Genomic DNA, 57,671 nt, shown 5'->3' with positions numbered 1-57,671 from the left:
CCAAGCGCTTGATAAGAGGGTGAACCGGGTGCACATCGACCTTGTCGACCAGGACCGCTACGCCACCGCAGGACCGCCCCACGAGCAGTTCGCCTGGCTGCGCGCCCACGACCCCGTGCACTGGCACGAGGGCGAACCGGGCTTCTGGGCCGTCACCCGCCACGAGGACGTCGTGCACGTGTCGCGGCACTCCGACCTGTTCTCCTCGTCGCGGCGGCTGGCCCTGTTCAACGAGATGCCCGAGGAACAGCGGGCACTGCAACGCCTGATGATGCTCAACCAGGACCCGCCCGACCACACCCGGCGCCGCTCGCTCGTCAACCGCGGCTTCACCCCTCGGACCATCGGCGCCCTCGAACAGCACATCCGCGACATCTGCGACGACCTGCTCGACAAGTGCGGCACCGAAGCCGACTTCGTCACCGAAGTCGCCGCGCCCCTCCCGCTCTACGTCATCTGCGAGCTCCTCGGCGCCCCCGTCACCGACCGCGACAAGCTCTTCAGCTGGTCCAACCGCATGATCGGCGCCCAGGACCCCGACTACGCCGACACCCCCGAAGAAGGCGCCGCCGCCGCGGCCGAGGTCTACGCCTACGCCAACCAGCTCGCCGCCCAGCGCCGCGCCAACCCCAAGGACGACATCGTCACCAAGCTCATCCAGCCGGACGACAGCGGCGAGACCCTCGACGAGAACGAGTTCGACCTGTTCGTCCTCCTCCTCGTCGTCGCCGGCAACGAGACCACCCGCAACGCGGCCTCCGGCGGCATGCTCGCCCTCTTCGACCACCCCGACCAGTGGAACCGCCTCGTCGCCGACCCCACGCTCGCCCGCACCGCCGCCGACGAGATCGTCCGCTGGGTCTCCCCCGTCAACCTCTTCCGCCGCACCTCCACCGCCGACCAGATGCTCGGCGACCGGCAGATCAAGGAAGACGACAAGGTCGTGGTCTTCTACTCCTCCGCCAACCGCGACACCGCCGTCTTCCCCGACGCCGAGACGTTCGACATCGGCCGCGACCCCAACCCGCACATCGGCTTCGGCGGCGGCGGCGCCCACTTCTGCCTCGGCAACCACCTCGCCAAGCTGGAGCTCCGCATCCTCTTCGAGCAGCTCGCCCGCCGCTACCCCCGCCTCACCCAGACCGGCGAGGCCCGCCGCCTGCGCTCGAACTTCATCAACGGCATCAAGGAACTCCCGGTCAAACTCGCCTAGCCAGCAGGAACACGGCCTCCACCGGGGGGACGGGCCCGAGCCCGCCCCTCCCTCTCGGGGTGCCCTCAACCGATCAAGGGTCCGGCCTCAGTCACGCCGCGCGGGCAGGCCCGGCCGCTCGTCCGTCCAGCCGATCGCCTGGAACGAGGTGGAGTGGCGCAACTCCACCTGCCGCCCGTCGGCGAGATCGGTGGTGTGCCTCCGCACCTCGGCGAGGAGCAGCCCGCTACCCGGATCCACCACGAGCTGAACCCGGGCGAACACGCCCGGCTCGATCTCCTCCCGGTAGCCGAGCGCCTGCCCGCGCCGCCCCTGCGGGTCCGTCACCTCCCCCTCGGCCCGGATACCGGGCAGGGACGCCAGGATCCGGTACGCGGACGCGCGCACCTCGGGCGACGCCGGCAGCCGGCTGATGATCTCCACACAGTCGCGCAGGAGGATGTGCGCCCTGGCCTCCTTCACGTCCATCCCGGACCCGGCCAGATCCAGCCGGCCGATGCCCTCTTCCAGGTAGCTCCGGAGCTTCCCGGGGTCGCTGGGCAGCGCCCGTACCTGCTTCCAGGTCAGCGGCCCCCCGATCAGGTGACCGGCCGTGCCCTTCCACTTGCCGTACAGCCGTTCGGCGGACCGCTCCCCCGCCGCCGTCCTCAGCGGCCGGGACGGGACGGAGAACAGGTTGTCCGTCCTCATGTCCTCGGGATATCGCCAGCTCGCGGGCGCCCCCGCGGCCCGCCACGCCTGCTCGTCCCGCGCGGTCGCGGGCTTGACCCCGAGATCCTGCCTGATGCGCCAGCTCTGCAGCTCCGGCCGTACCGCCAGCCACGTCTCCAGGGACCGGCTGCCCTCCAGCATGTAGCCGCGCGTGGGATCGGGCAGCATCCACCGTGAGACGGTCGTGGTGCGCCAGTAGTCGCCGCTCGCCGGGGCCCGCTCCGTGGCGACGGCCGCGGCCAGCAGGATCTGCTGAGCGGTCGACCCGCCCGCCGGAGCCGACAGCGACGCACTCGGCTGCGGCCCGCCCGGCTGCGACTCGCCCGGCTGGGACTCGCCCGGCTGGGACTCGCCCGGCTGGGGCACGACGGAGATCGTGCCGCCGGACAGCATCGCGGGGACCACGACCCCCGCTGCCACGGCGGCCGCGGCCACGCCGAGCAGCGCGCGACCGGGAGCGCGCAGACGCCGCCGCCGCTGTTCGGGGACGCGCTCCAGCGACACGACCTCGGCCAGCAGCGCGTCCGCCCCCGGGGTGGACACCCGGCCGGCCAGATCCTCGTCCAGCACGCGCGCCCGGCCCTTGAAGATCTCGTCGTTGTTCACCCTGACTCCTTCTCGATGAGCGTCCGCGCCACGAACCCGGCGGCCGACGGGCGGGTCTTCTCCAGGGCCTTGGCGAAGCGCTTGCGGGCCCGGTGCAGGCGGATCCGGACGGCGTTGCGGGAGCAGCCCAGCACCGTGGCGATCTCGCCGGGGTCGAGCTCCTCCCAGAGCGCCAGGGCCAGCAGCTCCCGATCACCGTCAGCCAGCATGCCCATCGCCTCGGCCACGCCGTCATGCCCACCGGACGGGTGTACGGGCGGGGCGTAGAGGCGTTCGAGCTCGGCGGTCAGCTCGGTGTGCCGGGTCAGCCTGCGCCGCTCGCTGCGGCGATGATTGGCCAGAACCCGGCGGGCCACACCGTACAGCCACAGCCTGCCCGCCTCGCCGTCCGGCAACTCGCTCATCCGCCGCCAGGCGACCACATAGGTCTCGGCCACGACATCGGCGGCATCCTCCGGCGAGGCGCACCGCCGCACGGCATACCCGAGGATCTGCTCATACGTTCGCCGATACACCGCCTCGAACCGGGACCGGTCGTCTCGTTCACTCACGCGTCATCCTCGTCAGGCCTTCCGAACGCTGCTGGCTTCCACCCCCTACGTGTCCGCGCGAACCACCAGAATTTCACCCACCCCGCCCCACCCCACCCGACCACCCCCACAACCCGGGTGACCCCCGAGCCAAGGGCCTGCGAGCCGAACCCGCCCCACCGCACCGGCCGACCAACCCGGGGGCGTACGGAGACGGACTCTGGAACGACGGGGCCCGGGAAAGGCGGACCCTGAGAGCGGGCCTGGAGGGTGAGACCCGGTGGATGCGGCCCCGAAGCCCGCAGCCGGGCACCGGGCCTGCCGACCGGCCCTGAGGGCGGGACCCTACCGACCCTCTGGGGCCCTGCCCACCAGCCCTGGACACGGGGCCCTGGGGAGGGCGCCCGCGCCGCCCTGGGACGGGGGCCTGGGGACGGGGTCTGGGGAGGGCGCCCGCGCCGCCCTGGGACGGGGACCGGGGACCGGGGACCGGGGGCCTGGGGGCGGGGGCCTGGGGGCGGGGGCCTGGGGACGGGGCGTACGGAGACGGACTCTGGAACAAACGGGGACCTTGACGACGGGGGCCTGGAGGGCGGGGCCTGAGCACCGGCCCCTTGGGGACAGCCCAGCGGGCCGCCAAGTTGGGGCGGGCTTGGAGCGTCGGTCCCAGAGGGCACCGCCCCGGGGGCGCAGACCGGAGGGCGCGAACCCGAGACGCGGGCCCAGGGCGCGAGCCCGGCGAGCGGGAGCCCCGAAGTGCCGGCCCCGAGGGCGGGATCTGAGGGCCGCACTCACGCACCGGACTCCGGGAGTGCCGGGGCCTGAGGAGCGGCGGGCGGCGGCGCCTACGCGGCGGAGGGGCCGAAGGTCCGAAGTCCGAAGGTCCCGAGGCACCGAAGGGGCCGGAGCCGAAGGGGCTGAGGGCCGAAGGGGGCTGAGGGCCGAAGGGGGCTGAGGGCCGAAGGGGGCTGAGGGCCGAAGGGGGCTGAGGGGCCGGAGGGGCCGGAGGGCGGGCGCTCGGGGAGGGGAAAGCGGTGCGGCCATCGCGGGGAGACCTTCGGACAGCAGCGGTAGGACGAAGGAAGGAGGGGGCGATGGCCGCAGTCACATTGTGACGCCTGGGGGTGGCCCCGCGAAGCCGTTCAGCCATATTGACCTGCGAATATTCCCAGCGGCGGTGGTGAACGGGCGGCATTGGCGGGGTTTGCCCCGGCGCAACCGGCGTCACTCCCGACGGGGGGTGTAGTAGCGGCGGCGTTGGTGGGGCAGGGCGGGGCGGCGGCGGAGGGCGCGGATGCGGGACAGGATGCGGATCGTCTCGTCGGGGGTGGGCCGCCAGCCTCGTTCGATGAGGGCGTTGGCGACGTTCTCCAGCAGGTCGGCGCTGTGGGCGGGGATGACGTCGCGGCCGACGACGATGATGCGCCAGCCGTGGTGGCGGAGCTCGTCACGCCGGGTCTCGTCGTGGCGCCGGTCGGCCGGGGTGGTGTGGTGGGCGCGGCCGTCGTACTCGACGGCGAGCCGGTGCGGCTCCCAGCCGAGGTCGAGGTAGGCGCTGCGGCCTTCGGGGAGGGGGACGCGGATCTGGGTGGCGGGTCTGGGGAGGCCGCCGTCGACGAGGATGACCCGCAGCCAGCTCTCCCTGGGTGAGGCGGCGCCCCGGTCGGTGAGGGAGAGCAGGTCGTGGACGCGGTCGGACGGGGAGCGCCGCCACACGGCGTCGAGGTCGACCCCGGCGCGCAGGAACCGGTCGAGCAGGGCGACGGCGTCGAGCCTGGGCAGGTGGGCGGCGCAGTCGAGGGCGGTGCGCTCCGGGGTGGTGACGCGGACGCCGTCGTGCTCGGTGATGTCGCGGGCGGGCAGGCGGGTCACGTGGGTGACGCAGCCCGGGATGGCCACGTGGGCGGGGGCGATGACCTCGACGGGCCAGGCGGCCTCGGGGGTGACGGTGCTCAGCGGGTGCAGGCCCCAGATGTGCGCGGCCGTCCGGCGGCACGCCACGGCCCGGGGGACGGCACGGGTGACGCGGCGGGCGCGGTCGAGCAGGGATCCGGCGCCCGTACGAGGGACGGTGCCGGTGTCCGTGCGGAAGGGAGAGGGGCGGGGGCCAGGGGCGTTCACGGGCACCATGATGGGCCGGACCAGGACGCCCCCCGAGGCCAGAACGCGGTTCTGTGGACAACCCCGGGAGGCAAGCCCAGGCCGTCAGCTCACCCAGAGGGGCTGCCAGGCCGGGATCTCGTGGTAGCGGCGCAGTTCGGCGAGCCCCGACAGGTTGCCCGCCCAGGCGGCGTACGGCGGCCGGTCGAAGCCGCTCTGCACCATCGTCAGCCGGGTCCGCCCCTCGCTGCCCTCCAGCTCCCAGGAGCTGATCCCCACGGGCCCCCAGTCGACGGTGAGGCGCTGCTCCGGCTCCAGCTCCAGGACCTTGGCCGGGTGCGGGTCGTTGTCGAATCCGCCCATGGCGTAGCGCCCGCCGACGTGCGGCTCGATCTCGATCGGATAGCCGAACCAGCGCGTGACGGCCTCGCTGTCGATCAGCGACTCGAACACGGCCGACGGCGCGGCGTCGATCGTCACGGTGGCGCGCAGGTCGTCGGAGGTGAAGTCGACCTTGGGCGTGAGCTCGCGGCCCTCGAAGTGCTCGGCCAGGTTGGCCAGCGCGAGGCACCAGTAGGTCTGGAGCACGCCCCGGATGCTGCTCTCCGTCATGGCCTCGCGGTAGTCGAAGTGGGTCTGCGAGACGGTGACGATCGTGCTGTCGGGCGTCTCCTCCTCGACGGACATCTCGGCCGTGGTCTCGACGCCGTCGAGGGTCCAGGCGACGCGTACGGTGTCGTCGTCGGCGTGGAGCAGGCGCTGGTGGGGCGCGTCGCCCTCGGGCGTGTGGCGCCCCCAGAAGGCGTAGCGCTCGGGCAGTGAGACCTCGGCGTGCTCGGCCAGCCACACGCGCAGCAGCGCCGGATCGGTCAGGGCGTTGCGGACCTCCTTGACCGGGGCCTGGACTCGGGCACGGAGGATCATCGGCTCACTCATGGTCGTCTTCCTTGGGATAGCAGGCCACGACGAGCTTGAAGGCGTCGCCTTCGGCTCCGCCGTAGCGGGTGAAAAGGTCTCGCAGGGTGTTCTGGAGGTCGTTGAGGAATTCCTGCCGGTTCTCTGGACGTACGCGGATCTCGCCCGACAGGCCGATCGACGGGAGCTCCGGCGCGGACCTGTCGAGGGCGGCGATGTCGGCCTGGACCTCCTCCATCAGGTCGAGGAGGTAGCCGAGGCTCAGCTCGTCGCGGGCCTTGGCCAGGCCGATGCGGCCGACCAGGCGCGGCGACAGCCAGTAGGAGCGGGCGCCGGCCTGGTAGATGCCTTCGTTGATGCCCCGGACCTTGCGCTCCGACACCAGGTCGACCAGCCCGGCGTCGACGAGGCGTTTGACGTGGTAATAGACCCGCTGAGGCGTCTGGCCGAGCCGGGCGGCGACCTCGGTGCAGGTGCGCGGCTCGGCGAGTTGCCGCAGCACTTCCACGCGCTGCGGCTTGAGCAGGGCCTCGGCCTGCTCGATCGCTTCCAGGTACAGGACGTCTCTCATTGCAAAAATCACTCTTTACGTAAAAAACTTGCTTGTCAATAGGGCGCGCGGGAGCGCGGGGTGGTTCCGGGGGGCACTACGGCCATAGGGCGCGCGGAAGCGCCGGGCGGTTCCGGGAGGGCGCTACGGCCAGGAACTCTCCTGGTCCGGGTCGCCGCCGTCGGTCAGCAGCCGCAGGTCGGACTCGACCATCATGGCCACGAGCTCGTCGAACGAGACCGTCGGCTCCCAGCCGAGCTGCACCCGGGCCTTCTTCGGGTCGGCGCAGAGCAGGTCCACCTCGGCCGGGCGGTGCAGGGAGCTGTCGGTGACGACGTAGCGCTCCCAGTCGAGCCCGGCTGCCGCGAACGCCGCCTCGGCCAGCTCGCGCACCGACTTCATGTGGCCGGTGCCGATGACGTAGTCCTCGGGCGTGCCTGCCTGCAGCATCAGGTGCATGGCCCGCACGTAGTCGCCGGCGAAGCCCCAGTCGCGCCGGGCCTCCAGGTTGCCCAGGCGCAGCTCGGCGGCGAGGCCGAGCTTGATCCGCGCCACGCCGAGCGAGACCTTGCGGGTGACGAACTCGGCGCCCCGGCGCGGCGACTCGTGGTTGAACAGGATGCCGGAGACGGCGAACATGCCGTAGGACTCGCGGTAGTTCTGCGTGAGGAAGTGGCCGTACGTCTTGGCCACGCCGTAGGGCGAGCGCGGGTGGAAGGCGGTGGCCTCGTTCTGCGGCGTCTCGGCGACCTGGCCGAACATCTCGGAGGATGAAGCCTGATAAAAGCGGATCTGTCCGGAGTCCCGCGACCCTCGCGACACGCCCGAGCACACCCGGATCGCCTCCAGCATGCGCAGCACGCCCATCCCGGTGACCTCGGCGGTCAGCTCGGCCTGCTCCCAGGACATCGGCACGAACGAGATCGCGCCCAGGTTGTAGACCTCGTCGGGCTGAACGCGTTCCACCGCCGAGATGAGCGAACCCTGGTCAAGCAGGTCGCCGCGCACCACCTGGACGTCGGCCAGCAGCTTGCGGATCCGCGACAGCCGCGGGTTGGCCTGGCCGCGGGCCAGCCCCCACACCTCGTATCCCTGGCCGAGCAGGTGCTCCGCCAAGTAGGAACCGTCCTGGCCGGTGATGCCGGTGATCAGAGCGCGCCTGGCCAACGGGTCCTCCAACTGTGCCGCCGCATCCATTGGGATGGAATGTACTGCCATGCCCATGACCGCTCACCTAGAACACGTTCCACCGAACCACGCTCGGTCACGGCAACGTCGCAGTTCGCACGGCCTGTCGAAGCCGTTGTGAACAATTCCAGATGACCTACCGAATGGTAGCCTTCTCGGACTAAGGTCATCTTTCACGGTACACGCCCTTCCACAGGGCCTACCGGGCAGGAGAAAGGGGTGTCCGTGAGCGACTCGCTGCGGATCGCGCTGCTGTCCTACCGCAGCAAGCCCACCTGTGGTGGCCAAGGCGTGTACCTCCGCCACCTGACACGCGAGCTGGTAGCGCTCGGCCACCACGTCGAGGTGTTCTCCGGACCGCCCTACCCCGAGCTGGACGAGGGCGTCATCCTGCGCGAGGTGCCCAGCCTCGACCTCTACCGCGACGAGGACCCGTTCCGCACGCCCAAGCTCGCCGAGTACCGCGACTGGATCGACGTGCTGGAGGTCGGCACCATGTGGACGGCCGGCTTCCCCGAGCCGCTGACGTTCACGCTGCGCGCCCACCGTGAGCTGAAGAAGCGCGTCGGCGACTTCGACGTCGTCCAGGACAACCAGACGCTCGGCTACGGCCTGCTCGGCATCCAGAAGCTGTTCCCGGTGGTCGGCACCATCCACCACCCGATCAGCGTCGACCGGCGCATCGAGCTGGAGGCGGCCAAGGGCGCCAAGAAGCTGACCATGCGCCGCTGGTACGGGTTCGTGAAGATGCAGGCCAAGGTCGCGCCCCGGCTGAACCCGATCCTGACCGTCAGCGAGTCGTCGCTGGCCGACATCCACCGCGACTTCAACGTGCCGCAGGCCAACATGCGCCTGATCCCGCTCGGCGTCGACACCCGCTACTTCCACCCGCGCCCGGACAAGCCCCGGCGCAAGGGCTCGATCGTGGCCGTGGCCAGCGCCGACTCCCCGATGAAGGGCGTCTCGACGCTGCTGCGGGCGGTCGCCAAGCTCGCCACCGAGCGCGACGTCAACCTGACCGTCGTCAGCAAGCCGACCCCCGGCGGGCCGACCGAGCAGCTCGTGAAGGAGCTGTCGCTGGAGGACCGGGTCCGGTTCCTGCACGGCATCTCCGACGACGAGCTGGGCGAGCTGATCGCCACCTCGGAGATCTCGGTCGTGCCGTCGCTCTACGAGGGCTTCTCTTTGCCGGCCGTCGAGCACATGGCGTGCGCCACGCCGCTGGTCGCCAGCCGCACCGGGGCGCTGCCCGAGGTGGTCGGCGACGCCGCCGTGCAGGTGACGCCGGGCGACCCGGAGGAGCTGGCCGCCGTGCTGCGCCGCCTGCACGACTCGCCCGAGGAGCGCGAGCGCGTCGGCAAGGCCGGCTACGACCGGGTCATGGAGCGCTACACCTGGACCGTCGTCGCGAAGAAGACCGTCGAGGCCTACCGCGAGGCCATCGCGGCCCGTCGTACCCGCTGACCTGCAAGGGAGATTCGCCCAGTGCTCACCGTGGACTTCGACCGCCTGCCCGTCGGGCCCGGCGTGCGCGTGCTCGACCTCGGCTGCGGCGGCGGCAGGCACGCCTTCGAGGTGTTGCGCCGCGGCGCCGACGTGGTCGCGTTCGACATGGACCAGGCCGAGCTCGACAGCGTGGCGGCCATGTTCGTGGCCATGGACAAGGCGGGCGAGGTGCCGCTGGGGGCCTCCGGCGAGACCGTCCAGGGCACCGCGCTGGACATGCCGTTCGAGGACGGCGGGTTCGACCGGGTCATCGCGGCCGAGGTGCTGGAGCACATCCCCGACGATATGGCGGCCATGCGGGAGATCTTCCGGGTGCTCAAGCCGGGCGGCACCGCCGCGATCACCGTGCCGAGCTTCCTGCCCGAGCGGATCTGCTGGGCGCTGGACGAGGACTACCACACGGCCCCCGGCGGGCACGTGCGCATCTACACGCTGGCGGAGCTGTCGGCCAAGCTGAAGGCCACCGGGTTCGTCATCGGCCCGCACCACCACGCCCACGGCCTGCACGCGCCCTACTGGTGGATCAAGTGCGCGGTCGGCGTCAACAACGACGACCACCCGCTCGCCAAGGCGTACCACGAGCTGCTGGTCTGGGACATCATGAAGCGCCCGGCCGCCACCCGCATCGCCGAGGCCCTGCTCAACCCGGTCATCGGCAAGAGCGTCGTGCTCTACGTCAGGAAGCCCGAGGCGTGATCCCGCGCGAGCAGGTCGTCCGCACGGCCGAGAGCATCGCGGCGATCCAGCAGGACGACGGCGGCGTGCCGTGGCCGGAGGGGCACGTCGACGCGTGGAACCACGTCGAGTGCCTGATGGCCATGACGGTGGCCGGACTCGCCGGGCCGGTCGCGCACGGCTACGACTGGCTGGCGCGCCACCAGCGCGAGGACGGCTCGTGGCCGATGAAGGTCACCGGCGGCGCGGCCGTCGAGCACGGCGGCGAGTCCAACCACGCCGCGTACGTCGCGGTCGGGCTCTGGCACCACCTGCTCGTGAACGGCGACGAGGACTTCGCGCGGGAGCGCTGGCCGATGGTCAAGGCAGCGCTCGACTACGTGGCCGGGCTGCAGACCGGCCGCGGCGAGATCGTGTGGGAGCGCGACGCGCACGGCCGGGCGGCCGACTACGCGCTGCTGACCGGCTGCTCCTCGATCCACCAGGGCCTGCGCTGCGGGGTGCGGCTCGGCGACCGGCTGGGCGACCCGCAGCCGCACTGGGAGCTGGCCGCCGACCGGCTGGCGCACGTGCTGGCCGCCCACCCGGAGGCGTTCGCCGACAAGAGCCGCTTCTCGATGGACTGGTACTACCCGGTGCTCGGCGGCGCGGTGCGCGGCGCGCAGGCGATGGAGCTGCTGGAGCGGGAGTGGGGCACGTTCGTGGTGCCGGGGCTCGGCATCCGCTGCGTGTCGGACCAGCCGTGGGTGACCGGGGCGGAGACGTGCGAGCTGGTGCTGGCGCTGGACGCGGTCGGCGACCGTGACCGGGCCGCGGCGCTGTTCGCCGACATGCAGCACCTGCGGCACGAGGACGGCTCGTACTGGACGGGCTGGCAGTTCGCCAACCGCAAGCACTTCCCGCACGAGCGGTCCGGCTACACGGCCGCCGCCGTCGTGCTCGCCGCCGACGCCCTGTCGGGCCTCACGGGCGGCTCGGGCCTCTTCCGTGACGTCGCCGCCACCTCGCCCGCGCCCGTGCGCGCCGACGTCTGCGGCTGCACCCCCGCCCGCGCCTGACTTTCCCGTACGAGCCGCGTTCCGAGGCCGCAAGGGGTTTTGCCGATCCTTTGCCCGGACAAGCCGAGCGGTTGCGGGCAATGGCGTATTGCGGTTACTAGGTTCGTGGGTGGCCGTACGAGGCGTCTTCGGGGGAAGCGTGGGCGACACGGGCACAACAACGTTCTTGGAGCAGGTCGGGACCGAGCCGACGCCGGCGCAGGTGCGCGGGTGGCGGAGGTATCTGATGAAGGATGCCTGCGAATCCGATCTGAGCAGGCGGAGGTTCCGGCTGACGCGGGGACCTTCCCGGACGGTCATCGAGAATGCCGAAAAGTCATATGTCTTCGGCTTCAATGCCGTCATTTCGGAGGTAATCGAGAGGATCGAGGATCTGCCGCACGACCAGCGGGCCTTCGCCTACGAAGGCGCCGGGGCCGCGTGCGCGGTGCTCGATCTGATCACACTGACCCGGGGCCGGCGCCTTCGCGAGCTACTGGCCGGCCCCGCCGCACATCACCCGTTCGCCGCCCACCTGGGCGCGGGCCGGGGCTACGCGCTGCTGCGGCTGCGCCCGGTCCGCGCCGGACGCCGGGCGCACCCGCTGCTGCGCTGGCTGGCCGTCGACGGGTTCGGGTTCGGGTGGAGCATGGCCAGGGCGGACCGGATGGTGGGCGAGCGGGCCATGCCCGACCTGCTGTCCCGGGCCCACTGCGCGCTCTTCGACCAGGGGCTCGGCAGGCTGCTGTGGTATCACGACTGCGCCTCGCCCGACGACGTGGCCGCGAGGGTGGCCTCGTACCCGGCGATCCGGCGGGCGGCGCTGTGGAGCGGCGTCGGCTTCGCGGCGGCCTACACGGGCGGCGCGGAGGCCGACGAGCTGTGGTGGCTCACCGACCACGCGGGCGCCGACGGCTTCCGCCCGCACCTGGCGCAGGGCTGCGCGTTCGCGGTGGCCGCCAGGGCGCAGGCGGGCCCGCTGCCCGACCACGTGGCACAGGCGGTGCCGATCCTCACCGGCGGCGAGCCCGAGGAGGCCGCCGCGTGGGCCGACACCGCGCTGATGATCCTGGGCCACGACCCGCACACCCACGAGGACTACCAGGCCTGGCAGGCGCACACGCGCCGCCTCTGGGCGCGCCGCCACCAGGTCTAGATTCCGTCGGCCACCCGCTCCAGGACCCGCAGCGAGCCCTCGGCGCGCACCTCGGTGAACGCGCCGGACTCCAGCGCGCGCCGGTAGACGCGGTAGGGCGCCTGCCCGCCGTCGGCCGGGTCGGGGTAGACGTCGTGGAAGACCAGGGCGCCGCCGATCACCACGTGCGGCGCCCAGCCCTCGTAGTCGCGGGTCACCGGCTCCTCGGAGTGGCCGCCGTCGATGAACAGCATGCCCAGCGGCGTGGCCCAGAGCGCGGCCACCCGCTCGGACCCGCCGACGATCGCGATCACCTCGTCCTCCAGCCCGGCGGCGGCGATCGTGGCGCGGAAGGTGGGCAGCGAGTCCATCTTGCCGAAGCGCAGGTCGACGAGCGTGGGGTCGTGGTGGGCCCAGCCCGGCTGGATCTCCTCCGAGCCCCGGTGGTGGTCGACGGTGACGACCACGGACCCGGTCTGCCGGGCCGCCGCGCCGAGGTAGATGGCCGACTTGCCGCAGTAGGTGCCGATCTCGCAGATCGGCCCGCGCGGCCCGTAGACGCAGGCCGTCTCGAACAGCGCCAGGCCCTCCTGCGACGGCATGAATCCCTTGGCGTGCTCGGCTGCGTAACGCAGCGCGGGGGGCATCGTCATAGCCCTGCACCCTAGTCGAACCGAACAACATTCCGTCGCCCTCTTGCCCGGCATAATGCAACCTGTTCTACTGGCAGCGTGAATCAGCGCGCTCGCATCGCGATGCCGGACGACGAGGTCACCGCGTTGCTGGAGGGGGCCAGGAAGCTGCAACTGGCGACCATCAACCCCGACGGCACCCCGCACCTGGTGACCATGTTCCACGGGCTCGACGGCAAGGGCCGGATCACCTTCTGGACGTACGCCAAGTCGCAGAAGGCCCGCAACCTGGCGCGCGACCGCCGGGTGAGCTGCCTGATCGAGGCCGGCGAGGACTACGCCGAGCTGCGCGGGGTCCTGATCTACGGCGAGGCCGTGCGGCTGGACGACCCGATGGAGGTCGGCATGGCCGTCGCCCGCCGGACGACCCCGGGCGTGGCGGACGACCTCCTGCGCCCCTATGTCGAGCAGACCGGCCGGAAACGGTTCGCGTACGCCGTGGAGCCCGGCAAAGTGGTCTCATGGGATCACCGGAGGCTCACATGAAGATCAACGTCGACTACCTGGTCTGCGAGGCCAACGCCGTGTGCATGGGGCTCGCGCCAGAGGTGTTCGAGGTGGACGACAACGACGAACTCCACGTCCTGCTGCCCGAACCGCCCCCCGAGATGCTGGACCGCGTGCGTCACGCGGTGCGGTCCTGTCCCAAAGCCGCACTTTCCCTTGAGGAATAGCCCGACAGGAGGAATCCCCCATGCGCGCCGCGCTTCTGCACGCCGTAGGCGATGACAAGCTCGAGATCCGCGACGACGTGACCCTGGCCCCGGTGGGCCCGGCGGACGTCCGGGTGCGGATCCGGGCGACGGGCGTCTGCCATTCGGACCTGTCGGCCATGTCAGGCGTGCTGCCGCAGCCCGTGCCGCTCGTCCCCGGCCACGAGGGCGCGGGCGAGGTGGTGGAGGTCGGCGCCCACGTCACCTCGGTCGCCCCGGGCGACCACGTGGTGATCAGCTGGCGCCCCGCCTGCCAGGAGTGCGACCTGTGCCTGGGCGGCCAGCCGTTCCTGTGCCCGAAGTACATGATCGAGTCGTTCACCAAGGGCAACTTCCGGTTCGGCGGCGACACCACGGCCTTCGGCATGGCCGGCTGCGGCACCTGGGCCGAGGAGATCGTGGTGCCCTGGCAGGGCGCCATCAAGATCGACCCGGAGGTGCCGTGGGAGGCGGCGGCGCTGATCGGCTGCGGCATCACGACCGGCGTCGGGGCCGTGGTCAACACCGCCAAGGTGCGGCCCGGCTCCACGGTCGTGGTGATCGGCTGCGGCGGCGTCGGCCTGTCGGTCATCCAGGGCGCGCGGGTGTCCGGCGCCAGGACGATCCTGGCCGTCGACCCGCTGGAGTCCAAGCACGAGCTGGCCAGGAAGGTCGGCGCGACCCACGCGGTCACCCCCGAGGGCGTCCCCGGCGCGCTGGCCGAGCTCACCGGCGGCCAGGGCTTCGACTACGGCTTTGAGGTCGTCGGCAAGGCCGCCACGATCCAGAGCGCCTGGCAGCTCACCCGGCAGGGCGGCGACGTCGTCGTGGTGGGCGCGGGCGCCACGGACGACATGGTGTCGATCTCCGCCTTCAGCCTGCTGTTCGAGGGCAAGAACCTGCTGTCCAGCCTGTACGGCGAGGCCGACGTGCGGCACGACTTCCCCTACTTCGCCAAGCTCTACAAGGCCGGGCAGCTCGACCTGGAGTCGCTGATCAGCTCGCGGATCCGGCTGGCCGACCTCAACGACGCCGTGGCCGCGCTGCGCGGCGGCGAGGTGCTGCGCCAGATCGTGGTGATGGACTGACGCTCAGCGGTGCGCCCACAGGTCGCGCAGCAGCGCGACCTCGGCGCCGTGGTGGATGACCTCCCGGTTGATGTGGAGCACCAGGGTGGCCAGGGGCCGGTCGGCGTACGGGCCTTCCGAGGGGCCGACGGGCCGCGCCAGGTCGCCCGGCCCGAGCGAGCGCACGCCGCTCGACCAGCGCTCGTACGCCTCGTCGAGCTGCTCCAGCGCGCCCGCCGCCGTCGTCGCGTACGGGAACGTGTCGTAGTCGACGGCGGGGCCGCCGAACTGGGCGGCCGTGCGGGCGCCGAGGACGCCGACGATGACGTGGGCCAGCCTCCAGGCGATCGTGGTGACGGGCGCGGGCTCCGGCGGCGGGTAGGCCGTGTCGATGACGCCCTCACGGATGCTCCAGGAGCCGGGGGCCGGCTCCCAGAGATACTCCTCGTCACTCAGGCCGTCGAGGCGGGGGCGGAGCTGCCTGGTCCAGTGCCAGGAGAGCTGCTCGTGCAGCTCGGCGGTCCAGTCGAGATCCATCCCCCCGTCCTACCCGTTCTAGCGCCAGTAGACGACCGCCAGCGTGGGCGGCTTGACGCCCTGCTCCTTGTTCTCGGAGGCGGCGAACGCCCGCCAGTTCGTGGCCTCGCTCTCGTCGGCGCCGCGCAGCTGGATGCCGTGGTTGGGGGCGCCCTTGGCCCACGCCTGCGCGATGCCGGTCACGCCCCACGTCAGGAACCCGGGGCCGCCCGCGCAGGGCTCGGTCCAGGTGCGGCCGAGCCCGGCGCGCACGGTGGAGGAGCCCTCCTTGACGGTGGGGGGCTTGTTGTCCCAGTTGAGGTTGTTCTCGTCCCACGGGCCGGTGACGCGCTCGGCGGTGAGGCCGGAGCCGACGCGCAGGCCGCAGGCGTTGGTCTCGACGTTCCACATGCCGAGGCCCGCCCACAGCACCCGCTTGCCGGTGAACGCGCTGGTGTCGAACTTGACCAGGCTGCGCATCACGTCGCCGCCCTGGCCGTTCTCCCACGGCATGGTGCCCGCGATGATCATCGCGTCGCCGGGGTGCGAGGCCCACGAAGTGGCCACGTCGGTGTCGACCTCCACGCCGGGCAGCGTGATCGTCGGGTCGACGGTCACCGGGTAGACCCGCTTCGGGTCCGACAGGAACTCCGCGTCCGGCGTCAGCACCAGGACCTTGGCGCCGTTCTCGGTCCGCACGGCGGCCTCGACCGGGGCGATGGCGTCGCCGCGCGGCTTGCCGCGCCCACTGGCGTCCCACATCACCGGCTTGGCGCCGGCCGCGACGACCTCGCCGGCGTCGCTCCTGAGCTCCAGCCGCCCGTCGGCGGCCTCGCCCAGCTCCACCCCTTCGGTCCGTACGGGGATCCGCAGCTCGATCGGCCCGGACGGCTTCGTACGGAGGACCACGTCGTGCCGGAAGCCCGTCGGCAGGACGGTCACCACCAGGTCGGCGCCCGGTCCGGCGGCGTCGGCGAACGTGGCGACGTTGCCCGCGACCTTGGGCGCGGGCAACGCCTGCGGCCACTGGAGGGAGAACGTCCGCCCCTGCTCGTCGACCATCGTGGCCAGCGGACCCTCACCGCCGGCGGACACCGTGACGTCGGCCTTGGCGGCCTTCGGCTTGAGCACGCCGCCCTCGGCGACGAGCGTGGTGTCGATCGGCACCCACCGGTCGCCCTGCTTCACGTTGGACGGGCCGGAGGTGATGGTGGCGGTGAGGGTGCCGTCGGGGTTGGCGACGGTGGTGCTGTTCTCGTCGGTCAGGCTCGGCACGGGCACGGCCTGGCCGGTCTTGGCCGCCTGCGCGGAGGCGGCCTCCACGGCGGTGGGCGGCTCGGCCGCGTGGGCGGCGGGAACCCCCGAGAGAGCGGTAACGGCGGCGACCCCGAGCGCCAGTTTGCCGACAGTGCTCTTCATGACGGTGCGCAAATGGTTTCCTCACGTCAAGTGCCTGGCGACGTGCGACCGCGGAGGGGCGTAGTACGGTGTCACGCCCCTCCGTCCCCTGATCGCACGGCGTCACAGAAGTATCACGACCGCATATCAGGGTGAAATAGGAAAAAGAGAATGCGACCTAGATCACAAAGCGCTGAGTTACCGATTTAAGCGCACCGTCATAAAAAGGTTGGTGTTTAAAGCACTTTTTCCGAAATATCCATAAAAAGCACGGGCCGCGCCCCCGTACTGGACGCGGCCCGTGCGGGGAGAGGTCGTCAGCCCGACGAGAACGCCGCGTCGAACGCCGTCGCCGGCGGCGTGATCGCGTTGAGGTCGCGGATGTAGGCCAGCGCCTCCCGGGCGCCGTCCAGCCGGTCCATGCCCGCGTCCTCCCACTCGATCGAGATCGGGCCCGCGTAACCGATCGAGTTGAGCGCCCGGAAGCAGTCCTCCCACGGCACGTCACCCCGGCCCGTCGAGACGAAGTCCCAGCCCCGGCGCATGTCCGCCCACGGCATGTGCGACGACAGCCGGCCCCGGCGGCCGTCGCCGACGCGCATCCGCGTGTCCTTGCAGTCGACGTGATAGATCCGGTCGGCGAAGTCCAGGATGAACGCCACCGGATCGAGGTCCTGCCACACCATGTGCGACGGGTCCCAGTTGAGGCCGAAGGCGGGCCGGTGGCCGATCGCCTCCAGCGTGCGGACCGTCGTGTAGTAGTCGTAGGCGATCTCGCTCGGGTGGATCTCGTGCGCGAACCGCACCCCCACCTCGTCGAACACGTCCAGGATCGGGTTCCAGCGGTCGGCGAAGTCCTGGTAGCCCGCGTCCACCATCGACGCCGGCACCGGCGGGAACATCGCCACCGTGTGCCAGATCGACGAGCCGGTGAAGCCCACCACCGTGTCGACCCCCAGCAGCGCGGCGGCCCGCGCGGTGTTCTTCAGCTCCTCGGCCGCCGCCTGGCGCACCGACTCCGGATCGCCCGACCCCCAGATCCGGGCCGGCAGGATCGCCTTGTGCCGCTCGTCGATCGGATGGTCGCAGACGGCCTGGCCCACCAGGTGGTTGGAGATCGTCCACACCTTGAGGCCGTGCTTGTCGAGCTGGGCGCGCTTCTGCTCCACGTACGACGGGTCGGCGACCGCCTGCGCCACGTCGAAGTGGTCACCCGAGCAGGCGATCTCCAGGCCGTCGTAGCCCCACTCGGCGGCCAGCCTGCACACCTCCTCGAACGGCAGGTCGGCCCACTGACCGGTGAACAGCGTGATGGGTCTCATGAGTCCTCCACAGCGGTGAAACGGCTCCCGTCGGCCGCGCTCCGCTCGACCGCCGCGAGCACGCGCTGCACCCGCAGCCCGTCGGCGAACGACGGCGAAGGGTCGCGCCCTTCGGCGATCGCCTCCAGGAAGTCCTTGATCTCGTGCGTGAACGTGTGCTCGTAGCCGAGCCCGTGACCCGGCGGCCACCAGGCTCCGACGTACGGATGGTCGGGCTCGGTCACGAGGATGCGCTCGAAGCCCCGGCCGCCCTCGCTGAACCACAGCTCGTTCATCGACTCGAAGTCGAAGGCGAGGCTGCCGAGCGAGCCGTTGATCTCGATGCGCAACGCGTTCTTGCGGCCCGTGGCGAACCGGGTGGCCTCGTACGAGCCCACCGCCCCGCCCGACAGCCGCGCGGTGAACAGGGCGGCGTCGTCCACCGTGACCGTCCCCCGGCCCGAGCCGCCGCCGGCCGACAGCCCCGACGACGACTCCGGCAGCGGCCGTTCCTTGACGAAGGTCTCCGTCAGCGCGGACACCCCGACGATGTGCTGCCCGCTGATGAACTGCGTGGCGTCGATGATGTGCGCGCCGATGTCGCCGAGCGCGCCCGAGCCCGCCTTGTCCTTGCGCAGCCGCCACACCAGCGGGAAGTCCGGGTCGACGATCCAGTCCTGCAGATACTGGGCCCTCACGTGCCGGATCTCCCCCAGCCTGCCCTGCTCCACGAGCTGCCTGGCCAGCGCCACCGCCGGGACCCGCCGGTAGTTGAAGGCCACCATGCTGCGCCCCGTCGCCGAGGCGGCCGCCTGCACCATGGCCTCCGCCTCGGCCACCGTGTTGGCCAGCGGCTTCTCGCAGATGACGTGCTTGCCCGCGCGCAGGGCGGCGATCGCGATCTCGGCGTGCGTGTCGCCGGGCGTGCAGATGTCGACCACGTCGACGTCCGCACGCGCGATCACCTCACGCCAGTCGGTCACCGCCTCCGCCCAGCCCAGTTGCTCGGCGGCCGCCTCGGTCGCCTCCTTCGACCGGCCGGCGATCACCCGCATCCGCGGCACGGCCGGCACGTCGAAGAAGGCGGCGACGCTGCGCCAGGCCTGGGAGTGGACGCGGCCCATGAAGGCGTAACCGATCATGCCGACGCCGACGGTTCTTGCTGACATGCAACCCCCGATCAGGATTCGAAGCCGAGGTCCAGATACTTCTCGACGTTCTCCTTGGTAATGGTCTCGGACGCGAGCGTGATGGACTGCGGAACCTGGTTCTCCACGAGGTCACTCATGCCCTTGCCTTGGGCGATCAGGCGCGCCAGTTTGATGGCCGAGGAGGCCATCGTGGGGCTGTAGGTGACCGTGGCCTGCAGCACCGACGTGCCCGACTGGATCTCCCGCATGGCGTTGGCCGACCCCGCGCCGCCCACCATGACGAACTCGTTCCGTCCCGCTTCCTTGATCGCCGCCAGCACGCCGACCCCCTGGTCGTCGTCGTGGTTCCACATCGCGTCGATCTTCTTGTGCGCCTGGAGCAGGCCGGTCGCCACCTGGTTGCCCGTCTCCACGGTGAACTTGGCGTCCTGCTTGGCCGTCACGCTGAACCCGTACGTCTTCAGCGCGTCCTCGAAGCCCTTGCTGCGGTCCTGGGTGAGCGGGAGCGTGGCGATGCCCTGGATCTCCACGATGACCGGGTTCGACACGCCCTTGTCCTTGAGCGCCTTGCCGATGTGGTGACCGGCGGCCACGCCCATGCCGTAGTTGTCGCCGCCGATCCACGTCCGGTAGGCGAGCTTGTCCGGGAAGACGCGGTCGAGGTTGATCACGGGGATGCCGGCCTCGGTCGCGCGCAGCGCGATCTGGTTGAGCTGCTGGCCGTCGTTGGGCAGGATGACCAGCGCGTTCACCTTGGCGGCGATGAGCGACTCGACGGCGGAGATCTGCTGGTTGATGTCGTTGGTGGGCTCGACCGGCTTGAACTCGATGTCGGGATACTGCTTGGCGGTGGCTTCGGCGTTCTTGGCGATGGCGGCGATCCAGCCGTGGTCGGCGGCGGGCGCCGAGAAGCCGATGACGACCTTGTCGCCGGGCTCGTCGTTGCCGCTGGCCGCCGGGGCCGGCTGCGGCGCGGCCGTGGTGGGCGAGGCCGACGGCTCGTTGCTGGTGCAGCCCGCCGCTAAGAGCGCGGCGCCGCCGAGACCGCCGACGAGGAATCCCCTGCGCGCGACGTTGTTGCTCATGGTGCTCTCTCCTTCAGGTTTCGCCGCTGGAGAAGGACGGCGACGACGATGATCAGGCCCTTGGCGATCAGCTGGTCGCTGGTGTTGAGGCCGTTGAGGATGAACAGGTTCGTGATGAGCGTGAAGATGAGCAGGCCCAGGATGGAGCCGATGATCGTGCCGCGGCCGCCGGTGAGCAGGGTGCCGCCGATGATGACGGCGGCGATGGCGTCGAGCTCGTACAGGTCGCCGTGGGTGGACGAGCCTGTGGTCGTGCGCGCCATGATGAGGATGGCGGCGATGCCGCAGCACAGCCCGGACAGGGCGTAGAGGAGCATCGTGTGCCGCCGGACGTCGATGCCGGCGAGCCTGGCGGCCTCCGGGTTGCCGCCGACGGCGTAGGTGCGGCGGCCGAAGGTGGTGCGGTTGAGCAGGATCCAGCCGAGCACCACGACCAGCGCGAAGATGTAGACGAGCAGCGGGATGCCGAGGATGCGGGTGGTCGACAGGGCGGCGATGGCGCCTTCGCCGTCGATGAGCTGGGTCTTGCGGTCCGACATGCGCTGGGCCAGGCCGCGTGCCGCCACCAGCATGGCCAGCGTGGCGATGAACGGCACGAGCCGCCCGTAGGCGATGAGCAGGCCGTTGACCAGCCCGGTGCCGGTGCCGACGAGGATGGCGCAGACGGCCATGACGACGGGCCCGAACTCCTGGGTGGCCACGGTGGTGGCCCAGACGGACGCCAGGGCCATGATCGCGCCCACGGACAGGTCGATGCCGCCGCCGATGATGACGAAGGTGGCGCCGACGGTGATCACGCCGATGGTGGCGGCGAGCGAGAGGATGCTGACGAGGTTGGAGGCGGTGGCGAAGTTCTCCGGCCGGGTGACGAGGCCGACGACCACGAGCAGGCCGAGGGCCACGAGCAGGCCCAGGTGGCGGGCTCCGGTGAGGGAGTTCAGGGTGGCGCGGGCCGGTGGTGGCGCGGCTCCGCCGGTCTCGGGGACCGCCGCGGGCGGTCTTCGGGCGTCGCTCATCAGGCCGCTCTCCCATTCATGATCATGTCGAGCACGCGGTGCTCGTCGAGTTCTCCGGCGCCGGCCTCATGGATGACCGCGCCCTCGCGCACCACCAGCACGCGGTCGGCCAGGCCGAGCACCTCGGGCACCTCGCTGGACACCAGCAGGACGCCGATGCCCTGGTCGGCCAGGTCGCGGATGACCGCGTACAGCTCCGCCCTGGCGCCCACGTCCACGCCTCTGGTCGGTTCGTCGAGCAGGAGCAGGCGGCGGCTGCCGAGCAGCCAGCGGGCGAGCACCGCCTTCTGCTGGTTGCCGCCGGACAGGGTCTTGACCGGCCGTTCGGGGTCGGGCGGCCGGATGTCGAGCGCTTTGACCAGGCGTTCGGCTTCGGCGCGCTCGCGGGCCCGGTTCATCCAGCCGAACCTGGCGAAGCCCGGCAGGCTGCCCAGCGTGATGTTGGCGGTGACGCTCTGGTCGAGGAGGAGGGCCTGGGCCTTGCGTTCCTCGGGGGCCAGGCCCATGCCGCGGCGGACGCTGGTGACGACGCCGCCGCGGCGTAACCGCTTCCCGGCGAGGACGACGCTGCCGGAGGCGGGACGCGCGCCGTACACCGCTTCGAGGATCTCCGAGCGGCCGGAGCCGACCAGGCCGGCCAGTCCGACGATCTCGCCGGCGCGGACGCTGAAGCTGACGTCGTGGAAGGCGCCGGGCGAGGTCAGGTGCTCGACCTCCAGCACCAGGTCGCCGGGGGGCCGGGCGGCGCGGGGCGGGAAGACGTACTCGACGTTCCTGCCGGTCATCAGCGAGACGATGCGGGAGGTGGGGGTGTCGCGGGCGGGCAGGCCGACGGCGACGGTGCGGCCGTCCTTCAGCACGGTCACGCGGTCGCCGATCTCGCGGATCTCCTCAAGCCGGTGGGAGATGTAGACGACGGCCACGCCCTGGCCGGTGAGCTCGCGGATGATGCGGAAGAGGTTGGCGACCTCGTCGTGGGCGAGGGCGGCCGACGGCTCGTCCATGATGATCAGGCGGGCGTCGTGGGAGAGCGCCCGCGCCATCGAGACCACCTGCTTGGCCGCGGGTGAGAGCCTGCCGACCTCGGTGGAGGGGCGGATCTCGCCGTGGCCGAGGCGTTCGAGCACCTGGCGGGCGGCCCGGTGGCCGGCGCCGGTGTTGACGAAGCCGAGGCGGGCGTGCTCGTGGCCGAGGAAGATGTTGTCGGCGACGCTGAGCCCGTCGACCAGGTCGAGCTCCTGGTAGATGGTGGCGAAGCCGAGCCGGATGGCGTCCATCGGGCCTGACGGGCGCACCTGCGCGCCGTTGAACTCCACGGTGCCCTCGTCCGGCTGGTGGACGCCGGCCAGGACCTTGATCAGTGTCGACTTGCCGGCGCCGTTCTGGCCGAGCAGGCAGTGCACCTCGCCCGCCCGCACGTCCAGGTCGACCCCGTCCAGCGCGCGCACGCCGGGGAACTGCTTGACGATCCCCCTCATGACGAGCATCGGGCTCCCTTTCACACGGTTTCAGGCGTTGACGATGCGGTTGATGTTGTCCGGTGACAGGTAGTGCTCGATCGCGAGGATCCCGGCGCCCAGTGCGGCGGCGTTGATCCCCATGCGGCTCGGCACGATCGACAGGTGGTGGGTGGCCAGCGGCAGGGAGCGGCGGTAGACGGTCTCCCTGATGCCGGCGAGCAGGTGTTCGTGGACCCGCGAGAGGGCGCCGCCGATGACGATGACCTCGGGGTTGAAGAAGTTGACCAGGCTGGCCAGCACCTCGCCGATGAGCCGGCCGGCCTCTCTGACGAGCCGCAGCGCCTGGGTGTTGCCGGCCTGGACGAGCGCGACGACGTCGGCTCCCGACTCGGCGGCGACGCCCAGCTCGGTGAGGCGGCGGGCGACGGCGGCGCCGCCTGCCACGGCTTCCAGGCAGGCGCTGTTGCCGCAGCGGCAGCCCGCCTCCTCGTGGCCGTTGACGCGGATGTGGCCGATGTCGCCGGCCGAGCCCTGCGCTCCCCTGTGGAGGGTGCCCTCGGCGACGATGCCGCAGCCGATGCCGGTGCCGACCTTGACGAACAGCAGGTGGCGGATGTCGCCGAAGGCGTTGCGGTGCTCGCCCAGGGCCATGACGTTGACGTCGTTGTCGACGAGGACGGCGGTGCCGCCGAAGTATTCAGGGATCGGGTACTCGTTCCAGCCGGGCATGATCGGCGGGTTGTTCGGCCGCCCGGTGGCGAACTCGACCGGGCCGGGCACGCCCATGCCGATGGCCCGCAGCGCCGCCCTGGGCCGCCCGGCCTCGGCGAGGAGCCGGTCGAGGCGGCCGTCGACGTGCGCGAGCACGGTCTCGGGACCCTCCTCGATCAGCAGGGAGTCCTCGCACTCGGCGAGCACGTCGCCGGACATGTCCATGAGGGCGATGCGGCAGTGGGTGGCGCCGAGGTCGACGCCGGCGAAGGCGTGCTCCTCGGTGTGCAGGCGGAGCTGGCGGGGCGGGCGTCCGCCGGTCGACTCGCCGCTCTCGGTCTCCTCGACCAGACCGCGCTCGATCAGCGCGTCGACGCGCTGGGAGATCGTGGATCGGGCCAGCCCGGTGAGCCGGGCGAGGTCGGAACGGGTCGTCGCGGAGCCTGCGCTGATCAGCGTCAGGACGTCGCCGGGCGAGCCCGGGGCGGGGGTCATGCCGCGACAATAAGATCACTCATCCGGCAATTCAAGAGTGCGAGCCGCCCAAACTCGCCGTACTTCTGTCGATGATCGAACAAAGCCCGATTTTTCGGCATAAAACAGGGCACCGACCCGTACGGATCGGCGCCCCCGAACGTGAACCCTCTGGAGCCCTGCTAGAGCATCGCCTTCATCGAGTCGCCCGCCGTGAGCACGTACGGCTGCTCGGCCATGACGGACGCCCAGTTGTCCGCCAGCGCCTCCGGCGTCAGGTCGTCGCTCTTCCAGCCGGGCCCCTCGGCCACGAACACCCGCGCCACGCGCCCGCCGCCGACGCTGAAGACCTCGCCGCTCGCCTCGCACGAGTCGTGCACCAGGTAGGCGACGAGCGCGCTGACCCGCTCGGGCGTGAACTTCGCCTCGAACTCGGCGGGCAGCAGCGCCTCGGTCATGCGCGTCCAGGCGATCGGGGCGATGGCGTTGGCCTTGATGCCGCTGCGCGCGCCCTCGATGCCGAGCGTCTTGGTGAGCCCGACCAGGCCCATCTTGGCGGTGGAGTAGTTGGCCTGGCCGAAGTTGCCGAACAGGCCGGCCGGGCTGGAGGTGTTGACGATCCGCCCGTAGCCGGCCTCCTTCATGAACGGGTAGGCCGCCTGGCTGACCAGGTAGGAGCCGCGTACGTGCACGGCGAGGACGCTGTCGAAGTCCTCGACGGTCATCTTGCCGAACGACTTGTCACGCAGGATGCCGGCGTTGTTGACGACGATGTCGATCTTCCCGAACGCGTCGACGGCGGCCTGCGCGATGGCCCTGGCGCCTTCGGGGGTGGCGACGTTGTCGGTGCTCGCGACGGCCTGGCCGCCGTTCTTGGTGATCAGCTCGACCACGTCGGCGGCCGGGCCGGCGGAGGCGCCGGTGCCGTCGAGCGCGCCGCCGAGGTCGTTGACGACGACCTTGGCGCCCCGCTCGGCCAGCAGGAGCGCGTGGGAGCGGCCGAGGCCGTGCCCGGCCCCCGTGACGATCGCGACCCTGTCATCGAACCGAAGCATCGAACCTCCAGCCAGGAGAACAACATTCTGGTAGGAGCACCATAACCCGAGCCGGGGCGTTCAGCCGAGCAGCTTGGCGACGGCCCGCAGCCCGTCGAGCACCTCGGCGGCGCTGGGCGCGCTGTCGGGGTCGCTCAGGCACTGCACCATCACGCCGGTCATCAGCGCGACCTGGACCGTGCCCAGCGTGCGCGCGGACCGCTCCGGCACCGTGTCCTCCGGCACGCTCTCCAGGATCGCCGCCATCCCGGCCCGCCCCTGCCGGGTGCCCTCGGCGAGCGCCGGGCGCAGCTCGGGCTGGCGCTGGGCCTGCATGAACAGCTCGACCGAGGCCAGCCACAGGTCCGGATGGGCCTTGAAGTCGGCGAGCAGGCTCTCCCACATGCGCGCGTAGTGCTCGGCCGCCGCGCCGCCGGACTCGGGCACGAGCGCCCGGCCCATGGCGTCGCCCCACTCGTCGAGGATCTCGAACAGCGCCTTGTTCAGCAGCGCCTCGCGCGACCCGTAGTGATAGCCGATGGCGGCCATGCTGACGCCGGCGGCGGAGGCGATGTCGCGCACGCTGGTGCGGTCGTAGCCCTTCTCGCGCAGGCACCGCTTGGCCCCGTCGAGCAGATCTTCCCGGTTTCCCATGCCGGGCAGCATAGCAAGCGTGTCATGCGAGCGCCTTAGGCGAACGACTTGCGCGATCGCCCAAATCTCCGTACCGTCCTCTGCAGATCACCACGAGACGGGAGAAACACCCAGATGACCCCCTCCTACGGACGGCTCGCGGGCGTGCTGGCCGCCGGCCTGCTCGCCACGGCGACCCCCGCCCTGCCCGCCGCCGCCGCGACCGCTCCCGTCGTGGTCGGCACGGCCGCCGGCGAGGTGCGCGGATCGGCCGCCGCCGGCGTCCGCTCCTTCCAGGGCATCCCGTACGCCGCCCCGCCCGTCGGCGACCTGCGCTGGGCCTCGCCCCGGCCGGCCGCGTCGTGGACCGGCGTGCGCGACGCCACCCGCCCCGGCCCGGCCTGCGCCCAGCCCACCGGCTACCCGATCGGCGTGCCCAGCGAGAACGAGGACTGCCTCTACCTCAACGTCACCACCCCGGCGAAGGCGAAGGGCAAGCTGCCCGTCGTCGTGTGGATCCACGGCGGCAGCCTCATGTACGGCACGGGCGACATGTACGGCCCGGCGCGGCTGGCCTCGGCGGGGGCGGTCGTCGTGTCGATGAACTACCGGCTGGGCGTCATGGGCTTCCTCAGCTCCCCCGCGCTCGGCGGATCGGGCGGCTTCGGCCTGGAGGACCAGCAGGCGGCGCTGCGCTGGGTCCGGGCGAACATCGGCGCGTTCGGCGGCGACCCCGGCAAGGTGACGATCATGGGCCAGTCGGGCGGCGGCTACGCCGTCTGCGGCCACCTCGCCTCGCCCGCGTCCAAGGGCCTGTTCCACCGGGCGATCGTGCAGAGCGCCCCCTGCGCGACGGGCGGATCGCGGACCCGCGCCGCCGCCGAGGCCGAGAGCGCCAAGGTGATCGAGAAGGTGGGGTGCGAGGAGGCCGACGACGTCGCGGCCTGCCTGCGCGCGGTGCCGGCTGCCGACCTGCTCGCCGCCTACGGCGCCTTCGCCGAGCCGCGCCCGGTCGCGGGCACCGCGCTGCTGCCCCGCACCCCCGCGCAGGCGCTGCGCGACGGCCGGTTCAACCGGGTCCCGGTGCTGGTCGGCGTCAACCACGACGAGGAGCGCGGCATGGTCGCCGGCGCGGAGCTGGCCCCCGGCGGCCGGCCCATGCGCGCCGGGGAGTACGCGCCCGCGATCCGCGCGGAGTTCGGCGCCGACGCCGCCGCCGTGCTGAAGCGCTACCCGCTGCGGGCCCACGGCTCGGCCGGGGCGGCGCTGGCCGCCGTGCGCACCGACCACGCCTGGGCGGCGCCCACGCTCGACACCGCCCGGCTGCTGTCACGCTGGACGCCCACCCGGATGTACGAGTTCGCCGAGAAGGACACGCCCTGGTTCGCCGGCTACCCCGCCACGAGCTTCCCGGTGCGCGCCCAGCACATGGCGGAGCTGCCGTACCTGTTCGACCTGAAGCTGTTCGAGAAGCTGCCGCCCCGGCAGGCGCGGCTGGCCGAGCGGATGACCGGCGCCTGGGTGCGGTTCGCGGCCACCGGCGACCCGGGCTGGGCGCGGTTCGCCGAGCGCGACCGGCACGTGCGCTCGCTCACGGCCGGGACGTGGAAGCGCGCCGCGTTCGAGCGCGACCACGCGTACGCGTTCTGGACGGGGCTCAGCCGCTGACCCAGCGGTCCGGCTCGCCGGGCTCCCGGCGGGCCCGGCCGCGCGCCTCCAGCCACACCAGGTGGGCCAGCGTCTCGTTGTTGGCCGCCCGGCGCATGAACGCCGGGATCGACTCCCACGGCCGCGACCACGTCAGCCGGGTCGCCGCCTCCCAGCAGCTCACGCCGTCCGACGCGGCGAGCACGCCCTCGATCTCGGCCAGCCGCTCCTCGTGGTGGGCCATCACGTGGTCGACCCGCCCGGCCAGCTCCAGGAAGCGGTACTCGTGGGCGGGCAGCACCTCCTCCACGTCCAGGGCGCGCACGGCGGCCAGCGCGCCGAGGTAGTCGGCCAGCGGGTTCGGCCCCGACTGCGGGTGCACCGCGACGATCGGCGTGATCCTGGCCAGCACGTGGTCGCCGGAGAACAGCAGCTTCCTGGACGGCGAGGTGAAGCAGAGGTGGCCTGGCGAGTGCCCCGGCGTCCACAGCGCGCGCAGGTCCCAGCCGGGCAGGCCGAGCCGGTCGCCGTCCTCGATGAGCCGGTCGGGCTTGGCCGTCGACACCAGGTGCCTGATCATCATCGACGCCCCGGCCAGCTCGTCCAGCGTGGCCGGGGGCACGCCGCAGCGCGCCAGCAGCGCCCGCTCCCGGGCGACCAGCGACTCGATGGCGGCCTCGTCGTAGCGCTCGTGGACCAGCTCGGCGTCCGCCGGGTGCAGCCCGATCCACGCACCGGACGCCTCCCGGACGCGTCCCGCCAGGCCGTAGTGGTCGGGGTGGATGTGGGTGACGAGCACCGCCTTGACGTCGGTGATCGCGTAACCGGCCACGGCGAGCCCTGCGACCAGCGCGTCGTACGCCTCGTCGGTGTTCCATCCGGCGTCGACGAGGGCCACGCCGTCGTCGCATTCGAGCACGTACACCAGGACGTAGCGCAGCGGGTTGATCGGGATGGGCACCGGCACCGACCACAGGCCCGGCCGCACCCGCTCCACCTCGGGGATCGTCCCGCCCGTCCATGCCGCACGCTGCTCCTCGCTGGAAGGAGTCACCACGAACTTCGCCATGCCCGAGATTCTGCCCGGCGTTCCGGAAGCATGTTCTACTGGGGGCATGAAACGTGAAATCGCCGATGACGGGCGCTTCGTCAGGCAGCCGAACCGTTTCACCGACCGCCTCGGCCCGCCCGAGCCCGGCCGCTACCGGCTCTACGCCTCCTACGCCTGCCCGTGGGCGCAGCGGGTGCTGATCGTGCGCCGGCTCCTGGGCCTCGAGGACCTGCTGGACGTGACCATCGTGGACCCGATCCGCGACGAGAAGGGCTGGCGGGTCCCCGGCGGCATCTACCTGTCGGAGCTCTACCTGGCCACCGACCCGGACTTCCGGGGCCGCTACACGGTGCCGTGCGTCTGGGACGCCAAGGAGGGGCGGATCGTCACCAACGACTTCCCGCGGATCACCCTCGACCTGGAGACCACCTGGAGCCGCACGCCCGACCTCTATCCCGAGGCGCTGCGCCCCGAGATCGACGCCATGAACGAGCGCGTCTACCACGGTCTCAACAACGCCGTCTACGAGGCCGGGTTCGCCACCGCCCAGGAGGCGTACGAGGAGGCCGTGGGCCGCGTCTTCGCCACGCTGGACTTCCTGGAGGAGCGGCTGACGGGCAGGGAGTTCCTGTTCGACGCGCTGACCGAGAGCGACGTGCGCCTCTACACGACGCTGGCCAGGTTCGACAGCGTCTACTACGGCCACTTCAAGTGCTCGGTGCGCCGCCTGACCGACTATCCGGCGCTGTGGTCGTACGCCAGGAGGCTGTACGCGATCCCGGCGTTCGGCGAGACCACCGACTTCGACCACATCAAGCGGCACTACTACGTCACCCAGACGAACATCAATCCGAGCCGGATCGTACCTGTGGGGCCGGAGCTGGACTGGTCCGCGGCATCCTGACGAACAGCAGCGCCGAGGCCATGATCAGGCAGGCGGCCATCGACCAGGCGGCCACCGTGCCCGCCCCGGTGGCCAGCGCGCCGAACCCCAGGTTGGACGCCGCGGCGCCGCCTTGCAGGGCGAGCGAGCTCGTCGAGGTGACGGTGTTGCGCCGCCCGGCGTCGACGGCCTTGTGCGTCATCTCCAGGCAGAGCAGGCTCGCGACGGCGAGCCCGGCGAACAGCACGACGTAGGCGGTCGCGGCGGTGATCAGCCCGGCCGCCCCGCCGAGGCCCGCGGTCGCGGCCAGCGCCCCGACGGAGGCCGAGGTCAGCACGGTTCCCGCCACGGACCCGGCCACCGGCGACGGCCCTCCCGCACCGGTGATGCGACCCGCCAGCCGCGCCGCCCGGGGCGCCATCGCGCTCCCGAAGGCGCTCCCGGCGAACCCGAGCGCCGCCACGATCGCGTACGCGGTGCTGCCTTCCTCGGCGGTCCCGGCGAGCTCGGCCAGCCGTCCGGGGGTGAGCAGCTCGACGGCGGTCAGCGCGACGCCCGACCCGGCGGCGACCAGCATGAGCCGGCGCAGCACCGGCGCTCCGGTCACCAGGCGCACGCCCTCGCCGACGGTCGCGGGCACGCCGCGCAGCAGCCCGCGCGCCGTCACGGCGGAGGCGTGCTCGCGGGCGGGCTCGGGCAGCGCGAGCAGCGCCACCACCAGCAGGACCGCGGCCGCGGCGGCGCCGCCGGCCGCCGGGACGGCGAGCGGGGGCAGCGGTCCGGGCGGCACGAGGAGGGGGACGAACCCGCCGGCGAGCACGCCCACGCAGAGCGCCACAGACTCCATCGCGCCGCCCCTGGCCAGCCCGCGCCCCAGGTCGGCGTCCGGCCCCTCCAGCTCGTGCAGCGTGTCGACGTACCAGGCGGTGGCGGGACCGCTGGACAGCGCCCGGCCCACGCCCTTGAGCACCGCCATCCCCAGGAACATCCACACCGTGGTGGAGACCGCCATCAACGCGAGCGCGGCGAGCGTGAACGCGGCGGAGGCGGCCAGCACGACGCGGCGGCCCGCGACGTCGGCCAGCCCGCCCGTGGGCAGCTCCAGCGCGATGGTGACGACCGAGAACACGGTCGTCACGAGCCCGACCTGGGCGAGGCTGAGGCCCCGCTCGGTCATGAGCAGCACCATGACGGGCATCATGAGCCCTAAGGGCAGCCACGTCAGGAAGTTGACCAGCATGTAGCGCCGCAGCGCCGAGCGGGGGGTCACGTCTCGTCCTCCTCCTCCGGACGGCGCGGGAAGCCGCCCACCCACAGGTGCACCTGCTCGGCGTCGGGCGCGCCGGCGTAGCGGGCCTCGAGCTCCTCCAGCAGCCCGTCCACCCGCTCGTGGAGCTCGCGCAGGGCCGAGGCGGGCAGCCGGACCAGGCTGTCGCTCAGCCCGGCCGCGCGCACCCACGCGTCGGCCCACTCACCCTCGTCGAACTCTCGGACCCGCTGCTCCAGCACCGCCACCTGGCGCAGCCGCATGATCTTGACGGCCTCGCGGCCCTCGGGGCTGGCCGACATCTCCAGGTTGTCCCAGGAGGTGTAGCGGTGGCGGGAGCGCCAGCGCCGCTCGCGGCCGTCGCGCCGGTCGGGGTCCTCCTCGATGAAGCCGTACTTGGCGAGCTCGCGCAGGTGGTAGCTGGTCGAGCCGGAGCTCTCCCCCACCACCCGGCCCAGCTCGCTGGCGGTGGCCGGCCCGTCGGCGCGCAGCAGGCCCAGCAGCCGCACCCGCAGCGGGTGCGCCACGACCTTGAGCACCTGCGGATCACTGATCTTGAACTCGTCCTCCATGTCCTGACGATAAACCGCAAAGACAATTTTGCAAAGAGCTTTTTGCGGTATGGCCGCCTTCTAGACTGAGGCGCATGCTTGACGACATCACGGTGGACGAGGCGGTCCTGGCGCTGCGCCCCGACTTCGCCGTCCTGGCCATGACGGCCCACGGCCTGCGCAACGGCCCCACCGACGACCTGACCCGTGACTGGCTGGCCGAGGCGGCCACGCACGAGGTCCAGCCGGCCAAGATCGACGCCTGGAAGGACGCCTACCGCGCCTTCGGCGCCAAGCCGCAGCGCACCCGGCCCTCGGTCGACGCGCTCACCCGCAGGCTCCCGCTGCCGGAGATCAACCAGGTCGTCGACGCGTACAACTCGATCAGCGTGAAGCACGCGCTGCCCATCGGCGGCGAGGACCTCGACCGCTATTCCGGTCCGCCCCGGCTCGTCAGGGCGACCGGCGACGAGGCGTCGGAGGAGGCGCTGGGGCAGCCCGAGCCCGGCGAGGTGATCTGGCGCGACGACCTGGGCGTCACCTGCCGCAGGTGGAACTGGCGCCAGGTGGTCCGCACCCGGCTCACCGAGGAGACCACCAACGCGATCTTCCTGCTGGAGCGGCTGGAGCCGATGTCGCTGGAGGAGCTGAAGGAGGCGGGCGAGGAGCTGGCCGATCTGCTCACCCGGCTGTCCCCCGACGTCCGGATCGCCTCCAGGCTCGTCGTAGGCGGGAACTAAACCTCCGTTCCCGCTGTTGATACCAAACGGTAATGTTGACGGCACCACCTGGATTGACTGGGGGCGCGTGACCTCTCGGGACACTCCTGAGAGGATCAGGCGAGGCGGCAGCGGCTCGCGGGCGCGCGCCGTCGGTCCGGGCGAGTAGCCTTGGACAGGTTCTCTAACATCAACGCCGATCTGCGGAAGAGGGCGATTTGCGCCGTGTCGTCTGAGTCGTCGCGGACAAACCCGCTGGCAAGCTTTGGTCAGAATGAGTGGCTTGTCGACGAGCTGTACCAGAAGTATCTCCAAGATCCCGAGTCTGTCGACAAGGCTTGGTGGAACTTCTTCGCTGACTACAACCCTGATTACGGACCGGGCCGTACCCCGGTCAGGGAGGCGGCGAACGGCACTGCAACCGCGCCCGCTTCCGCTCCGGTCAAGGCGCCGCCACCGGCGCCCGCCGAGAAGCCCAAGCAGCCCGTCACCCAGGTGCCCAAGGGCGCCGAAGAGGTGAAACTGCGCGGGGCGGCGGCCCGCACGGCCGCCAACATGGACACCTCGCTGACGGTCCCCACCGCGACGAGCGTCCGGGCCATCCCGGCCAAACTGCTCATCGACAACCGCATCGTGATCAACAATCACCTCAAGCGGGGTCGCGGCGGCAAGGTCTCCTTCACGCACCTGATCGGTTTCGCGATCGTCAAGGCGCTGAAGAGCATGCCGGAGATGAACTACTCCTACGCCGAGGTCGACGGCAAGCCGACGCTGGTCAAGCCCGAGCACGTGGGCTTCGGCCTGGCCATCGACGTCCAGAAGAGCAACGGCGAGCGCCAGCTCCTCGTGCCGTCCATCAAGGCCGCCGAGGACATGGACTTCCGGCAGTTCTGGATGGCCTACGAGGAGGTCGTCCGCAAGGCCCGCGCCGGCAAGCTCGGCGTCGACGACTTCACCGGCACCACGATCTCGCTGACCAACCCCGGCACGATCGGCACGGTCCACTCCGTCCCGCGCCTGATGCCCGGACAGGGCACGATCATCGGCGTCGGCGCGATGGAATACCCGGCCGAATACCAGGGCGCGTCCCCCGACACGCTCTCGCGCCTGGCCGTCTCCAAGGTCATGACGCTCACCAGCACCTACGACCACCGGATCATCCAGGGCGCCCAGTCGGGCGACTTCCTGCGCACGATCCACCGGCTGCTGCTGGGCGAGGACGGCTTCTACGACGAGATCTTCGAAGACCTCCGGATCCCGTACGAGCCGGTCCGCTGGGTGCGCGACATCTCGGCCTCCCACGACGAGGACGTGGCCAAGTCGGCGAGGGTGATAGAGCTCATCCACGCCTACCGGGTGCGCGGCCACCTCATGGCCGAGACCGACCCGCTGGAGTACAAGCAGCGCAAGCACCCCGACCTCGACATCCAGTCGCACGGCCTCACGCTGTGGGACCTGGAGCGCGAGTTCGCCACCGGCGGCTTCGGCGGCCGGCCGCTGATGAAGCTGCGCGAGATCCTGGGCGTGCTGCGTGACTCCTACTGCCGCACCGTCGGCATCGAGTACATGCACATCCAGAACCCCGAGGAGCGGGCCTGGATCCAGGCGCGGGTGGAGAAGCCCTACGCCTCCCCCGAGCGTGACGAGCAGCTCAACATCCTGAGCAGGCTCAACACCGCCGAGGCGTTCGAGACGTTCCTGCAGACGAAGTTCGTCGGCCAGAAGCGGTTCTCGCTGGAGGGCGGCGAGTCACTCATACCGCTGCTCGACTCCGTCATCAGCGACGCCGCCGACGAGGGCCTCGACGAGGTCGTCATCGGCATGGCCCACCGCGGCCGCCTCAACGTGCTCGCCAACATCGTGGGCAAGTCCTACGCGCAGATCTTCGGCGAGTTCGAGGGCAACATCGACCCGCGCACCGCGCACGGCTCCGGCGACGTGAAGTACCACCTCGGCGCGACCGGCACGTTCACCGCGCCCAGCGGCAAGACGATCACCGCCTCGGTGGTCGCCAACCCGTCGCACCTGGAGGCGGTGGACCCGGTCCTGGAGGGCGTCGTCCGCGCCAAGCAGGACCTGCTGGAGCGCGGCGAGGAGGGCTTCACCGTCCTGCCCGTGCTCGTCCACGGCGACGCGGCCTTCGCCGGCCAGGGCGTCGTGGCCGAGACGCTCAACCTGTCGCAGCTGCGCGGCTACCGCACCGGCGGCACCGTGCACGTGGTGGTCAACAACCAGGTGGGCTTCACCACCTCGCCGGCCTCCTCCCGGTCCTCCGTCTACGCGACGGACGTGGCCCGGATGATCCAGGCGCCGATCTTCCACGTCAACGGCGACGACCCCGAGGCCGTGGTGCGCGTGGGCGAGCTCGCCTACGAATACCGCCAGGCGTTCCGCAAGGACGTCGTGATCGACCTCATCTGCTACCGCCGCCGCGGCCACAACGAGGGCGACAACCCGGCCTTCACCCAGCCGCTGATGTACGACCTGATCGACGCCAAGCGCTCCACGCGCAAGCTCTACACCGAGGCGCTGATCGGCCGGGGCGACATCACGGTCGAGGAGGCCGAGTCGGCGCTGCGCGACTACCAGGCCAAGCTGGAGCAGGCGTTCACCGAGACCCGCGAGGCGGCCAAGAAGCCGCTGGAGGCGGGCGCGATGCGGGTGCCGCCGACCGAGGTCGTCAAGTGGTCGCACGCCGACACGCCGACCGCGATCAGCGACGAGACGCTCAAGCGCATCGTCGACACCCAGCTCAACCTGCCGGAGGGCTTCACCGTCCACCCGCGCCTGGCTCCGGTGCTCCAGCGCCGCGGCCAGATGGTCGAGCAGGACGCGATCGACTGGAGCATGGGCGAGACGCTGGCCTTCGGGTCGCTGCTCATCGACGGGCACCCGGTCCGCCTGGTGGGCCAGGACTCCCGCCGCGGCACCTTCACCCAGCGCCACGCGGTGCTGGTCGACCGGGTGACCGGCGCGGAGCACACCCCGCTCAAGTCGTTCAACGAGGGCACCACGAAGTTCTACATCTACGACTCGCTGCTCAGCGAGTTCGCGGCGCTGGGCTTCGAGTACGGCTACAGCGTCGTGCGTCCCGACGCCCTCGTGGCGTGGGAGGCGCAGTTCGGCGACTTCGTCAACGGCGCCCAGACGATCATCGACGAGTTCATCTCGTCGGGCGAGCAGAAGTGGGGCCAGCGCTCCGGTGTCGTGCTGCTGCTGCCGCACGGCTACGAGGGCCAGGGCCCCGACCACTCCTCCGCCCGCATCGAGCGGTTCCTCCAGGTCTGCGCGCTCGACAACATGACGGTCGCGCAGCCCACCACCCCGGCCAACTACTTCCACCTGCTGCGCTGGCAGGTCGAGTCGGGGCGGCACAAGCCGCTGGTCGTCTTCACGCCCAAGGTGCTGCTGCGGCACAAGCGGGCCACGTCCAAGGCGTCGGACTTCACCTCCGGCACCTTCCAGCCGGTGATCGGCGACACCACGGTCGACCCGGCCAAGGTGACGAAGGTCGTGATGTCGTTCGGCAAGATCTACTACGACCTGCTCGCGGCCCGGGAGAGCGCCGGCCGTGACGACGTCGCGCTGGTCCGGATCGAGCGGCTCTACCCCTACCCGGCCGAGGAGCTCGACGCCGAGCTGGCCCGCTACGGGGCCCAGGCCGAGCTGGTGTGGGCGCAGGACGAGCCGGTCAACATGGGCGCCTGGCCCTACCTGTCGCTCAAGCTGGCCGAGGACCCGCAGCTGCTGGGCGGCCGCCCGCTGCGGCGCGTCTCGCGTACCCCCAACAGCTCGCCCGCGGTCGGCTCGCACGCCGCCCACGACGCCGAGCTTGAGGAGATCGTGAAGCAGGTCTTCGGCTGACCGTCGCCGACCGCCTGAGTGAGCCCCCGCCCCGGCGGGGGCTCACTGCTCGATAGGGTCGGAGCGCGGGCGGGCGGACGCCCGGATTCCGGTCGCGGATCTCGCTTCGCGGCTGACGAGTTGACTGAACGGGAGCACCATGTATTTCACTGATCGGGGGATCGAGGAGCTGGTCGAGCGGCGGGGTGAGGAAGAGGTCAGCCTGCTGTGGCTGGGCGAGCGGCTGCGCGAGTTCGTCGACCTCAACCCGGAGTTCGAGACCCCGGTCGAGCGGCTGGCGACATGGCTCGCCCGGCTGGACGACGAGGACTGACCTCGCTCCACAACGCGATACATCTTGAGTTTTCGACAGACGCGACATATCGTGTCTGTTGGTAGGAGTGTGTCGCCAGAGAGGCGGGATCATGCAGCAGTGGACGATTGAGGGCCCCGAACAGCTCACGTTCGGGGCGGTGGACTCGCTCGACGTGCGCATCGTGGCGGGCAGGCTGGCCGTGCTGGCGAGCGACGGGCCGCCGACCCTGGAGGTGGCGGAGTTCGACTCGGCCTCCCCGCTGATCGTCACGTACGACGAGGACACCCGCGAGCTGAGCGTCGCCTACAAGGACCTGACGTGGGACGGACTGCTCGGCTGGCTGCGTCGCGACCGCCGCCGCACGGTCGCGACGCTCGCCGTGCCGCGCCACTGCCGCGTCAGCGCCGGGGTGGTCACGGCGTCCGCCGTGGTGGCCGGGTTCGAGCGGACGACGCTGGTCAAGAGCGTGTCCGGGGAGATCGTGCTCGACGGCGTGAGCGGCGAGGTGAGCGCCACGACCGCCTCCGGGGCCGTGGAGAGCCGGGCGATGGAGGGCGACCTGTCGTTCAAGAGCGTCTCCGGCGAGCTGACCGTGGCCGGCGGCACGCCGCGCAGGCTGCGCGCCAACACCGTCTCCGGCCGCATCACCGCCGACCTGCGGCTGCGCCCGACCGGGCACGTCACGCTCAGCACCGTCTCGGGCGCCATCCTGGTCAGGCTGCCCGAGACCGCGCAGGCCGACGTCAGCATGAGGTCCACCTCCGGACGGCTGGTCAGCGCGTTCGACGAGTTGTCCGGCACGAACGGGCCCGGCATGAAGACGATGTCCGGGCGGCTGGGCGGCGGCATGGCGTCCCTGAGCGCGACGACCGTGTCCGGCGAGGTCACGTTGCTCAAGGGGGAGAAGCGATGAGTCCCGTCTTCGGTCATGGCCGGCTCCGGCTCTACCTGCTCAAGCTGCTGGAGGAGAGCCCGCGCCACGGCTACGAGGTGATCCGGCTGCTGCAGGACCGCTTCCTCGGCGTCTACTCGCCCTCCCCCGGCACCATCTACCCGCGCCTGGCGCGGCTGGAGGAGGAGGGCCTGGTCACCCACGAGGTGGTCGACGGCAAGAAGGTCTTCTCCATCACCGACAAGGGCCGCGAGGAGCTCAACGACCGCCTCGACGAGCTCGACGACCTGGAGGAGGAGATCGCCGCCTCGGTGCGCGACATCGCCCGCGAGGTCAAGGAGGACGTACGCGACACCGTCAGGTCGCTCCGCGAGGAGCTGACCAGGATGGCCAAGGACGTCCGGGTCGACGCGCGGGTCGACGTCCGCCGCCAGCAGGCCGAGTTCAGGCGCCTGCGGGAGGAGCAGGCCCGCCAGTGGCGCGAGCACGCCCAGCACTGGCAGGACGAGAGCGGCCGCCTCACCGGCGAGTGGCGGCGCATCTGGAGCGAGGTGTGGAGCACGCTCGGCGGCGCGCCCCCGTCGCGGGCCAAGCTCGACAACGAGCTCGGCGAGCTGCTCGCCGACTTCGTCGGCGGCGTGCGTGAGGAGGCCTCGCAGGCCAGCCTCACGCGCGAGAAGATCGACGAACTGCGCACAGCGCTCGACGAGGCCGCCACCCGCGTCCGCGACACCCTCCGGTCATGATCAGGTACGGCCTGCGCCCACCGCTGCAGCGCCTGTCAGCCAGTAAAGACGATCTTGCCGAACACGTCGCCCTCGTCCATGGCGGCGAACCCCTCGCGGGCCCGCGTCATGGGCAGCGTCCGGTCGATCACCGGCCGGACGCCGGTCTGCTCCAGGAAGACGGCCAGCCGCTGGAGCTGGTCGCGGGTGCCCATCGTGGAGCCGACCACCGAGAGCTGCAGGAAGAAGACCCGGTTCAGGTCGGCGGGCGGCACGGCCCCGCTGGTCGCGCCGGAGACCACGATCCGGCCGCCCGGCCTGAGCGACTTGAGCGAATGGTCCCAGGTGGCCTGGCCGACGGTCTCCATCACCGCGTCGACCCGCTCGGGCAGCCGGGCGCCCGGCTCGAACACCTGGTCGGCGCCGAGCTCGCGAGCCCGCTCCCGCTTGTCCCCGGACCGGCTCGTAGCCCAGATGCGATAGCCGCCCGCCCTGCCGAGCGCGATCAGCGCGGTCGCCACGCCGCCGCCCGCGCCCTGCACGAGCACGGTCGCGCCCGGCTCCAGCCCGGCCTTGTCGAACAGCATCCGGTAAGCGGTCAGCCAGGCCGTCGGCAGGCACGCGGCCTCCTCGAAGCTGAGCGCAGCGGGCTTGGGCACGAGGTTGCGGCGCGGCACGGCCACCCGCTCGGCGAACGTGCCGTCGTGGGTCTCTGACAGCAGCGACCGCTTCGGGTCCAGCGTCTCGTCCGCGCCGGAGCCGATCACGGCATGCACGATCACCTCGTTGCCGTCCTCATCGACGCCGGCCGCGTCGCAGCCGAGCACGATCGGCAGCCGGTCCTGCCGGATGCCGACGCCCTTGAGCGTCCACAGGTCGTGATGGTTGAGCGCGGCCGCCCGCACCGAGACGGTCGTCCACCCGTCGGGCGCCTTCGGCTCCGGGTGGTCGCCGAGCGTCAGCCCGGCGAGAGGATTGTCGGGGTCGGTCTGTGTGGCGGTAACGGCGAACATGGCCGCACCCTACTTCAGAGTGATCCTGATCCCGTCGAGCGCCGCCTTCACGAACCCCGGGTCGCCCGCCGCCGCGATCCGCACCCCGCCCCGGCACACGCTGCTGACCGGACGGCCACGCCCCCGCACCCCGCGCGGCAACCGGTCCACCTCCGCGCACGAGGGAATCAGCACCACCATGTCGCTGATCCCGCCGCCGAACCACAGCTGCGGCCCCACCGGCTCACCCCGCACCCGCTCCCCCGGCTCCGCCATCCGCACCCGGTCCGTGCCCGACAGCGTCAGATAGCCGCCGGTCACCTTCCCCCGCACGTCCCCGGCCACCGCGACCCGCTGCGCGTAGTCGAGCCCGCCCGGCCTGTCGTACATCGCCATCCGCCACCGCCCGAACCTGAACAGCAGCACCTGCCCGTACGCACCGCTGCCCGCCTGGCGCGGCCAGAGCGTCACATGCGGGGCGAACGACCGGATCGGCTCCCCGCCCCTGGTCACCTCGATCTCGCCGTTGTAGGGAGCGACGAGCTCCCGGTAGTCGCCGTCGACCCACACGCCCTGGAACGGCCGCACCCCCAGCCGGTCGAGCCCCAGCCGCGCCGGATAGCGCACCTCGGCCCGCACCCCGTGCGGGAACACCACCTCGATCGTCTCGCGCCCGCCCCGCTCCCGCGCCTCGGGGTGCAGCACGTTCGGCGCGCTCTCCACCCGCTTCAGCGACCGGATCGGCGCCGTCTCGCGGACCGGCTCCGGCATCGGATCACGGCTGGCCAGCAGGCTGACCACCGGCACCACCAGCAGCGCGAGCACCACCACGAGCCCGACCCAGCGACGCCGGCCGCGCTCGCCCGCCTCGATGACATCGAACTGATCGGCCACGACGGACCTCGCCGGGGGGGGTGGGCGCCTCTTGTTGTCCTCCAGTTCAGTTGAGCGGCGACCGCCAGCGCAACCCCTCGAACCTGGCGAAATCCTTGTCACAGGTCACGAATTCACAACCGTGCTCAATGGCCAGCGCGGCCAGGTAGGCGTCAGGCACCAGCTTCCCCGCCACCCCGGCCTCCCGGCACAGGCGGGTGAAGATCTCCCAGTGCCGCGGCCCCGCGTGCACGACCACCGCGTGCGGCTGGTTGCGGACGCTCTCCGCGAAGCGACAGGCGGTCGCGAAGCTCGTGGCTCCCGGTATCCGCGCGTTGGTGACGACGCGCAGGAAGCCGTTGATGACGAAGTCGCTCACGGCGTAGGCCTCGTCTCCGTGCAGCAGTTCCTGGAGCGCGGCGAGACATGGCTCGTGATGCTCCATGTCGCGCCGTTGGGCGTTGACCAGCAGGTTGACGTCAAGCATCCGCATGCCGGCCTCCGAGGACCTTCTCGATGTCCTCCAGCTCGATCAGCTCCCTGATCTCCGTCCAGGTCAGCGTCGGCCCTGCGGCCTCGCCGGACAGGGGGAGGTCGATCGGGGGCCGCTCCGTCGTTTCGGGGCGGTTGAGCAGTTGTCGCAAGGCATCCTCCATCACCGAGTTGAGACTGCGCCCGTTGCGGGCTGCGTACGCCTTCGCCTCGTTGAGGAGCGTTTCGTCGATGCGCACCGTGGTCCTCCGCATGACTCCAGCGTCCGCCGGTGACATAAAAATGTCAACAGCACAGAGTAGCCACACGCTCACGATTTTTGCATCGCCTTTGCGGAATCACCACCGAGCGACATTCACCTTCCCGTCCGTCGTCACCCGGACGGCCTGCCCCACGAGCTCCCGCGACTCGGCGTCCGCCATCAGCTCCTCCTCCAGCACGTGCGCGTACGCCCGCCCGCCGCCCGGCAGCTCGACCACCGCGTACCCCCGCTCGGCACTCCCGTCCCGCCCGTGCGCGACCGTATACCCGGCCACCACCGCGGCCCCCTCGTACGTGTCGGCCACCGGCACCGGCTCCGCCGTGAACACCGGCGCCCCGTCCCCCAGCACGCCCCCCGGCTCGGTGGACCACACCGCGTACGCGTGCTTCGTCAGGTGCATGCCGACCCCGGTGACGAGCCCGTGTCCCGGCCAGGCACGCAGCAGCCCGGCCATGGTGGCGGTCGAGTGCAGCACGTAACCGCTGGCCGGACCGCCCGCGTACGGCAGCCCGCCGGTGACGGTGAGCCCGCGCGCGTCCATCGGATCGAGCCCGATCGCGTCGCACGCCTGCCGCAGCGCCACGGCGAAACAGCTGTACACGTCGAGCGCGTGCATGTCGTCCAACCCCAGCCCGGCGCGCTCGAACGCGACGGCCGCTGCCCGCCCGATCGCCTTCGACGACCCCAGCGCCGGCCGCGCCGCGACCTCCCAGGTGTCCTCGGCGTACGCCCAGCCCCGCAGATACACCCGCTGATCGGCTGGCACCCCGAGCCGATCGGCCAGCGCCGTGCTGACGAGAACGACGGCCGCCGCCTGATCGACCTCCAGCACCGCGACGGTGTTCCTGGTGTACGGCCACCCGACGAACCGATTGCCCGTCACCAGCTCCTCCGGGCCGCGCACGCTCTGCCGCCATGCGTACGGGTTCGCGGCGGCCACCTCGGTCATCGGCGCCATCATCCGGCCCCGCTCGCGCATCTCCTCCTCGACGGACTGACCGCGCGCCGCCCGCCGGGCCGTCTCCATGATCGCGTACGTGTGCACCGGCAGGAACAGCTCATGCGCGAGCTCAGCGGGATGCGGCGGCCGTTCCCAGCCGTAGGGCGGCTTGGGATCGGCGGCATGACTCCACGGCACCCGCTCCCCCGCCACCCGGTACGCCCGGCGCGTGGCCAGCGCCTCGGCCCCGACGACGAGCGCCGAGTCGAGTCGCCCCTGGGCGATCTCGTTCGCGGCGGCCCCGATGAGCAGCTGCGGCGCCGTGCCACTGACCTTGGAGTACACCTGGTGCCGCGGCGTGGCGCCAAGACGCTCGGCAAGCCTGCCGGTGGGCGAGTCGTACTGCCAGGAGTCGCTGTACACGATCTGGATCGAATCGAGCCGCCCGACAGACAACCGCGCCTCCCGGGCGGCGGCGCGGGCCGTCTCCTCCCAGAGGTCGAGCGGTTCGGGACCGGGCTGCTCGCGCACGGTGCACTGCGCGACGCCCACGAGGCAGGGGGTGCGTGGATCCATGCCAGCATTTAACCAGAACAAGATTCGGCTTGTAAGAAGTGCTACTCGGAAAGCGTCACTATCGTTGCTATAGCCAACTAACCTTCGCTTTCTAGTATCCTTTAAAAATCACCGCAATACTACATCTATTATTCTTGACTAAATAATTGATTGCGCGACAAGCTCGGGCACACCGGAAAGGCGTAACTTGTTCAGCAAAGCTGGCAGTCCGCACCACACACGCACCGCACCACAAAGATGCGACTCAGGTACTGAGGTGATCTCAGAGAAATAGTTCGGGGCAATAGGGGATCTTCGGGACGCTCGTGGTGGCGTTTCGGGCCTATCGGGAGAAGTCGTCGAAGGCCGGTGACAGACGTAGAGCCTCCGGTAGATGAGTTCTCACCACAAGAATCCCCATCCGCCGAAAGGCTCCACGTGATTGCTCATCGTGCCATGCTCGACGTCTCCCGGGCGCTGGTTCATCACGTTGCCCGGCTGCTGCAGGACGAACGTCGCCGACTCGGCACTCCCCAGGGCAGCCGCGCCCTGACCCCGTTCTGGCAGGCGGTGCTGATTCTGCGCTGGTTCCGGGGCGAGGACGACATCCCCAAGCTCGGCCGCGATCACCGCGTCTCCCGCGCCACGGCCTACCGCTACATCGGCGAAGGAATCGACGTCCTAGCAGCTCAAGCACCTGATCTGCACGAGGCGCTGGACCGCGCCCACGCCGACGGGCTGGCGTACGTGATCCTGGACGGCACCCTGATCCCCACCGATCGCTGCGCCGAGCAGATCATCAGCGTCAAGGGCGAGCCCATCGACGCCTGGTACTCCGGCAAAGCCCACCGGCACGCCGGCAACCTGCAAGCACTCTCGGCACCCAGCGGGCTTCCCCTCTGGATTGCCGAGGTCGAACCAGGATCGTTCACGACCTCACCGCCGCCCGTGCCCACGTGCTGGGCGCGCTGTACGCCGCAGCCGCACACGGCCTGCCCACCCTCGCCGACAGCGGCTACGACGGCGCCGGAATCGGCATTCACACACCGATCAAGCAGCCCGAAGACAACCAGACCCTCAGCCCGGACAACCGCACCCACAACCGGCTTCTACGCGCCCTGCGCTGTCTCGGCGAACGCGGCTTCGCCCTGCTCAAAGGCCGCTGGCGGACCCTCCAGCACATCACCCTCAGCCCCAGCAGAATCGGTGACATCGCCCGCGCAGCCCTTGTCCTCACCCATTTCGAGCACGACTACCTACCAGCTATTCGCTGAGATCACGTCACTGAACCGGGGATTTACAACTTGACCTGCTGATTGAGAGTCGCTAACTTTGAGTTAGGTCATATCTGAATGCGCCATGTCATGACGCACTGATGGCTTGTGCCAAATACGAAATGCCCCCAAATGCCGCCGCGCACTGAAGCGTGCCATGTGTCGAAGAGCAACCAACGAGCAAGTGCGCGGGTGCACGGGTGCGTGCAGGCTGCTGACACCAGGAGAGCCTTCACTTGGCCCTGCCTCGCCGACCGAGACGCATGGCAACGTGCTGCCGCTGGTGACGTACGGCACCGGAATTGGCGACCATCCTGGGGTCGGCATCGACGTTCAACAGGCCCAGCGTGAGCTTCCCCCCGTTCTCCGGCACTTGACCTGAGGTCATCCTTGATCATCAGGATGGATGCCCTCCATTCCCTCGCCACACCCTGCCGAGTTCCGGCGTCGCGCGGTCGAGCTCGCGCGCCAAGGTGACAAACCGCTCCTCCAGTTCGCCAAGGGCTTAGGGCCTGTCTCAAAGTGTTGATCAACGCGTGTCGTAGCCAGATACGCAGAGAGGTCTCCGGTAAAGGGTTCAACGACCAAGAAGAACCTCATACCCCGGAGACCTCGTGGCCACCTTAGCGGTGACGCGGCGATTCGACCTTACCGATGCACAGTGGGCGCGGCTGGAACCGCTGCTGCCGGTACCCAAAAGACCAGGTCGGCCATCGCGGTGGAGCAAGCGCCAGCTGATCGACGGCATCCGCTGGCGGGTACGAGTGGGCGCGCCGTGGCGGGACGTACCCGAGTGTTACGGCTCCTGGCAGGCGGTCTACAGCCTCTTCCGCCGGTGGCAACGTACCGGTGTCTGGCAGCAGATCCTGACCCGGCTGCAGTCCCTGGCTGACGGCAGAGGTCTGATCGGCTGGCAGGTCGGGGTGGACTCCACCGTCTGCCGCGCCCATCAGCACGCGGCCGGCGCAGCCCGATACGGCGAACGCCAGAACGAACCTCCCGGCGGACTGCGATCGGAACCCGCCGATCACGCACTCGGACGCTCCCGGGGCGGCCTGTCGACCAAACTGCACCTGGCCTGCGACCAGGGCCAGCGCCTGCTCGCCCTGGTGATGACGGCCGGGCAGCGCGGCGACGCGCCCCAGTTCTCCAGGGTCATGGCCGCCATCAAGGTGCCCCGGCTCGGGCCCGGCCGCCCACGCACCCGACCCGAGATCGTCCGCGCCGACAAGGCGTACTCCTCCCGCGCCATCCGGCAGCACCTACGCACCCGCAAGATCCGATGCACCATCCCCGAACCCGCCGACCGCATCGCCGCCCGCCAACGGCGCGGCAGCCACGGTGGCCGCCCACCGTCCTTCGACACGGCCGACTACCGCGCCCGCTCAGCCGTCGAGTGCGGCATCAACCGGCTCAAACGCCATCGCGGCATCGCCACCCGGTACGACAAACTCACCGTCCGCTATGAAGCCACCGTCCACATCGCCGCCATCCACGACTGGCTCACGATCCTTTGAAACACGGCCTAGGCGTCAGCCGCTCGTGCCTGCAGAACCGGCTGCGACAAGCTGACGCCGACGACAACGCCAGCACCGGTGACCGGCTGACCAGCGCAGAGAAGAAGGAACTCGTCGAGCTGCGCCGCCGCAATAAGCAGCTGGAGATGGAGAACGACATCCTCAAGCGGGCAGCAGCGTACTTCGCCCGGGGGAACGTCCTCCCGAAGTAATCTACTCGCTGGTCCGTGAACTCGCCGGCGACCGCATTCCGGTCGCGGTGGCCTGCCAGTACTCCAGGTGTCAACCTCGGGATATTACGAGTGGCTCGGCCGACCAGAGCCTCCGCAATAGGGAGCTCGCCAAAATGATCCGGCAGATCCATGCCGACTCGCGGGGCAGTTACGGCTCGCCTCGGGCGCACGCAGAACTCACGCTGGTCTGGGTGAGCAGGTCAACCGCAAGCGCGTCGAGCGACTCATGCTCGCGGCCGGCCTGCAGGGCATCTCCCGACGCAAGGACCGCCGCCACCTGGTCAACCAGGCCACCGAGGAGGACCTGGTGCAGCGCCGCTTCGACGTCGAAGCGCCCGATCGACTCTGGCTGACCGACATCACCGAGCATCCCACCCGCGAGAGAAAGCTGTATTGCGCCACCGTCATGGACGCCTATTCACGACGCATCATCGGCTGGTCCATCGACGCACGACAGGATACAGATCTCGTGGTGAACGCATTAGCGATGGCGGTGGCCCGGCGAAAGCCGGACACCCGATCGACCATTCTGCATTCCGACCACGGCACGCAATATACGTCGTGGGCCTTTGGGAAGCGGCTGCGAGGCGTGGGCCTCCTCGGATCCATGGGAACGGTGGGCGACTGCTACGACAATGCGATGATGGAATCGTTCTGGGGAACGATGCAGCTCGAACTTCTCGATGCCAAAGGCTGGGAAACCCGAGAAGAACTAGCCAACGCCATCTTTGAATGGATCGAATGCTGGTGCAATCCATACCGACGACATTCCAGCATCGGAATGCACAGTCCCGTCACGTTCGAGGCCCTCTACCGGCCGTCAGACACCGCTGAGTGACCTCACCTCAGGTGTCCGTGCTACGGGGGGAAGCTCACATCGTCATCGGCCCTGGCTGTCTCGCGGGCAACGAGACGTCAACCGGGCATACGCCCGCATCCGCGCCATCGGCGAACGCGCCGTCACGACCTTGAAGAGCTGGAAGGTGCTGACCAAGCTGCGCTGCTGCCCACATCGAGCGGCCGCGCTCATGCAGGCCATCCTCGTCCTGCAGTTCATCGAAGAGTGCCGCTACTCAGGATGAAAAGCGCTCAATCTTCGTAATTGTCATACTCCCAGCGTCCGAGCCGACGAAGTTCTTCTACTAAACGCTCCCAGGAATCCCCTTCCACCGAAGCCACCCTCTTTCGAAGATATGACTCAATTCTCTCCTTATCAATAGAATTGACAATCAGATGGTACGCACCATCAACGATCCCCATTTCAAATACAGCACGCCTCAAATAGTCGGGCGAACAAACTATAAGGTCGAAAGACTCAGCACCTTCCCCTCCAACTGGACCAATAAACACCTGAAGCAAGATGCTGAAACACTTCTCGTCTAGTGATGTGTGAAGCGCTCCCGAAGTCCAGTCCATGTCCGGACTATGAATGTCTTTGATCTCAGCCTTCATGGCTAACTTAATCTCCTATTCGATATGTAGGTGACCATTACCCTGCCACTCCTGCCCAGTGTGTCGACGCCACTCAAAGTTCGCCTGATAGTTGCCCCAATTCGGCTTATAGCTCGGCGCGCGGTACTGCCGTAGCCCATCCGCACTGATCCATATCTCTTGTCCCTTCTTGTTTCGAACAACCCGATATCCTTCACCGACCCAAGCCTTACCCGCCACAGCTGCATCTGTCATAGTACCTGTGCCGAGCCCGAAATCCCCCTTGCCCTTCGCCGCACTGCGAACGATTCCACTGATTTTAGCCCAATCACATATGGCGTTGTGTACGAGTAGCGCCTGAGTGCCGGCTAGCACATGGTAAGTATGGAAATCCGCGATGGTGAGATTGCGGACATGTCGACCTTCTGTCCATCGACGGATATAGCCGACTTTTACCCACGTGCCGGCAGACGTCTGCAGCCATTGCCCAGACAGAAGATCAGTAGCATGCACCCACTTTTGAAGCGACGGAACCCAGAAGGGATGCTCTGCAGTGGCTATCAGGGATGAGTCTTCCTGCGAGTTTGCGTTATTGCTGGCTACCAGCGAGATTTCAACCAGGCCCTTCACGCCTTTGCCAGCAATCAAATGAATGACTCGCTTTGCGGTAGATTTGCCGCTGGCTGGATCAGTAGCCAGGACATAGTCGCCGACGCGCACTTCGGCGATAGGCTTTCTACTACCGTCCGACATCAAAACTAGCGTGTCAGCCGTGAAACTATTGCAGGCCTTTGCTGCGTTACGCAGAGATCTAGCAGCCTTAGGAAATATTTTGGCTATCGCAGCTCCGGCCTTAACGCCGGGAAGAAAGCTGGCGAGCATGAGCGCACATGAATCCATCTTACCTGCCGCGCAGCCTTCAACGTCGCCCCAGACGAAGTCACTGATCCCGCCGATTAGCTTTGTGAGCCAATCCTTGGTTTTGTAGCTCGCATTCCAGGCCTTCCTCAAAGCGGCCATTTCATCCGATGTGATTTTCAGGCGCCCAGCCCTATTCGAGCACGAATGATACGCTTCACCGTATTTCTCGATATTAGGATGAAAGCACGTATTAGCATATTCTTGCAGATCCTTGAGGCGTTTAGCCTGGTCCCGCGCTTTTTCGAGGGCATCGCATGCCTTGCGACCCTGCGCTTTCCTGCAAGCCTTCGTGTTGGCAAGTCCCGGTGCATCCGGTTCCATCTGGCTGCTCCCTGCCGCCGGCGGCATGCGAAACAGCTCCCAAAGACTCCGTATATCACTGTCTGTCAGTGAGGGGTTGAGGAAATTATGGCGGGTGATATATTCAACGAATTTCTTGCGCTTGGAGGCAGACATTTCCCAGAATCCGGGCGGTGCTGTCATGCCGTTGGGCATCGTGCCGGTCCGCTTCGACTCTTCGTTGTTACCCCACCGCCACATCACGCTCGGCAGATACACATTCTTGTAGTAGTAGCCCGGGTCGTCCTGGAAAAGGTTTGGCAGGCCGTTACCCATCTGCCTCGATCCCCAGGAGTCGAGGGGGTCGGCGGAGGGTTTGCCGCAGACTGGATCACAGCTAAATCCGTACTTGCCGCGGTCGAGATAGGGCGAGATGTCGGTTCCGGAGCCTTGGTTCCAGTCGAAGGCGCCTCCGCCGGCGGTTCGGCTGGTGGAGTGGCCAGTGGGGTCGACACCGGTGAGGGGTGAGGCGTTGGCGTAGGTGTAGCGGTTGGCCTGGACGGACGGGTTCGGTGCCAGGGTCATGGTGTCGCGGCTGGTGAAGGTGCCGGTGCCGGGCTGGTACCAGCGGGCGTGCATGTTGACCTTGCCGGTGTCCGGGTCGGTGTACTCGCCCTGGTAGCCGAGGTTGGTCTTGGCTCCGGTCTGGGCGGTGATCGCACCGAACGGGTCGTAGGCGGTGGTGGTGGCCAGAGCGGTACTGCTGTAAGTGGCCACCAGGTCACCGTGCAGGTCGGTCAGCGTCGCAAGGGCAGGGTTGGCGCCCTCTTGCTGACCGAGGAGTGCGCCGAAGGCGTCGCGACCGTAGCGGGCCTGAACGGTGCCGAGGGTGTCGGTAATGGCGGCCAGATTGTTGCTGAGCCCCGAGTAGGCGAAGGTCTGCTTGTTGACCCCGCTGATGCGGGAGGCGAGGCGGTCGAGGGCGTCGTAGCTGTAGACGCTCTCGCCGTCGGCGATCAGCCGGTCAAAGGCGTCGAAGGTGAGCTGGGTGGTGGCGCCGTTCTTCGTCTCGCTGGCCAAGGTGCCGCGCGCTGTGTAGGTGTAGGTGCTGCCGTCGCCCGACAGCAGCCGGTTGCGCTCGTCGTAGGTGAACGTCTTGTCGCCGGCCTTGGTGCGGTTGCCGGACGCGTCCCACTCGTACGCGGTGACAGCGCCGCCGGGGGCGGTCCAGGAGGTGAGGCGTCCGGCGTGGTCGTAGGCGTAGGTGTTGGTGCCGGCTCCGGCCGTGCCTTCGGTGGTCTTGGTGGTGAGGTTGTCGTCGTCGTCCCACCCGTAGCTGATCTTGGCCAGCTGAGGGCCGGTGCTGGCCCCCTTCTTCAGGGTGTGGGTGAGCGGCCGGTTGAGGCTGTCGTAGGTGAAGGCCTGGCTGTCGGTCGTGGTGGTGCCCTGGACGGCGGTCAGTGAGGTGAGGTTGCTGGCCTTGTCGTAGCCGTAGGTCAGCTTGCGGCCGGTGACCGGGTCGGTGGCGGTCTTCAGCCGGCTGGCGTTGTCCCAGGTGAAGTCCGCGGTGCCGGCTGCGTCGATGCGCTGGGTGGGGTTGCCGAGCAGGTCGTAGGTGTAGGCGGTCTGCTGGGCGGTGCCCTTCAGGATGCTCAGCGGCAGACCGCGGTCGTTGTAGTCGACCGCCAGGTCGCCGATGGCCGTCGGGCGGCCGGTCGGGTCGTAGCCGAAGGTCTTCTCCGCGCTCGCCGCGCCGCCTCCACCACCGGTCTCCTTGGTGAGGCGGCCCAAGTGGTCGAAGGTGCGGTCGATGCGCACCCCGCCCGGCTGCAGGGTGGCGACGGCGTTTCCGGCCACGTCGTAGACCTGGGTCCAGGTGCGGTCGGCGGCATCGGGGTGGGCTGTGGTGGCGGGCTCGGTCACCGTCTCGACCAGGCCGAGGCTGTTGTAGGTGGTCCAGGTGGCGTTGCCGCGCCCGTCGGTGAGCCGGGTACGGGCGCCAGTGGCGTCGTAGCCGAAGCTCGTCGTGATCGACTCGGTGCCGGACACCGGCTCTATCAACGAGGTAAGTCGGTCGAGCGCGTCGAAGGTCTGCCGGGTGACGTGCCCCTCTGGAGAGGTCGCGGCGACCAGGTTGCCTGCCAGGTCGTAGCTGGAGCTGCTGGTCCGCACCACAGCACCCACCGCGTCCAGGTCCTTGGCCCCGATCTGGCGGCCGGCCAGGTCGTACTCGGCCACGGTGGAGTTGCCGCGCGGGTCCTTGACCGTGAGGGGCCGGCCGGCCAGGTCATAAGTCGTTTCGGTCTTGTTGTTCTCCGGGTCGGTCGCCGAGGTGACCTCGCCGACCGCGTTCACCGTGAACGTGGTGGTCTTGGTGCCCGGTGCGACCGTGGTGAGGAGATGACCGGCCTTGTTGTAGGTCATCCGCGTGGTGGCGGCCACGGTCGCGGGCTTGCGCTCTATCTCGGTCGAGGTGATCTGCCGGCCCAGGTCGTCGTAGGTGGCCTCGACGCGGGCGCCGGTCGGATCGATGCCGGCCAGTTTCTCACCGACCAGGTCGTACTCGGCGATCCAGCGCCCCGGGGTCTGCCCGGCGGGGGCCGGGTCGGTGACGCGGACCTGGCGGCCGAGCTTGTCGTACTCGAACGTCGTCGTGTTCCCGCGCGGGTCGGTGGTCGAGACGAGCTGCCCCGCCGCGTCGTACTCGTGCTGGGTCGCGGGAGTGACCGCGGTGCCGCCGGGCGGCGTATAGCCAGGGGCGGTCTGCTGGGTCAGACGGCCGGCCTTGTCGAACACGGACGTGACCGTGCGGCCTTCGGCATCGGTCTCGTGCGTCTTCGCACCGAACGTGTCGTAACCGAGCTTGGCACTCGGCTGCGCGTTCGCCGTGCTGCCTGCCTTGTCGATCTGCACTTCGGGGGCGGTCACCTGCACCAGGCGGCCCAGAAGGTCGTGGCGCATGGTGGAAGTGAAGTCGGCCCGATCAACCCCGGGCGCGTTGCCGCGCGGGTCGATGGCTTCGACAGCCAGGCCGCGCTCGTCGTACACCGTGGTCGTGACGATGTCCTGGTCGCCGTTCTCGACGGTCTGCTTGGTGACCCGGTTCTCCTTGTCGTAGACGAACTCGGTCACCTCCGCGCGGGTGCTGCCGACAGCGGTGCGGGTGCTCTTGACGACGTTGCCGTTGGCGTCGTAGACGAGCGCGCTCTTACGGCCTAGCGCTCCTGGATCGACCGTCTGCGAAGTGAGCAGGCCTGCGGCATCGTAGACGTACGCGGTCGTGGTCGTGCCCCCACCGGTGACCAGCTGGGTACGGTTCCCCGCCTTGTCGTAGGTGTACTCCTCGAGGGTCACGTCCTGAGCCGTGGTGGAACCGTTCAGCCGGACGCCGTCACCGATCTTCTTGTGCGGCAGGTTGTCGCCGAAGTAGGTGAAGCTGGTCTTGCGGCCCATCGCATCAGCACGGGTCGCCAAGCGTCCCCCGGCGTCGTAGCTGAACGACTCCAGCACCACATCGGCCGCAGGCTGCGGGTTGACCGGGCTTCCGGTCCAGCCCTTCAGGGTGCGGGTGGTGAGCTCGCCGCGCTCGTTGTAGGCGTGCTCGACCACAGCGCCACGCGCGTCGGTGGTGGAGGCGAGCTCGCCCATGGTGTTCCAGGTCTGGTGGACAACGCCGCCCTCAGGCTCGGTGATGGTTTCGACCCGGCCGTGGCCGTCGTACGTGAGTACGGTGGTCCGTTCGGCGTCGCCGCCGGTCAGGTCGGCCACCGTCTCGCTGAGCGGGTTGCCGTCCGGATCGTAGGCGTACGTGGTCCGCTTGGTGTGGGTGACGCCGGAGACCTCGTTCTTGACGCCGGGCTCCGTCTGACTGGTCAGCCGGCCCAACGCGTCGTAGGCGAAGGTCATCTTCACGCCATCCGGGTGGGCCTGCAGCACGTCGGTCTTGGCCTTCAGCCGGCCGAGCGGGTCATGCTCCAGCTTGACGACCAGGCCCTCGGGCGCGGTCTGCTCGGCCAGGTCGCCCGAGGCCGTGTAGCGGTAGGCCCAGGCGTTGCCACGCGGGTCGGTGGCAGTCTCGGTCAAACCAGCCGGCGTCGTGCCCCCGCCGATCGCGGGCTCGGTGCCGTCGGTATAGGTGACCGTTGCGGACCGGCCGGCGGGGAAGTCGAGGGTGACCGGGCTGGTCTGCTTGGTCGGCTCGCCGTGCTCGTTGTACTCGAACCTTGTGACGTAGGTGTTGTCCGTCTCGCTGGAGGAGCGGGCGTCGCGATAGGTGAGCTGGCGGTCGTTGCGCGGATCGTACTCGTCGTCCCCGTTGAGGTAATAGGACGCGTAACTGGTCTGGCAGTTGCCGCTGCTGCGACAGCTCTGGCTGCTGATCGGGTTGCCGCGTTTGTCGTTCCACTGCCGCCACACATTGCCGTTGCGGTCGATCGTCTTGGCGAGGAACCCGCCGGTGTCGTACTCGTATCTGGTCGCGAAGGTTTTCTGGTCCCTCACGTAGACCACGCGGGAGTTTCGTCCCTGGTCGTAGCCGTAGGTCACCGTGCCGTTCCGGGGATCGGTCACCGTGACCGTGGCGACCTGCTCCGACCAGTCCGAATCCCGCTCGCCGAGCTTCCAGGTGCCGCCGTGCCGGTCGGTGTGCGTCTTGAGGCGGTCGGTCGCTGTGTTGTAAGTGTTGGACGCCCAGACGCGGCCCGACGGCAGGGTGATCTCCGCCAGCTTGTTGGCCACCTTCGCCCGAGCCGCGTAGTGCGTCTGGATCTCGGCTTCGCTCAGCGGCTTGTCATAGATGGCGAACTCGTCGATCGAGCCCTTGAAGGAGAACGCGCCCGTGACGTTGGGCCCGCCCGGGATCACCGACCACGAATTGCCACGGTCACCGCTGCCGATGTACGCCTCAGACCGGACCTCCGGGTAAAGCTCTCCGACGATCTCTCCCACCGGCTGCCCGTCGAGGAAGAGCTGCTGCCGTGTCCCATCGACGTTGAGCACCGCATGGTGCCATTGACCGTCGTTCACCGGATTCGCGCTGGTGATGGGCGTGTACACCCATGACCCGGCACTGTTCTTGATCTCGTCCAGCTGGCCTCGCAGGCGGCCGTCCGTGCCCACGTACAGCACCGCACCCGTGGCCCCGAACCCGTAACCGAACTGCCCAGCGGACATGATCATGCCGGCCTGGGTCGTCTTGAACCAGCCTTCGATGGACACCCGATCCTTCAGCCGCGACAGGGTGTACATCGGCAGGTGGACGTGAGACTTGGTGAAGCCACCAGCGGTATCGGTGCTCCCCTCCAGCACGCCCGGTTGCCCGACCGTGACGTCGGTGTAGAGCCCGGAGCGCCCGTCACTGCCCTCGTTGGCCGCAGGCACATACTGCGCGTCACCAAGACGCCAGTAACCCACCGGCTCGGAGTCCAGCACGATGCTGCGATACCGAGACCCTTCCCCATAGGTATAGGTGGTGCAGTTCGGCGCCTCGACCGGCGCGCAGACTGTCGTCAGGTTGTCGCCCTCATACCCGTACGTCCACGTCGTGCTCTGGCCGTCAACCGGATCGGTCGCCACTGAGGCCACCCGCGATCCCGACCAGGTGAAATGCAGCGACCGGCCGCCGACGCCCGTTGCCGACGCCAGCTTGCCGTCCGTTCCGTACACCAGCGTCTGCGCACGGCCACGCGCATCGGAGATCTGCTGCAACTTGCCCGACACGTTGAAGATGAAGCTGGTCGAGGACTTGTCCATCAACCGCCAGCCGCCACCGTCCACTTCCGAAAGCACGGCATGCATGCCCGGAGGCGGCTGGAACCCGCCATCTCCCTTGGCCGCGAACCGAACCCGCTTGCCGTCCGGATAGAAGACCAGCAGCCCGGTCACACTGGCCCCGGATCTCTCCGGGAGGATCTTCATGTCCCAGACCGTGGACCATCCCGCGCCGAACATCCCGTCCGTCCGGGCTTCCGCGCTGTTGTACGTGCGCGTCACGGCAAGCGGCGGACCCGCGACCGAGACCTGCGCGTCCGTGACCGCCGTCGTGTAGTTGCCGGAGATCGGCGCGAACTCCTGCCCACCACTGGCCCGCTCGCCCAGATGCGAGCTCGTCAAAGGCTGACGGGTGCCCGTGGTGAACGACAGCCTTTCGGTCTGATCCTCATCGCCGCTCACCGGATCGACGACCCGGACCCACCACTCGTACTGCTGCCCCCACTCCAGCTCACCGGCGGGAACACGCCATCTGTCCTGGCCGGCCAGCTTCCCCGACTGCACGCAGTGCGGAACCGGCGTCGGCTCACCCGGCAGGGGGTCCTCGTCCTCCTCCAGCACCTCGCACACGTTGAAGTAAAAGTTGAAATCCCCGGACGATCCGCCACCCACGCTCGTGACCTCGGCCGACAGCAGCGGCGTGAGCGTCCCGACCAGCGTCCCGTGCACGGGGTAGGCGTCATCGATGTACGGCCAGCCGAAACTCGTCCGCAGTTCACGGTCACGCTGCTCGGCCCGCTCAACGCCGGCGGGAAGCTTGGAAGGAGCCGCTTCCACCGGCCCCCGATCCTCCACTGGCAAGGCCCCACGCACCCGCGCGTCGGCAGAATCACCCTTCGAACCGCCGGATTCCTGCGTAACCGACGTCTCGACCAACGACGGCAACCCCGCCGCCGTGCCCGTCATTTGCCGGGGAACGCCAGACAAGTCCTGCGTTACGAGCGATGCCACGTCTTCTCGCTCTTGGGCCTGTGCCTGAGAGAAACCAACAGAAAGGACAAGCAGGCCAGGCAATAGCGCCACGAGCGTAATGATCAGCCGGTGTGGCGACCGAATCCACGACGAAAACCGGCGCATACGCCATCACGCTCCGAACCACGAAGGATGCCGCCAGGGCATGGACCATCGCCCTCCGCTGCAGGAGAAGCGGCCGCTGCGCCTCACAGCTCGGAGCTCATTGCTCTCTGACGATCAACGTAAGAAACCTTCACTGGGTCGACAAGACGGGCAGTGATCACAAAACAGAAACCAGCCCTATTGGGTCCGCCACCTTCCGTATTCGGCGGCGAAAAACTGCCGGGGCAGCAAACCGTTTCGAGACCCGCAGGCAAGGAGGAGTCAGCCCAGCCCACCAGGCCCGAACATGCCCGCGACGGCAGTCGGATGACGGACCGCCGGACCGATGGACCGCTCCGGTCGTAGACGGGCGTGATCTCCACCACGCGACCACTGGGGAGGCGGACTCAGCCGGCCCCCTACACCAACAGCGATGATCATTTCAATGCCAGGTAGCCACTTCGGCACACCATCCCGCAGCCTTGGCCGGTGCCGGCCGCCCCTCGAGAGCACAGGCATCCTGACGCCGGAAACCGCAGTCGACCTGGGGTTACGTGGTCCAATAAATGATCATTGGTGGCATGTTTGACATGCTCCTTATAGGACACGGGTCACGCTTGATCAGATAACGAATCTCCATCCGAGCTGCAATAAGGGCTGTTGATCTGGAAAAATCCACCCTTACAACCCCAAGAAAGGCAATTCATGATCCCCCGGGCCAGGCATCTGGCGGCCGCCGCGCTCAGCGGCGTGCTGCTGACGCTGCCTGCCCTCACCGGGGTCGCGCCCGCCGCCCAGGCCGCGTCGGCCAGCAAGGTGCAGACCGTCACGCTGGCCAGGACCAAGGCGGACGTGCAGAAGGTCGCCGACTACTGGAAGCCGGACAAGCTCAAGGACGCCGACAGCTACAGTCCCGCCGCGCCCACTTCCGAGGCCGCGCCCGCCTCGTCAAGCGGCGCCGTGAGCGTGTCGAACCAGGCCATCGCCGCCCTCCGGAAGGCGCAGGGCACCCAGAACGTCGCCCCCGTCGCCCCCAAGCAGGGCGCGGCCAGGACCATGGGCAAGGTCTTCTTCCGTTTCGGCGACAAGGAGTACTGGTGCTCGGCCAGCTCCGTCGCCGCCAGGAACCTCAGCGTGGTCGCCACCGCCGCGCACTGCGCCTACGACCCGCGACAGGGCAAGGCCGCCGATTACTGGATCTTCGTCCCGAACCCCACCAACAGCGGCGAGATGCCCGACGGCATCTACGTGGGCTCCTCGATCAGCATCCACGAGGACTGGGTCGGCAAGAACGACTACGACTACGACTACGCGTTCGTCACCGTTCACCGGGGCTTCACCTGGGAGAAGCAGGGCGCCAAGTACGTCGCCAAGGATGTCGGACGACTACAGGAGAACGTCGGCGGCCAGGGCCTGGAGCTGGGCAAGAAGGCGCCCGTGTCGCGGGTCGACGCCTTCGGATACCCTGCCGGTCCGCAGCCCGACGGCACCCGTCCGTTCAACGGCACGACACTTCAGACGTGTGTCGGCAGCACCCGCAAGGCCGTCGCCCCCAGCCTGGAGCTGAACTTCGGCGTCCAGCTCGCCCCCTGCAACTTCAGCAAGGGCGCCAGCGGCGGCCCCTGGCTCGTCGACTGGCAGTCCGCGAGGAAGCTCGGCAACCTCGTCGGAGTCAACAGTCTCACCTGGAACCGTGACGCCAAGGGTGAGTTCGACGCGGTGTCGTCCCCGTACTTCGGAGCCGTGACCGGCGACGTCTACCGCCACGCCGCCGCACAGAAGATCCTGTCAAATGTGATGTAAGTCATATGCAACTCCCCAGTAACGGGGGGTGATCAGCTCATACCTGGATCTCGGTACGATCACGGCAACCATTCAGAGGTTTACCTGATCTTCTTTCCGCCCGCATGGCCCGGGTTGGCCCTGTACGGTTCCGGACTGTCCGTTTGCTGACAATCAAAGCGCACGAAGGCGCCGCGTCAGCGTAAGGGAAAGCCTGGAGTTACCTTGAAGCGAATCCTTCTCCCCGTCGGCGGCGCCGCTCTGGCCACCGGCCTGCTGGCGACCGGCCTCACCGGCACCGCAGGGGCCAGCGCCGACGTGGCGATCGACCCCATGGCCAGGAACACGAGTCAGGCGGCCTCCGTCGCGTCCTTCTGGCTGGCCTCGAACGGTGCCGCCCTCCGCCGCGCGACCGCCTACACGTGGGACTCCAAGCAGGTCCGCAAGGTCGTCTCCACCGGCGGTTACAACCCTGACGGCCGTCCCGCCAGCGTCGCCCCCACGAGCAACGGAGGCGGCGGCAGCTCCTCCAACGTGAACCTGCCCAAGACCATCGGCAAGGTCTTCTTCGTCGACGGCAGCGGCAAGTTCCGCTGGTGCTCCGCCACGTCGATCCAGTCGAACTACCGCAACCTGGTCGCCACCGCCGGCCACTGCGTGTACGACACCGACGCCAACCGCGACACGATGGACTACTGGGTCTTCGTCCCCGGCTACTACCAGGGCAAGGCGCCGTGGGGCATCTACGTCGGCAAGACCGCGTACACCCACTACGACTTCGGCGTGTACGAGGACTACGACCGCGACTACGCGTTCGTCACCGTCTACAACGGCATCCAGTTCGAGGGCGCCAAGCGGGTCAGCAAGTCGGAGTACAACCGGTTCAGCGGGCCGAAGCGCTCCTGGGGCGGCCACCACTACATCCTGCTGTCCAAGGACGCCGGCCGCCTCGGCGACAACGTCGGCGGCCAGGGCGTCGCGTGGAACCAGCCGCCGAACCGCACCGTCCGCACCTTCGGCTACCCCTCCGCCCCGCACCCCGACGGCGACAAGCCGTACAGCGGTGTGACGCCGAAGCACTGCTACGGCAAGACCACCTCCAAGACGGTCGGCGCCTCCTGGCTCAAGATCGACGAGCACATCGGCCTCAAGTGCGCCGTGACCCCCGGTTACGACGGCGGCCCCTGGCTGTCGCAGTACAACAACGGCAAGCGCCTCGGCTACGTGAACGGTGTCACCAGCACCTTCGCCGACCAGGACGCCAACGACCGCATCGACTACATCACCTCGCCGTACTTCGACGGTGAGACGGCTTCGATCTACAACGAGGCCAAGAACAAGTGGTCCGGCAAGATCGTCGGCCGCAACGGCGAGCTGTACAAGTAAGCCCCCTCCCCGAAAGGCCCGGCCCTCACGGCCGGGCCTTTCGGCATTCCCGGCCTCCCCTTGCTCGGCACGTCGGCCTCCGGCCGCATGGTCCTCGCCCATCAGGCGCTCCGCGCCGCGCCCTGCTCGGGCAGCTGCACGGTCCTCGCCATTCAGGCGCTCCGCGCCGGCCCTGCTCGGGCAGCGTTCCTGGGGGCTCCGCCCCGGACGAGGGGCTCCGCCCCTCGCGCACCCCGCCCCCATGTGAGCCGTATAGCCACGGAACAGAGGCGGGCCAGCGATGCCACCGCCGTGACCAGGCAGCCGGAGCGGAACTCCCCTCATTCACTGGGCGAGGCCATGACCACCGCGCCTCGCAAGCCAGGCAGAGTCCTCACCGGATCGGCCGTCTGACCCTAAGAGCAGCCCATGGGCGGCAAGCACTTCGCCAAGCACCGCCGTGCATGCCCGGCTCCCCGGATGTGGTCCCGCCGGCCTCAGGGCGTCCTTCCCTGTTTGACCGTGGGGCGGGGTGGAGGAGAGGCTGTCAACGACGGCCGAATTCTGACCCCCTGACGATGTCTGAATCGTGACCCCCTGATGTTGTCGTTGGTTACTGCTCGTGCTCGGATCGGGCCGA

General features: G+C 69.6%; 46 protein-coding genes and 3 pseudogenes. 22 read left to right on the top strand and 27 right to left on the bottom strand.

Translation table 11 applies throughout. From position 1 onward, the window contains the following. The first annotated feature begins 28 nt into the window (after positions 1-28). Positions 29-1,213, top strand: coding sequence for a cytochrome P450 (locus tag ACWDXC_RS05225; protein WP_449978258.1), 1,185 nt, complete (start codon positions 29-31; stop codon positions 1,211-1,213). An 87-nt stretch (positions 1,214-1,300) separates the two neighbouring features. Here the strand turns inward: ACWDXC_RS05225 and ACWDXC_RS05220 are convergent, their stop codons facing one another. The 6 genes from ACWDXC_RS05220 to ACWDXC_RS05195 all read right to left on the bottom strand — a co-directional run bounded on the left by ACWDXC_RS05220 (position 1,301) and on the right by ACWDXC_RS05195 (position 7,792). Further along, positions 1,301-2,530, bottom strand: coding sequence for a CU044_5270 family protein (locus ACWDXC_RS05220; RefSeq protein WP_449978256.1), 1,230 nt, complete (start codon positions 2,528-2,530; stop codon positions 1,301-1,303). Beyond that, a complete protein-coding gene (locus tag ACWDXC_RS05215; RefSeq protein ID WP_449978254.1) occupies positions 2,527-3,081 on the bottom strand; it encodes an RNA polymerase sigma factor in 555 nt (184 codons plus the stop codon). Before ACWDXC_RS05215 ends, ACWDXC_RS05220 begins: the two co-directional genes overlap by 4 nt. 1,203 nt (positions 3,082-4,284) lie before the next feature. Then, the gene (locus tag ACWDXC_RS05210; protein WP_449978252.1) at positions 4,285-5,181 is read right to left on the bottom strand and encodes a hypothetical protein; all 897 of its coding nucleotides are present in this window, start codon (positions 5,179-5,181) and stop codon (positions 4,285-4,287) included. A gap of 84 nt (positions 5,182-5,265) precedes the next feature. Then, positions 5,266-6,096: an SRPBCC domain-containing protein gene (locus tag ACWDXC_RS05205; RefSeq protein ID WP_449978250.1), complete on the bottom strand. Its 831-nt coding sequence runs from the start codon at positions 6,094-6,096 to the stop codon at positions 5,266-5,268. Then, positions 6,089-6,646, bottom strand: a complete 558-nt coding sequence (locus ACWDXC_RS05200; RefSeq protein ID WP_449978248.1) for an ArsR/SmtB family transcription factor — start codon at positions 6,644-6,646, stop codon at positions 6,089-6,091. Before ACWDXC_RS05200 ends, ACWDXC_RS05205 begins: the two co-directional genes overlap by 8 nt. 123 nt (positions 6,647-6,769) lie before the next feature. Next, positions 6,770-7,792 carry a GDP-mannose 4,6-dehydratase gene (locus tag ACWDXC_RS05195; RefSeq protein ID WP_246644112.1) on the bottom strand — a complete coding sequence of 341 codons (1,023 nt, stop codon included), beginning with the start codon at positions 7,790-7,792 and terminating at the stop codon, positions 6,770-6,772. Between the two features lie 240 nt (positions 7,793-8,032). Between ACWDXC_RS05195 and ACWDXC_RS05190 the strand changes: the two genes are divergently transcribed. The 4 genes from ACWDXC_RS05190 to ACWDXC_RS05175 all read left to right on the top strand — a co-directional run bounded on the left by ACWDXC_RS05190 (position 8,033) and on the right by ACWDXC_RS05175 (position 12,187). Next, complete coding sequence (locus ACWDXC_RS05190) at positions 8,033-9,277, top strand: glycosyltransferase family 4 protein (RefSeq protein ID WP_219500928.1); 1,245 nt, start codon at positions 8,033-8,035, stop codon at positions 9,275-9,277. Between the two features lie 21 nt (positions 9,278-9,298). Next, positions 9,299-10,015, top strand: a complete 717-nt coding sequence (locus ACWDXC_RS05185; RefSeq protein ID WP_219500925.1) for a class I SAM-dependent methyltransferase — start codon at positions 9,299-9,301, stop codon at positions 10,013-10,015. Further along, positions 10,012-11,052, top strand: a complete 1,041-nt coding sequence (locus tag ACWDXC_RS05180) for a prenyltransferase (protein ID WP_449978244.1) — start codon at positions 10,012-10,014, stop codon at positions 11,050-11,052. The genes ACWDXC_RS05185 and ACWDXC_RS05180 overlap by 4 nt, the downstream gene beginning before the upstream one ends. Before the next feature lie 226 nt (positions 11,053-11,278). Further along, positions 11,279-12,187, top strand: a complete 909-nt coding sequence (locus ACWDXC_RS05175) for a DUF1702 family protein (protein WP_449978242.1) — start codon at positions 11,279-11,281, stop codon at positions 12,185-12,187. On the opposite strand, the gene ACWDXC_RS05170 is transcribed toward ACWDXC_RS05175, so the two are convergent. Then, positions 12,184-12,813 carry a class I SAM-dependent methyltransferase gene (locus ACWDXC_RS05170; protein ID WP_219501191.1) on the bottom strand — a complete coding sequence of 210 codons (630 nt, stop codon included), beginning with the start codon at positions 12,811-12,813 and terminating at the stop codon, positions 12,184-12,186. The genes ACWDXC_RS05175 and ACWDXC_RS05170 overlap by 4 nt on opposite strands. Before the next feature lie 84 nt (positions 12,814-12,897). Between ACWDXC_RS05170 and ACWDXC_RS05165 the strand changes: the two genes are divergently transcribed. Genes ACWDXC_RS05165 through ACWDXC_RS05155 form a run of 3 tightly spaced genes read left to right on the top strand, consistent with a single transcriptional unit; the run spans position 12,898 to position 14,638 of the window. After that, complete coding sequence (locus ACWDXC_RS05165) at positions 12,898-13,344, top strand: pyridoxamine 5'-phosphate oxidase family protein (RefSeq protein WP_219500919.1); 447 nt, start codon at positions 12,898-12,900, stop codon at positions 13,342-13,344. Beyond that, positions 13,341-13,532, top strand: coding sequence for a ferredoxin (locus ACWDXC_RS05160; protein ID WP_219500917.1), 192 nt, complete (start codon positions 13,341-13,343; stop codon positions 13,530-13,532). The genes ACWDXC_RS05165 and ACWDXC_RS05160 overlap by 4 nt, the downstream gene beginning before the upstream one ends. A gap of 20 nt (positions 13,533-13,552) precedes the next feature. Next, complete coding sequence (locus tag ACWDXC_RS05155) at positions 13,553-14,638, top strand: zinc-binding dehydrogenase (RefSeq protein WP_219500916.1); 1,086 nt, start codon at positions 13,553-13,555, stop codon at positions 14,636-14,638. A 3-nt stretch (positions 14,639-14,641) separates the two neighbouring features. Here ACWDXC_RS05155 and ACWDXC_RS05150 read toward each other — a convergent pair whose 3' ends face one another. The 10 genes from ACWDXC_RS05150 to ACWDXC_RS05105 form a co-directional block, all read right to left on the bottom strand. Next, positions 14,642-15,154, bottom strand: a complete 513-nt coding sequence (locus ACWDXC_RS05150; RefSeq protein ID WP_449978238.1) for a DinB family protein — start codon at positions 15,152-15,154, stop codon at positions 14,642-14,644. An 18-nt stretch (positions 15,155-15,172) separates the two neighbouring features. Beyond that, entirely contained in the window at positions 15,173-16,552 is a 1,380-nt protein-coding gene (locus ACWDXC_RS05145; protein ID WP_449978235.1) for a DNRLRE domain-containing protein, read from the bottom strand. A 296-nt stretch (positions 16,553-16,848) separates the two neighbouring features. Next, positions 16,849-17,853 carry a sugar phosphate isomerase/epimerase family protein gene (locus ACWDXC_RS05140; RefSeq protein ID WP_357590269.1) on the bottom strand — a complete coding sequence of 335 codons (1,005 nt, stop codon included), beginning with the start codon at positions 17,851-17,853 and terminating at the stop codon, positions 16,849-16,851. Beyond that, positions 17,850-19,001: a Gfo/Idh/MocA family protein gene (locus ACWDXC_RS05135; protein WP_449978232.1), complete on the bottom strand. Its 1,152-nt coding sequence runs from the start codon at positions 18,999-19,001 to the stop codon at positions 17,850-17,852. The genes ACWDXC_RS05140 and ACWDXC_RS05135 overlap by 4 nt, the downstream gene beginning before the upstream one ends. A gap of 11 nt (positions 19,002-19,012) precedes the next feature. Then, a complete protein-coding gene (locus ACWDXC_RS05130) occupies positions 19,013-20,068 on the bottom strand; it encodes an ABC transporter substrate-binding protein (protein ID WP_219500911.1) in 1,056 nt (351 codons plus the stop codon). Then, positions 20,065-21,084 (bottom strand): ABC transporter permease, encoded by a 1,020-nt coding sequence (locus tag ACWDXC_RS05125; RefSeq protein WP_246644110.1) that lies wholly within the window; start codon positions 21,082-21,084, stop codon positions 20,065-20,067. The genes ACWDXC_RS05130 and ACWDXC_RS05125 overlap by 4 nt, the downstream gene beginning before the upstream one ends. Next, the gene (locus ACWDXC_RS05120; RefSeq protein ID WP_449978228.1) at positions 21,084-22,571 is read right to left on the bottom strand and encodes a sugar ABC transporter ATP-binding protein; all 1,488 of its coding nucleotides are present in this window, start codon (positions 22,569-22,571) and stop codon (positions 21,084-21,086) included. The genes ACWDXC_RS05125 and ACWDXC_RS05120 overlap by 1 nt, the downstream gene beginning before the upstream one ends. Positions 22,572-22,592: 21 nt before the next feature. Next, positions 22,593-23,750, bottom strand: a complete 1,158-nt coding sequence (locus ACWDXC_RS05115) for an ROK family transcriptional regulator (RefSeq protein WP_219500909.1) — start codon at positions 23,748-23,750, stop codon at positions 22,593-22,595. A 161-nt stretch (positions 23,751-23,911) separates the two neighbouring features. After that, positions 23,912-24,784, bottom strand: coding sequence for an SDR family oxidoreductase (locus tag ACWDXC_RS05110; RefSeq protein ID WP_449978225.1), 873 nt, complete (start codon positions 24,782-24,784; stop codon positions 23,912-23,914). Between the two features lie 60 nt (positions 24,785-24,844). Then, positions 24,845-25,417 carry a TetR/AcrR family transcriptional regulator gene (locus ACWDXC_RS05105; RefSeq protein WP_219500907.1) on the bottom strand — a complete coding sequence of 191 codons (573 nt, stop codon included), beginning with the start codon at positions 25,415-25,417 and terminating at the stop codon, positions 24,845-24,847. A 114-nt stretch (positions 25,418-25,531) separates the two neighbouring features. Here ACWDXC_RS05105 and ACWDXC_RS05100 point away from each other — a divergent pair, with 114 nt between their 5' ends. After that, positions 25,532-27,064 carry a carboxylesterase/lipase family protein gene (locus ACWDXC_RS05100; RefSeq protein WP_449978223.1) on the top strand — a complete coding sequence of 511 codons (1,533 nt, stop codon included), beginning with the start codon at positions 25,532-25,534 and terminating at the stop codon, positions 27,062-27,064. Here the strand turns inward: ACWDXC_RS05100 and ACWDXC_RS05095 are convergent. Further along, positions 27,054-28,112, bottom strand: a complete 1,059-nt coding sequence (locus tag ACWDXC_RS05095; protein ID WP_219500903.1) for an MBL fold metallo-hydrolase — start codon at positions 28,110-28,112, stop codon at positions 27,054-27,056. The genes ACWDXC_RS05100 and ACWDXC_RS05095 overlap by 11 nt on opposite strands. Positions 28,113-28,158: 46 nt before the next feature. On the opposite strand from ACWDXC_RS05095, the gene ACWDXC_RS05090 reads away from it, so the two are divergent. Then, positions 28,159-28,998, top strand: coding sequence for a glutathione S-transferase family protein (locus ACWDXC_RS05090; RefSeq protein WP_219500901.1), 840 nt, complete (start codon positions 28,159-28,161; stop codon positions 28,996-28,998). Here the strand turns inward: ACWDXC_RS05090 and ACWDXC_RS05085 are convergent. Together ACWDXC_RS05085 and ACWDXC_RS05080 are read right to left on the bottom strand one after the other, a co-directional pair. Further along, a complete protein-coding gene (locus ACWDXC_RS05085; protein WP_449978220.1) occupies positions 28,940-30,247 on the bottom strand; it encodes an MFS transporter in 1,308 nt (435 codons plus the stop codon). The two genes, ACWDXC_RS05090 and ACWDXC_RS05085, sit on opposite strands and share 59 nt — an antisense overlap. Then, a complete protein-coding gene (locus tag ACWDXC_RS05080) occupies positions 30,244-30,816 on the bottom strand; it encodes a winged helix-turn-helix domain-containing protein (RefSeq protein ID WP_449978218.1) in 573 nt (190 codons plus the stop codon). Before ACWDXC_RS05080 ends, ACWDXC_RS05085 begins: the two co-directional genes overlap by 4 nt. A gap of 74 nt (positions 30,817-30,890) precedes the next feature. On the opposite strand from ACWDXC_RS05080, the gene ACWDXC_RS05075 reads away from it, so the two are divergent. The 5 genes from ACWDXC_RS05075 to ACWDXC_RS05055 all read left to right on the top strand — a co-directional run bounded on the left by ACWDXC_RS05075 (position 30,891) and on the right by ACWDXC_RS05055 (position 37,311). Beyond that, positions 30,891-31,535, top strand: a complete 645-nt coding sequence (locus tag ACWDXC_RS05075; protein WP_449978213.1) for a B3/B4 domain-containing protein — start codon at positions 30,891-30,893, stop codon at positions 31,533-31,535. Between the two features lie 204 nt (positions 31,536-31,739). Continuing rightward, the gene (locus tag ACWDXC_RS05070; protein ID WP_449978209.1) at positions 31,740-35,378 is read left to right on the top strand and encodes a multifunctional oxoglutarate decarboxylase/oxoglutarate dehydrogenase thiamine pyrophosphate-binding subunit/dihydrolipoyllysine-residue succinyltransferase subunit; all 3,639 of its coding nucleotides are present in this window, start codon (positions 31,740-31,742) and stop codon (positions 35,376-35,378) included. A gap of 139 nt (positions 35,379-35,517) precedes the next feature. Continuing rightward, positions 35,518-35,691 carry a DUF6104 family protein gene (locus ACWDXC_RS05065; protein ID WP_193318541.1) on the top strand — a complete coding sequence of 58 codons (174 nt, stop codon included), beginning with the start codon at positions 35,518-35,520 and terminating at the stop codon, positions 35,689-35,691. A 91-nt stretch (positions 35,692-35,782) separates the two neighbouring features. Further along, on the top strand, positions 35,783-36,586 hold the full coding sequence (locus tag ACWDXC_RS05060) for a DUF4097 family beta strand repeat-containing protein (protein WP_449978207.1): 804 nt from the start codon (positions 35,783-35,785) through the stop codon (positions 36,584-36,586). Beyond that, entirely contained in the window at positions 36,583-37,311 is a 729-nt protein-coding gene (locus tag ACWDXC_RS05055; protein ID WP_219500889.1) for a PadR family transcriptional regulator, read from the top strand. The genes ACWDXC_RS05060 and ACWDXC_RS05055 overlap by 4 nt, the downstream gene beginning before the upstream one ends. 35 nt (positions 37,312-37,346) lie before the next feature. Here ACWDXC_RS05055 and ACWDXC_RS05050 read toward each other — a convergent pair whose 3' ends face one another. The 5 genes from ACWDXC_RS05050 to ACWDXC_RS05030 form a co-directional block, all read right to left on the bottom strand. Continuing rightward, positions 37,347-38,303 carry a zinc-binding dehydrogenase gene (locus ACWDXC_RS05050; protein WP_449978204.1) on the bottom strand — a complete coding sequence of 319 codons (957 nt, stop codon included), beginning with the start codon at positions 38,301-38,303 and terminating at the stop codon, positions 37,347-37,349. A gap of 9 nt (positions 38,304-38,312) precedes the next feature. After that, complete coding sequence (locus tag ACWDXC_RS05045; RefSeq protein WP_449978200.1) at positions 38,313-39,176, bottom strand: hypothetical protein; 864 nt, start codon at positions 39,174-39,176, stop codon at positions 38,313-38,315. 46 nt (positions 39,177-39,222) lie between these two features. Next, positions 39,223-39,648: a TA system VapC family ribonuclease toxin gene (locus ACWDXC_RS05040; RefSeq protein ID WP_449978197.1), complete on the bottom strand. Its 426-nt coding sequence runs from the start codon at positions 39,646-39,648 to the stop codon at positions 39,223-39,225. After that, a complete protein-coding gene (locus ACWDXC_RS05035; RefSeq protein ID WP_449978195.1) occupies positions 39,635-39,886 on the bottom strand; it encodes a hypothetical protein in 252 nt (83 codons plus the stop codon). The genes ACWDXC_RS05040 and ACWDXC_RS05035 overlap by 14 nt, the downstream gene beginning before the upstream one ends. A 99-nt stretch (positions 39,887-39,985) precedes the next feature. Beyond that, positions 39,986-41,425, bottom strand: coding sequence for an acetyl-CoA synthetase (locus ACWDXC_RS05030; RefSeq protein ID WP_449978193.1), 1,440 nt, complete (start codon positions 41,423-41,425; stop codon positions 39,986-39,988). A gap of 417 nt (positions 41,426-41,842) precedes the next feature. Here ACWDXC_RS05030 and ACWDXC_RS05025 point away from each other — a divergent pair. From ACWDXC_RS05025 to ACWDXC_RS05005, 5 genes and pseudogenes are all read left to right on the top strand, one after another. After that, positions 41,843-42,678 (top strand): annotated as a pseudogene (locus ACWDXC_RS05025) (transposase family protein). A 614-nt stretch (positions 42,679-43,292) separates the two neighbouring features. Further along, complete coding sequence (locus tag ACWDXC_RS05020; protein ID WP_449978191.1) at positions 43,293-44,195, top strand: IS5 family transposase; 903 nt, start codon at positions 43,293-43,295, stop codon at positions 44,193-44,195. Next, positions 44,192-44,407, top strand: a complete 216-nt coding sequence (locus tag ACWDXC_RS05015) for a transposase (protein ID WP_449979820.1) — start codon at positions 44,192-44,194, stop codon at positions 44,405-44,407. Before ACWDXC_RS05020 ends, ACWDXC_RS05015 begins: the two co-directional genes overlap by 4 nt. A gap of 193 nt (positions 44,408-44,600) precedes the next feature. Next, positions 44,601-45,266, top strand: a pseudogene (locus ACWDXC_RS05010) (IS3 family transposase); the annotation flags it as partial. Between the two features lie 37 nt (positions 45,267-45,303). Continuing rightward, positions 45,304-45,510 (top strand): annotated as a pseudogene (locus ACWDXC_RS05005) (IS5/IS1182 family transposase); the annotation flags it as partial. A 7-nt stretch (positions 45,511-45,517) separates the two neighbouring features. Here ACWDXC_RS05005 and ACWDXC_RS05000 read toward each other — a convergent pair. Further along, positions 45,518-45,880 (bottom strand): Imm8 family immunity protein, encoded by a 363-nt coding sequence (locus tag ACWDXC_RS05000; protein WP_449978188.1) that lies wholly within the window; start codon positions 45,878-45,880, stop codon positions 45,518-45,520. Positions 45,881-45,895: 15 nt separating this feature from the next. Then, positions 45,896-53,851 carry a polymorphic toxin-type HINT domain-containing protein gene (locus ACWDXC_RS04995; RefSeq protein WP_449978186.1) on the bottom strand — a complete coding sequence of 2,652 codons (7,956 nt, stop codon included), beginning with the start codon at positions 53,849-53,851 and terminating at the stop codon, positions 45,896-45,898. Positions 53,852-54,589: 738 nt separating this feature from the next. Between ACWDXC_RS04995 and ACWDXC_RS04990 the strand changes: the two genes are divergently transcribed. Both ACWDXC_RS04990 and ACWDXC_RS04985 read left to right on the top strand, forming a co-directional pair. Then, complete coding sequence (locus ACWDXC_RS04990; RefSeq protein WP_449978184.1) at positions 54,590-55,687, top strand: trypsin-like serine peptidase; 1,098 nt, start codon at positions 54,590-54,592, stop codon at positions 55,685-55,687. Positions 55,688-55,891: 204 nt separating this feature from the next. Continuing rightward, complete coding sequence (locus ACWDXC_RS04985; RefSeq protein ID WP_219500875.1) at positions 55,892-57,052, top strand: trypsin-like serine peptidase; 1,161 nt, start codon at positions 55,892-55,894, stop codon at positions 57,050-57,052. Positions 57,053-57,671: the final 619 nt, after the last annotated feature.

This window comes from Nonomuraea sp. NPDC003214 (genome assembly GCF_053590035.1).
This window is presented reverse-complemented; position numbering and strand designations above follow the sequence as displayed.

What these genes read in the sequence shown, in the direction of transcription:
- ACWDXC_RS05100 (WP_449978223.1), top strand. Translation starts at nt 25,532, where the DNA reads ATGACCCCCTCCTACGGACGGCTCGCGGGCGTGCTGGCCGCCGGCCTG.
- ACWDXC_RS05115 (WP_219500909.1), bottom strand. Translation starts at nt 23,750, where the DNA reads ATGACCCCCGCCCCGGGCTCGCCCGGCGACGTCCTGACGCTGATCAGC.
- ACWDXC_RS05200 (WP_449978248.1), bottom strand. Translation starts at nt 6,646, where the DNA reads ATGAGAGACGTCCTGTACCTGGAAGCGATCGAGCAGGCCGAGGCCCTG.
- ACWDXC_RS05120 (WP_449978228.1), bottom strand. Translation starts at nt 22,571, where the DNA reads ATGCTCGTCATGAGGGGGATCGTCAAGCAGTTCCCCGGCGTGCGCGCG.
- ACWDXC_RS05145 (WP_449978235.1), bottom strand. Translation starts at nt 16,552, where the DNA reads ATGAAGAGCACTGTCGGCAAACTGGCGCTCGGGGTCGCCGCCGTTACC.
- ACWDXC_RS05065 (WP_193318541.1), top strand. Translation starts at nt 35,518, where the DNA reads ATGTATTTCACTGATCGGGGGATCGAGGAGCTGGTCGAGCGGCGGGGT.
- ACWDXC_RS05110 (WP_449978225.1), bottom strand. Translation starts at nt 24,784, where the DNA reads ATGCTTCGGTTCGATGACAGGGTCGCGATCGTCACGGGGGCCGGGCAC.
- ACWDXC_RS05140 (WP_357590269.1), bottom strand. Translation starts at nt 17,853, where the DNA reads ATGAGACCCATCACGCTGTTCACCGGTCAGTGGGCCGACCTGCCGTTC.
- ACWDXC_RS05130 (WP_219500911.1), bottom strand. Translation starts at nt 20,068, where the DNA reads ATGAGCAACAACGTCGCGCGCAGGGGATTCCTCGTCGGCGGTCTCGGC.
- ACWDXC_RS05095 (WP_219500903.1), bottom strand. Translation starts at nt 28,112, where the DNA reads ATGGCGAAGTTCGTGGTGACTCCTTCCAGCGAGGAGCAGCGTGCGGCA.
- ACWDXC_RS05175 (WP_449978242.1), top strand. Translation starts at nt 11,279, where the DNA reads ATGAAGGATGCCTGCGAATCCGATCTGAGCAGGCGGAGGTTCCGGCTG.
- ACWDXC_RS05055 (WP_219500889.1), top strand. Translation starts at nt 36,583, where the DNA reads ATGAGTCCCGTCTTCGGTCATGGCCGGCTCCGGCTCTACCTGCTCAAG.
- ACWDXC_RS05205 (WP_449978250.1), bottom strand. Translation starts at nt 6,096, where the DNA reads ATGAGTGAGCCGATGATCCTCCGTGCCCGAGTCCAGGCCCCGGTCAAG.
- ACWDXC_RS04990 (WP_449978184.1), top strand. Translation starts at nt 54,590, where the DNA reads ATGATCCCCCGGGCCAGGCATCTGGCGGCCGCCGCGCTCAGCGGCGTG.
- ACWDXC_RS05030 (WP_449978193.1), bottom strand. Translation starts at nt 41,425, where the DNA reads ATGGATCCACGCACCCCCTGCCTCGTGGGCGTCGCGCAGTGCACCGTG.
- ACWDXC_RS05075 (WP_449978213.1), top strand. Translation starts at nt 30,891, where the DNA reads ATGCTTGACGACATCACGGTGGACGAGGCGGTCCTGGCGCTGCGCCCC.
- ACWDXC_RS05125 (WP_246644110.1), bottom strand. Translation starts at nt 21,084, where the DNA reads ATGAGCGACGCCCGAAGACCGCCCGCGGCGGTCCCCGAGACCGGCGGA.
- ACWDXC_RS05135 (WP_449978232.1), bottom strand. Translation starts at nt 19,001, where the DNA reads ATGTCAGCAAGAACCGTCGGCGTCGGCATGATCGGTTACGCCTTCATG.
- ACWDXC_RS05170 (WP_219501191.1), bottom strand. Translation starts at nt 12,813, where the DNA reads ATGCCCCCCGCGCTGCGTTACGCAGCCGAGCACGCCAAGGGATTCATG.
- ACWDXC_RS05150 (WP_449978238.1), bottom strand. Translation starts at nt 15,154, where the DNA reads ATGGATCTCGACTGGACCGCCGAGCTGCACGAGCAGCTCTCCTGGCAC.
- ACWDXC_RS05160 (WP_219500917.1), top strand. Translation starts at nt 13,341, where the DNA reads ATGAAGATCAACGTCGACTACCTGGTCTGCGAGGCCAACGCCGTGTGC.
- ACWDXC_RS05155 (WP_219500916.1), top strand. Translation starts at nt 13,553, where the DNA reads ATGCGCGCCGCGCTTCTGCACGCCGTAGGCGATGACAAGCTCGAGATC.
- ACWDXC_RS05060 (WP_449978207.1), top strand. Translation starts at nt 35,783, where the DNA reads ATGCAGCAGTGGACGATTGAGGGCCCCGAACAGCTCACGTTCGGGGCG.
- ACWDXC_RS05080 (WP_449978218.1), bottom strand. Translation starts at nt 30,816, where the DNA reads ATGGAGGACGAGTTCAAGATCAGTGATCCGCAGGTGCTCAAGGTCGTG.
- ACWDXC_RS05105 (WP_219500907.1), bottom strand. Translation starts at nt 25,417, where the DNA reads ATGGGAAACCGGGAAGATCTGCTCGACGGGGCCAAGCGGTGCCTGCGC.
- ACWDXC_RS05000 (WP_449978188.1), bottom strand. Translation starts at nt 45,880, where the DNA reads ATGAAGGCTGAGATCAAAGACATTCATAGTCCGGACATGGACTGGACT.
- ACWDXC_RS05090 (WP_219500901.1), top strand. Translation starts at nt 28,159, where the DNA reads ATGAAACGTGAAATCGCCGATGACGGGCGCTTCGTCAGGCAGCCGAAC.
- ACWDXC_RS05050 (WP_449978204.1), bottom strand. Translation starts at nt 38,303, where the DNA reads ATGTTCGCCGTTACCGCCACACAGACCGACCCCGACAATCCTCTCGCC.
- ACWDXC_RS05040 (WP_449978197.1), bottom strand. Translation starts at nt 39,648, where the DNA reads ATGCGGATGCTTGACGTCAACCTGCTGGTCAACGCCCAACGGCGCGAC.